Annotated in this window: 53 protein-coding genes and 1 tRNA gene (2 of these 54 running past the window's edge); 27 read left to right on the top strand and 27 right to left on the bottom strand. The window is 73.5% G+C overall.

Going from position 1 to position 56,061, the window contains the following annotated elements:
* Positions 1 to 165 carry the beginning of a carboxypeptidase-like regulatory domain-containing protein gene (locus AC3X7R_RS11630; RefSeq protein ID WP_489965808.1) on the bottom strand. It extends 1,602 nt beyond the left edge of the window, so the window shows 165 of its 1,767 coding nt (coding positions 1-165); it begins with the start codon at positions 163 to 165; the stop codon falls past the left edge of the window.
* 198 nt (positions 166 to 363) lie between these two features.
* Here AC3X7R_RS11630 and topA point away from each other — a divergent pair, with 198 nt between their 5' ends.
* The gene (topA, locus tag AC3X7R_RS11635; RefSeq protein WP_489965809.1) at positions 364 to 3,084 is read left to right on the top strand and encodes a type I DNA topoisomerase; all 2,721 of its coding nucleotides are present in this window, start codon (positions 364 to 366) and stop codon (positions 3,082 to 3,084) included.
* 15 nt (positions 3,085 to 3,099) lie between these two features.
* On the opposite strand, the gene AC3X7R_RS11640 is transcribed toward topA, so the two are convergent.
* Positions 3,100 to 3,855 carry a hypothetical protein gene (locus AC3X7R_RS11640; RefSeq protein ID WP_489965810.1) on the bottom strand — a complete coding sequence of 252 codons (756 nt, stop codon included), beginning with the start codon at positions 3,853 to 3,855 and terminating at the stop codon, positions 3,100 to 3,102.
* The gene (locus tag AC3X7R_RS11645; RefSeq protein ID WP_489965811.1) at positions 3,852 to 6,389 is read right to left on the bottom strand and encodes a fibronectin type III domain-containing protein; all 2,538 of its coding nucleotides are present in this window, start codon (positions 6,387 to 6,389) and stop codon (positions 3,852 to 3,854) included. The genes AC3X7R_RS11640 and AC3X7R_RS11645 overlap by 4 nt, the downstream gene beginning before the upstream one ends.
* Positions 6,390 to 6,557: 168 nt before the next feature.
* Here AC3X7R_RS11645 and AC3X7R_RS11650 point away from each other — a divergent pair, with 168 nt between their 5' ends.
* Positions 6,558 to 7,259, top strand: coding sequence for a hypothetical protein (locus AC3X7R_RS11650; RefSeq protein WP_489965812.1), 702 nt, complete (start codon positions 6,558 to 6,560; stop codon positions 7,257 to 7,259).
* Here AC3X7R_RS11650 and AC3X7R_RS11655 read toward each other — a convergent pair.
* The gene (locus tag AC3X7R_RS11655) at positions 7,229 to 7,852 is read right to left on the bottom strand and encodes a class I SAM-dependent methyltransferase (protein ID WP_489965813.1); all 624 of its coding nucleotides are present in this window, start codon (positions 7,850 to 7,852) and stop codon (positions 7,229 to 7,231) included. The genes AC3X7R_RS11650 and AC3X7R_RS11655 overlap by 31 nt on opposite strands.
* Before the next feature lie 120 nt (positions 7,853 to 7,972).
* Here AC3X7R_RS11655 and AC3X7R_RS11660 point away from each other — a divergent pair, with 120 nt between their 5' ends.
* From AC3X7R_RS11660 to AC3X7R_RS11675, 4 genes are read left to right on the top strand one after another with little or no spacing between them, the layout of a single operon-like run.
* Positions 7,973 to 8,305, top strand: a complete 333-nt coding sequence (locus tag AC3X7R_RS11660; protein ID WP_489965814.1) for a hypothetical protein — start codon at positions 7,973 to 7,975, stop codon at positions 8,303 to 8,305.
* A 30-nt stretch (positions 8,306 to 8,335) separates the two neighbouring features.
* Complete coding sequence (gene tmk, locus AC3X7R_RS11665; protein ID WP_489965815.1) at positions 8,336 to 9,010, top strand: dTMP kinase; 675 nt, start codon at positions 8,336 to 8,338, stop codon at positions 9,008 to 9,010.
* Positions 9,007 to 10,179 (top strand): DNA polymerase III subunit delta', encoded by a 1,173-nt coding sequence (locus AC3X7R_RS11670; RefSeq protein ID WP_489965816.1) that lies wholly within the window; start codon positions 9,007 to 9,009, stop codon positions 10,177 to 10,179. The genes tmk and AC3X7R_RS11670 overlap by 4 nt, the downstream gene beginning before the upstream one ends.
* The gene (locus tag AC3X7R_RS11675; protein ID WP_489965817.1) at positions 10,176 to 11,747 is read left to right on the top strand and encodes an alpha/beta hydrolase; all 1,572 of its coding nucleotides are present in this window, start codon (positions 10,176 to 10,178) and stop codon (positions 11,745 to 11,747) included. The genes AC3X7R_RS11670 and AC3X7R_RS11675 overlap by 4 nt, the downstream gene beginning before the upstream one ends.
* Before the next feature lie 80 nt (positions 11,748 to 11,827).
* Here the strand turns inward: AC3X7R_RS11675 and AC3X7R_RS11680 are convergent, their stop codons facing one another.
* Positions 11,828 to 12,769: a TauD/TfdA dioxygenase family protein gene (locus tag AC3X7R_RS11680; RefSeq protein WP_489965818.1), complete on the bottom strand. Its 942-nt coding sequence runs from the start codon at positions 12,767 to 12,769 to the stop codon at positions 11,828 to 11,830.
* A 216-nt stretch (positions 12,770 to 12,985) separates the two neighbouring features.
* On the opposite strand from AC3X7R_RS11680, the gene AC3X7R_RS11685 reads away from it, so the two are divergent.
* From AC3X7R_RS11685 to AC3X7R_RS11735, 11 genes are all read left to right on the top strand, one after another.
* Positions 12,986 to 14,152 (top strand): ROK family transcriptional regulator, encoded by a 1,167-nt coding sequence (locus tag AC3X7R_RS11685; protein ID WP_489965819.1) that lies wholly within the window; start codon positions 12,986 to 12,988, stop codon positions 14,150 to 14,152.
* Positions 14,153 to 14,220: 68 nt separating this feature from the next.
* On the top strand, positions 14,221 to 15,792 hold the full coding sequence (locus tag AC3X7R_RS11690; RefSeq protein ID WP_489965820.1) for an ABC transporter substrate-binding protein: 1,572 nt from the start codon (positions 14,221 to 14,223) through the stop codon (positions 15,790 to 15,792).
* A complete protein-coding gene (locus AC3X7R_RS11695; protein ID WP_489965821.1) occupies positions 15,792 to 16,751 on the top strand; it encodes an ABC transporter permease in 960 nt (319 codons plus the stop codon). Before AC3X7R_RS11690 ends, AC3X7R_RS11695 begins: the two co-directional genes overlap by 1 nt.
* Positions 16,748 to 17,551, top strand: coding sequence for an ABC transporter permease (locus AC3X7R_RS11700; RefSeq protein WP_489965822.1), 804 nt, complete (start codon positions 16,748 to 16,750; stop codon positions 17,549 to 17,551). The genes AC3X7R_RS11695 and AC3X7R_RS11700 overlap by 4 nt, the downstream gene beginning before the upstream one ends.
* Entirely contained in the window at positions 17,544 to 19,196 is a 1,653-nt protein-coding gene (locus AC3X7R_RS11705) for an ABC transporter ATP-binding protein (protein WP_489965823.1), read from the top strand. Before AC3X7R_RS11700 ends, AC3X7R_RS11705 begins: the two co-directional genes overlap by 8 nt.
* Positions 19,193 to 20,167: a formylglycine-generating enzyme family protein gene (locus AC3X7R_RS11710; protein WP_489965824.1), complete on the top strand. Its 975-nt coding sequence runs from the start codon at positions 19,193 to 19,195 to the stop codon at positions 20,165 to 20,167. Before AC3X7R_RS11705 ends, AC3X7R_RS11710 begins: the two co-directional genes overlap by 4 nt.
* 12 nt (positions 20,168 to 20,179) lie before the next feature.
* Complete coding sequence (locus AC3X7R_RS11715; protein WP_489965825.1) at positions 20,180 to 22,525, top strand: arylsulfatase; 2,346 nt, start codon at positions 20,180 to 20,182, stop codon at positions 22,523 to 22,525.
* Between the two features lie 118 nt (positions 22,526 to 22,643).
* Positions 22,644 to 22,716: transfer RNA gene (locus AC3X7R_RS11720), tRNA-Thr, on the top strand.
* A gap of 171 nt (positions 22,717 to 22,887) precedes the next feature.
* Positions 22,888 to 23,394, top strand: coding sequence for a hypothetical protein (locus tag AC3X7R_RS11725; protein ID WP_489965826.1), 507 nt, complete (start codon positions 22,888 to 22,890; stop codon positions 23,392 to 23,394).
* 135 nt (positions 23,395 to 23,529) lie between these two features.
* Positions 23,530 to 24,201, top strand: coding sequence for a ComEA family DNA-binding protein (locus AC3X7R_RS11730; RefSeq protein ID WP_489965827.1), 672 nt, complete (start codon positions 23,530 to 23,532; stop codon positions 24,199 to 24,201).
* Positions 24,202 to 24,317: 116 nt separating this feature from the next.
* Positions 24,318 to 25,031: an SGNH/GDSL hydrolase family protein gene (locus AC3X7R_RS11735; RefSeq protein ID WP_489965828.1), complete on the top strand. Its 714-nt coding sequence runs from the start codon at positions 24,318 to 24,320 to the stop codon at positions 25,029 to 25,031.
* A 27-nt stretch (positions 25,032 to 25,058) separates the two neighbouring features.
* Here the strand turns inward: AC3X7R_RS11735 and AC3X7R_RS11740 are convergent, their stop codons facing one another.
* Entirely contained in the window at positions 25,059 to 25,649 is a 591-nt protein-coding gene (locus tag AC3X7R_RS11740) for a hypothetical protein (protein ID WP_489965829.1), read from the bottom strand.
* 176 nt (positions 25,650 to 25,825) lie between these two features.
* On the opposite strand from AC3X7R_RS11740, the gene AC3X7R_RS11745 reads away from it, so the two are divergent.
* On the top strand, positions 25,826 to 26,383 hold the full coding sequence (locus tag AC3X7R_RS11745) for a PepSY domain-containing protein (protein ID WP_489965830.1): 558 nt from the start codon (positions 25,826 to 25,828) through the stop codon (positions 26,381 to 26,383).
* A gap of 49 nt (positions 26,384 to 26,432) precedes the next feature.
* A complete protein-coding gene (locus tag AC3X7R_RS11750) occupies positions 26,433 to 28,028 on the top strand; it encodes a DUF222 domain-containing protein (RefSeq protein ID WP_489965831.1) in 1,596 nt (531 codons plus the stop codon).
* On the opposite strand, the gene mftF is transcribed toward AC3X7R_RS11750, so the two are convergent.
* From mftF to mftA, 7 genes are read right to left on the bottom strand one after another with little or no spacing between them, the layout of a single operon-like run.
* Complete coding sequence (gene mftF, locus AC3X7R_RS11755; protein ID WP_489965832.1) at positions 27,965 to 29,473, bottom strand: mycofactocin biosynthesis glycosyltransferase MftF; 1,509 nt, start codon at positions 29,471 to 29,473, stop codon at positions 27,965 to 27,967. The two genes, AC3X7R_RS11750 and mftF, sit on opposite strands and share 64 nt — an antisense overlap.
* Positions 29,470 to 30,234, bottom strand: coding sequence for a mycofactocin-coupled SDR family oxidoreductase (locus AC3X7R_RS11760; protein WP_489965833.1), 765 nt, complete (start codon positions 30,232 to 30,234; stop codon positions 29,470 to 29,472). The genes mftF and AC3X7R_RS11760 overlap by 4 nt, the downstream gene beginning before the upstream one ends.
* Complete coding sequence (gene mftE / locus AC3X7R_RS11765; protein ID WP_489965834.1) at positions 30,231 to 30,917, bottom strand: mycofactocin biosynthesis peptidyl-dipeptidase MftE; 687 nt, start codon at positions 30,915 to 30,917, stop codon at positions 30,231 to 30,233. The genes AC3X7R_RS11760 and mftE overlap by 4 nt, the downstream gene beginning before the upstream one ends.
* Before the next feature lie 2 nt (positions 30,918 to 30,919).
* On the bottom strand, positions 30,920 to 32,188 hold the full coding sequence (mftD, locus tag AC3X7R_RS11770; protein WP_489965835.1) for a pre-mycofactocin synthase MftD: 1,269 nt from the start codon (positions 32,186 to 32,188) through the stop codon (positions 30,920 to 30,922).
* A gap of 16 nt (positions 32,189 to 32,204) precedes the next feature.
* A complete protein-coding gene (gene mftC / locus AC3X7R_RS11775) occupies positions 32,205 to 33,479 on the bottom strand; it encodes a mycofactocin radical SAM maturase (RefSeq protein ID WP_489965836.1) in 1,275 nt (424 codons plus the stop codon).
* Positions 33,476 to 33,748, bottom strand: a complete 273-nt coding sequence (gene mftB / locus AC3X7R_RS11780) for a mycofactocin biosynthesis chaperone MftB (RefSeq protein ID WP_489965837.1) — start codon at positions 33,746 to 33,748, stop codon at positions 33,476 to 33,478. Before mftB ends, mftC begins: the two co-directional genes overlap by 4 nt.
* Positions 33,748 to 33,849 (bottom strand): mycofactocin precursor MftA, encoded by a 102-nt coding sequence (gene mftA / locus AC3X7R_RS11785; RefSeq protein WP_489965838.1) that lies wholly within the window; start codon positions 33,847 to 33,849, stop codon positions 33,748 to 33,750. The genes mftB and mftA overlap by 1 nt, the downstream gene beginning before the upstream one ends.
* Positions 33,850 to 33,934: 85 nt before the next feature.
* Here mftA and mftR point away from each other — a divergent pair, with 85 nt between their 5' ends.
* The 3 genes from mftR to AC3X7R_RS11800 all read left to right on the top strand — a co-directional run bounded on the left by mftR (position 33,935) and on the right by AC3X7R_RS11800 (position 37,319).
* Entirely contained in the window at positions 33,935 to 34,522 is a 588-nt protein-coding gene (gene mftR / locus AC3X7R_RS11790; RefSeq protein ID WP_489965839.1) for a mycofactocin system transcriptional regulator MftR, read from the top strand.
* Between the two features lie 142 nt (positions 34,523 to 34,664).
* Positions 34,665 to 35,786, top strand: a complete 1,122-nt coding sequence (locus tag AC3X7R_RS11795) for an NDMA-dependent alcohol dehydrogenase (protein WP_489965840.1) — start codon at positions 34,665 to 34,667, stop codon at positions 35,784 to 35,786.
* 87 nt (positions 35,787 to 35,873) lie between these two features.
* Positions 35,874 to 37,319: an aldehyde dehydrogenase gene (locus tag AC3X7R_RS11800; protein ID WP_489965841.1), complete on the top strand. Its 1,446-nt coding sequence runs from the start codon at positions 35,874 to 35,876 to the stop codon at positions 37,317 to 37,319.
* Positions 37,320 to 37,339: 20 nt separating this feature from the next.
* Here the strand turns inward: AC3X7R_RS11800 and AC3X7R_RS11805 are convergent, their stop codons facing one another.
* A complete protein-coding gene (locus tag AC3X7R_RS11805; protein ID WP_489965842.1) occupies positions 37,340 to 37,939 on the bottom strand; it encodes a hypothetical protein in 600 nt (199 codons plus the stop codon).
* 71 nt (positions 37,940 to 38,010) lie between these two features.
* Between AC3X7R_RS11805 and AC3X7R_RS11810 the strand changes: the two genes are divergently transcribed.
* Positions 38,011 to 39,381 carry a GntP family permease gene (locus AC3X7R_RS11810; protein WP_489965843.1) on the top strand — a complete coding sequence of 457 codons (1,371 nt, stop codon included), beginning with the start codon at positions 38,011 to 38,013 and terminating at the stop codon, positions 39,379 to 39,381.
* A 24-nt stretch (positions 39,382 to 39,405) separates the two neighbouring features.
* On the opposite strand, the gene AC3X7R_RS11815 is transcribed toward AC3X7R_RS11810, so the two are convergent.
* From AC3X7R_RS11815 to AC3X7R_RS11850, 8 genes are all read right to left on the bottom strand, one after another.
* On the bottom strand, positions 39,406 to 40,125 hold the full coding sequence (locus AC3X7R_RS11815) for an Rv1352/Rv1906c domain-containing protein (RefSeq protein ID WP_489965844.1): 720 nt from the start codon (positions 40,123 to 40,125) through the stop codon (positions 39,406 to 39,408).
* A gap of 121 nt (positions 40,126 to 40,246) precedes the next feature.
* Positions 40,247 to 40,762 (bottom strand): DUF1360 domain-containing protein, encoded by a 516-nt coding sequence (locus AC3X7R_RS11820; protein ID WP_489965845.1) that lies wholly within the window; start codon positions 40,760 to 40,762, stop codon positions 40,247 to 40,249.
* Positions 40,763 to 40,839: 77 nt separating this feature from the next.
* Positions 40,840 to 42,030 (bottom strand): dipeptidase, encoded by a 1,191-nt coding sequence (locus tag AC3X7R_RS11825; protein WP_489965846.1) that lies wholly within the window; start codon positions 42,028 to 42,030, stop codon positions 40,840 to 40,842.
* The gene (locus AC3X7R_RS11830; protein WP_489965847.1) at positions 42,027 to 43,883 is read right to left on the bottom strand and encodes an N-acyl-D-amino-acid deacylase family protein; all 1,857 of its coding nucleotides are present in this window, start codon (positions 43,881 to 43,883) and stop codon (positions 42,027 to 42,029) included. Before AC3X7R_RS11830 ends, AC3X7R_RS11825 begins: the two co-directional genes overlap by 4 nt.
* Positions 43,884 to 43,955: 72 nt before the next feature.
* Positions 43,956 to 44,753 (bottom strand): UbiA family prenyltransferase, encoded by a 798-nt coding sequence (locus tag AC3X7R_RS11835; RefSeq protein WP_489965848.1) that lies wholly within the window; start codon positions 44,751 to 44,753, stop codon positions 43,956 to 43,958.
* Complete coding sequence (locus AC3X7R_RS11840) at positions 44,750 to 45,775, bottom strand: NAD(P)/FAD-dependent oxidoreductase (protein WP_489965849.1); 1,026 nt, start codon at positions 45,773 to 45,775, stop codon at positions 44,750 to 44,752. Before AC3X7R_RS11840 ends, AC3X7R_RS11835 begins: the two co-directional genes overlap by 4 nt.
* On the bottom strand, positions 45,768 to 46,319 hold the full coding sequence (locus AC3X7R_RS11845; RefSeq protein WP_489965850.1) for an isoprenylcysteine carboxyl methyltransferase family protein: 552 nt from the start codon (positions 46,317 to 46,319) through the stop codon (positions 45,768 to 45,770). The genes AC3X7R_RS11840 and AC3X7R_RS11845 overlap by 8 nt, the downstream gene beginning before the upstream one ends.
* The gene (locus AC3X7R_RS11850; RefSeq protein WP_489965851.1) at positions 46,316 to 47,398 is read right to left on the bottom strand and encodes a type III polyketide synthase; all 1,083 of its coding nucleotides are present in this window, start codon (positions 47,396 to 47,398) and stop codon (positions 46,316 to 46,318) included. The genes AC3X7R_RS11845 and AC3X7R_RS11850 overlap by 4 nt, the downstream gene beginning before the upstream one ends.
* Before the next feature lie 97 nt (positions 47,399 to 47,495).
* Here AC3X7R_RS11850 and AC3X7R_RS11855 point away from each other — a divergent pair, with 97 nt between their 5' ends.
* Positions 47,496 to 48,683, top strand: coding sequence for a sensor histidine kinase (locus AC3X7R_RS11855; RefSeq protein WP_489965852.1), 1,188 nt, complete (start codon positions 47,496 to 47,498; stop codon positions 48,681 to 48,683).
* Between the two features lie 12 nt (positions 48,684 to 48,695).
* Here AC3X7R_RS11855 and AC3X7R_RS11860 read toward each other — a convergent pair whose 3' ends face one another.
* The 3 genes from AC3X7R_RS11860 to AC3X7R_RS11870 are packed head-to-tail and all read right to left on the bottom strand — an operon-like array spanning position 48,696 to position 51,091.
* Positions 48,696 to 48,968: a hypothetical protein gene (locus AC3X7R_RS11860; RefSeq protein ID WP_489965853.1), complete on the bottom strand. Its 273-nt coding sequence runs from the start codon at positions 48,966 to 48,968 to the stop codon at positions 48,696 to 48,698.
* A gap of 10 nt (positions 48,969 to 48,978) precedes the next feature.
* Positions 48,979 to 50,379 (bottom strand): sensor histidine kinase, encoded by a 1,401-nt coding sequence (locus tag AC3X7R_RS11865; protein ID WP_489965854.1) that lies wholly within the window; start codon positions 50,377 to 50,379, stop codon positions 48,979 to 48,981.
* Positions 50,372 to 51,091 carry a response regulator transcription factor gene (locus AC3X7R_RS11870; RefSeq protein ID WP_489965855.1) on the bottom strand — a complete coding sequence of 240 codons (720 nt, stop codon included), beginning with the start codon at positions 51,089 to 51,091 and terminating at the stop codon, positions 50,372 to 50,374. Before AC3X7R_RS11870 ends, AC3X7R_RS11865 begins: the two co-directional genes overlap by 8 nt.
* Before the next feature lie 124 nt (positions 51,092 to 51,215).
* Here AC3X7R_RS11870 and AC3X7R_RS11875 point away from each other — a divergent pair, with 124 nt between their 5' ends.
* Positions 51,216 to 52,265 carry a hypothetical protein gene (locus AC3X7R_RS11875; protein ID WP_489965856.1) on the top strand — a complete coding sequence of 350 codons (1,050 nt, stop codon included), beginning with the start codon at positions 51,216 to 51,218 and terminating at the stop codon, positions 52,263 to 52,265.
* A 28-nt stretch (positions 52,266 to 52,293) separates the two neighbouring features.
* Here AC3X7R_RS11875 and AC3X7R_RS11880 read toward each other — a convergent pair whose 3' ends face one another.
* A complete protein-coding gene (locus AC3X7R_RS11880; protein ID WP_489965857.1) occupies positions 52,294 to 52,455 on the bottom strand; it encodes a hypothetical protein in 162 nt (53 codons plus the stop codon).
* Positions 52,456 to 52,561: 106 nt separating this feature from the next.
* Here AC3X7R_RS11880 and AC3X7R_RS11885 point away from each other — a divergent pair, with 106 nt between their 5' ends.
* The gene (locus AC3X7R_RS11885; RefSeq protein WP_489965858.1) at positions 52,562 to 52,939 is read left to right on the top strand and encodes a hypothetical protein; all 378 of its coding nucleotides are present in this window, start codon (positions 52,562 to 52,564) and stop codon (positions 52,937 to 52,939) included.
* Here AC3X7R_RS11885 and AC3X7R_RS11890 read toward each other — a convergent pair.
* Positions 52,926 to 55,451: a GAF domain-containing SpoIIE family protein phosphatase gene (locus AC3X7R_RS11890; RefSeq protein WP_489965859.1), complete on the bottom strand. Its 2,526-nt coding sequence runs from the start codon at positions 55,449 to 55,451 to the stop codon at positions 52,926 to 52,928. The genes AC3X7R_RS11885 and AC3X7R_RS11890 overlap by 14 nt on opposite strands.
* 148 nt (positions 55,452 to 55,599) lie before the next feature.
* Between AC3X7R_RS11890 and AC3X7R_RS11895 the strand changes: the two genes are divergently transcribed.
* Positions 55,600 to 56,061 carry the 5' portion of a PP2C family protein-serine/threonine phosphatase gene (locus AC3X7R_RS11895; RefSeq protein WP_489965860.1) on the top strand. It continues 1,716 nt past the right edge of the window, so the window shows 462 of its 2,178 coding nt (coding positions 1-462); the start codon lies at positions 55,600 to 55,602; the stop codon falls past the right edge of the window.

The following is a 56,061-nucleotide window of genomic DNA, read 5'->3' on the forward strand; positions in this document are numbered from 1 at the left end:
GGTCTCGCCGCCTGCGGCGGTCACCTGCCCGGTGAGGGTGCCCCACTCGGGGTCCGCCGCGGCCTGGGCGACCTGCGGGACGAAGAGTGCGGCGAGGAGGGCGAGGACGACCCCGAGGAGGGCGCTCCTGCCGGAAGGACCGGACTGCGGTGACACGTGGCTCACCGGCGCACCCTAGGCAGAACAGCGGCTCGTTGGGGGCAGATGAGCGCCGATTACCCCCAAATCGGGGACGCCGGGGCGGTGTCGCGGAGCTCTCGTTGGGGACGGCGTGGGGGTCGTTGACGACGTGTCGCGCTACCGTGTCGGCCGTGAGCCCCACGTGAGCCCCACGTGCGGCCCCTCGAGCAAGGAAACAGAGAAGTGGCGCACAAGCTGGTCATCGTGGAGTCCCCCACCAAGGCCCAGAAGATCGGTGGGTACCTGGGCAAGGGTTATGTGGTCGAGTCGTCCATCGGCCACATCCGCGACCTGCCCCAGAGCGCCGCCGACACCCCGGCGAAGATCAAGGACAAGCCGTGGGGTCGGCTCGGCGTCGACGTGGAGCACGGCTTCGAGCCCTACTACGTCGTCCCCCGGGACAAGAAGAGCCACATCACCAAGCTCAAGAAGCTGCTCAAGGACGCCGACGAGCTCTTCCTCGCCACCGATGAGGACCGCGAGGGCGAGGCGATCGCCTGGCACCTCCTCGACGAGCTGAAGCCGAAGGGCATCCCGGTGCGCCGGATGGTCTTCCACGAGATCACCAAGCCCGCGATCCTGGCGGCCGCCGAGAACCCGCGCGAGATCGACATGGACCTCGTCGAGGCCCAGGAGGCCCGCCGGATCCTCGACCGCCTCTACGGCTACGAGGTCTCCCCGGTGCTGTGGAAGAAGGTCATGTCCGGCCTCTCCGCCGGCCGGGTGCAGTCGGTGGCCACCCGCCTGGTGGTCGACAAGGAGCGCGAGCGGATGAAGTTCCGCGTCGCCTCCTACTGGGACCTCGAGGGCACCTTCGACGGCGGCGCGAACGCCGACCCGCGGATGTTCCCGGCCAAGCTCCACTCGGTCGACGGCAAGCGGGTGGCCCGGGGCTCCGACTTCACCCAGTCCGGGGAGCTCAAGTCGCCCGACGCCGTCACCCACCTGGACCGCAAGGCGGCGGAGGGTCTCGTCGAGGCGCTCTACGACACCTCCTACGAGGTCCGCTCGGTCGAGTCCAAGCCCTACAAGCGCTCGCCGTACGCCCCCTTCCGCACCACCACGATGCAGCAGGAGGCCGGGCGCAAGCTCGGGATGAGCGCCTCGGTGGCCATGTCGGTCGCCCAGCGTCTCTACGAGAACGGCTTCATCACCTACATGCGTACCGACTCCACCACGCTCTCCAGCGCGGCGGTCGGGGCGGCGCGCGACCAGGTCCGCGAGCTGTACGGCGCGGAGTACCTGCCGGACTCCCCGCGCACCTACGCCTCCAAGGTCAAGAACGCCCAGGAGGCGCACGAGGCGATCCGCCCGGCCGGCGACAGCTTCCGCACCCCCGCCCAGACGGGCCTCAAGGGTGACCAGTTCCGGCTCTACGAGCTGATCTGGATGCGCACCGTCGCCTCGCAGATGAAGGACGCGGTCGGGCAGTCGGTCTCGGTCCGCCTCGGCGGCACCGCCTCGGACGGCCGCGACGTGGTCTTCGGCGCCTCCGGCCGGGTGATCACCTTCCACGGCTTCCTCAAGGCCTACGTCGAGGGCCTGGACGACAGCTCCAAGCAGCGCGACGACCAGGAGACCCGCCTCCCTGAGCTGGTGCAGGGCGCCGCGGTGAGCGCCGCGTCGGTCTCCGCCGCCGGGCACGAGACGAAGCCGCCGGCCCGCTACACCGAGGCCACCCTGATCAAGGAGCTGGAGGACCGAGAGATCGGCCGCCCCTCCACCTACGCCTCGATCCTGGGGACCATCCAGAACCGCGGCTACGTCTACAAGAAGGGCACCGCGCTGGTGCCCGCCTGGATCGCCTTCTCGGTGGTCCGGCTGATGGAGGAGCACTTCCCCCGCCACATCTCCTACGAGTTCACCGCCGACATGGAGGACGCCCTCGACGAGATCGCGGCCGGGCGCCGCGACCGGGTCACCGAGCTCGGCGAGTTCTACTACGGCTCCGACAAGGTCGCCGGTCTCCACCCGCTGGTCACCGGGCTCGGTGACATCGACGCCCGGGAGCTGGCGACGTTCCCGGTGGGCGGGGAGGAGTCGGGCATCCACCTGCGGGTGGGTCGCTACGGGCCCTACATCGAGGAGGTCCCCGGCCCCGACGACGACGGCACCACCCCGGCCAAGCGGGCCAACGTGCCCGACGACCTGCCGCCCGACGAGCTCACCCTGGCCAAGGCCAAGGAGCTGCTCGCCAACCCCGCCGGCGAGGAGGTCGAGCTCGGTGTGCACCCCGAGACCGGCCTCAAGGTGGTGGCGAAGAACGGCCGCTACGGCCCCTACGTCACCGAGCTCCTCCCGGAGGACGCTCCCAAGAGCGCGAAGCCGCGGACCGGCTCGCTCTTCAAGTCGATGAACCTCGACACCGTCACGCTCGACCAGGCCGTCCAGCTGCTCTCGCTGCCGCGGGTGGTGGGGGTCGACGCCGACGGCGTGGAGATCACCGCCCAGAACGGCCGCTACGGGCCCTACCTGAAGAAGGGCACCGACTCGAGGACCATCGACTCGGAGGAGAAGCTGCTCACCATCACCCTGGACGAGGCGCTGGCGATCTACGCCCAGCCCAAGGCCCGGGGCCGGGGCGCCGCGACCGCGCCGCTCAAGGAGCTGGGCAACGACCCCGTCTCGGGCCAGCCGATCGTGGTCAAGGCCGGCCGGTTCGGTGAGTACGTGACCGACGGCGAGTACAACGCCACCCTGCGCAAGGACGACACGGTCGAGGAGATCACCCTCGAGCGGGCCGCCGAGCTGCTGGAGGAGCGGCGCGCCAAGGGCCCGGCCAAGAAGGGCGCGAAGAAGGGCGCCAAGAAGGCCGCGAAGAAGGCGCCGGCCAAGAAGGCCGCCGCCAAGAAGACGGCGGCGAAGAAGGCCACCGCCAAGAAGGCGACCGCGAAGAAGTCCTGACCCGGCGGCGCCCGCTCAGCGGGTGACGATCCGGCGCCACGGCCCTCGTGGGACGTGGCGCGCCTCGACGAAGCGCCAGTCGACGCGGTCCCGGTCGCCGTTGAGCGAGCGGAAGCCGAGGCAGCCGTTGAGGGCGGGGGAGACGTCCATGCCGGCGTTGTTGTAGCGCTTCGAGGCCGGGCGGGCGTCGTCGTGCCCGAAGACGTAGCGCGCGTCGTGGTACTTCCCCGGGCCGGCGTCCTGGATCTGCCCGTAGCAGGTGCGGCCGCGCGAGGTGATCTGCACCCAGCGGTTCTTCATCAGGCTGACCTGGTCGTCGTCGACGAGCGCGGCGTAGCGCGGTCGGCTCGCCCAGGGGATGACCTCCCCGCGACGCCGGTGACCGATCGGGTCGTTGAGGTCGTCGTAGGGCAGGTCGAGGTAGAAGGGGTTCTGCCTCGGGGTCATGTGCCGCGGGAACCAGCCGTCGCGCCAGAAGCGTCGCTCCGTGGTGCAGACCCCGTCGCGGATCCGCCCGTCGCAGCCGCCGTAGCTCTCGTACCAGTCGTCGTCGTAGGTGGAGATCATCTGGCTGCCGTCCTCGGCGTCCGGGTCGAAGACCTCCCCGACCCAGAACGTCGTCGCGACGATCCCCGTGTGCCACGGGTACCCGCCGTCCGGGGCCGGGGCCGGGGCCGGGGCCGGGGCGTGCGGCGGCCCGGCACCCGGCGCCGCGCCGGTGAGCACGAGCGCCGCGAGGAGCGCCGCGAGCATCGCGACCCGCCTGCTCACCTGCGCACCTGGACCTTCTCGACCGTGCGGGCCCGCAGGGAGGAGCCCGTGTCGTGCGGAGTGAGGACGACGAGCAGCCGGGCCGTGCTCCCGCTCCGGCGCACGAGCCGGGCCCTGACCTTGCCCAGGGAGACCTTGGTGCGCCCGGTCGCGGCGACCCGGACGGTGCGGTGGACCTTCCTGCCGCCGAGCACCAGGGTGACCCGGGCCGTGCCGGCGGTCGAGGCGCGCAGCCAGGCGACCCCCTTGCGGCCGACGCGGAGCCGCGCGCGGACGACGCGGACCCGGGCCTGCTGCTTGCCGGCCAACCCCGGGCCCTGCGCCGCGGGGCCCGGCGTGGCCGGCGGAGTGATCGGCTGCGGGGCGGCGTCCGCGGGTGTCGGCTCCTGGCTGGGCGGGTCCTGGCCGGGCGGGTCCTGGAGCACCGGGGTGCCGGTCTCGACGACCCGCTTGCGGCCGTCGTCGGTCTTGTGGATCGTGAACTCGTCGATCACCGCGCCGACGTCCAGCCTCCGGGCCGGCTGGAGGTAGGCCCCGGCGGTCGTCTCGGCGAGGTAGGACCGGTAGACGAGCGCGTCCTTTGAGACCGAGACGACCTGGTAGGTCGTGATCCTCGCCCCACGCACCACCTGGGTGGCGCCGTTGTTGGTCCAGACGTTCCCCGCGTCGGTCTCCAGGTTGTAGTGCCGAGCCCCGGAGTTGCTGACCACGTAGACCGGGCCGTCGGTGACTCCCGGCTCGGCGGTGCGGTCCTCGTTGTTGTAGCCGCGGGCATAGCTGTGGTCGTGGCCCATCTGGACCAGGTCGACGTCGTGCCGCTGGAGCACCGGCACCCAGAGCCGGCGCAGCAGCGGCTCGTCGCGACCGGCGCTGGCCGAGTAGACCGGCTGGTGGAAGGTGACCACGTGCCACTTCGACTCGCTCGTCGTCAGCACGTGGTCGAGCCAGGCGGCCTGGTACTCGGTCCAGAGCTCGGCGACCCGCGCCGACGGGCAGGCGTCTCCGGTGCAGGCCGGCACCGACGGCGGGGTGAGGAAGACGGGGTCGCGGGTGGCGTTGACGGTGACGAACCGGACGCCCTGGTAGTCGACGAAGTAGACGGTCTCGCGCGCGAGGCTCGACCAGTGCGCGAAGTAGGCGCGGTGCTGACGGGCGACGTCGCTGTCGCCGGCCGCGCGGAGCGCGAGGTCGCCGATGGTGCCGGTGCCGGGGTGGTTGGCCGGGTACTCGAAGTGGGCCTTCCACGACTGGAGCAGCTTGTCGCCGGCGTACTCGTGGTTGCCCGGCGCGGCGAAGAGGTTGGTGGTCGCGGCGGAGTGGCGCATCCCGCGGAACCAGGCCTCCCACTGGGCGTCGGAGGCGGCGCTGTCGGTCAGGTCGCCGGCGTGCACGGAGCCGATCGCCTCGGGCGCGGTCCGCTCCGCCATGGCGACCACCCGGGGCCACGTGGTGTCCAGGCCGAGCTGGGCGTCCCCGTAGTAGAGGTAGTCGAAGTCGGTCTCCGTGGGGTCCGCGGTCGTGAAGGTCGCCCACTCCGTCCAGCCGGCGGCGTCGTTGCCCACCCGGTAGCGGTACTCGGTGCCGGGGAGCAGCCCCGTCACGGTGGCCGAGAAGTGCGGCCGGGTCTGGTTGAGCGCCCTGCCCTGCGAGGTGCCGGCGAGCGTGCGGACCGCGCCGCCGGAGGTGGGCGCGAGCTGGATCCGGCCGTCGGTCTCCCCGGGCTCGGTGGCGAGCCAGGTGATGCTCTGCGAGCTCTCCGGCTCCTCGGTGGGGGTGAGTGCCACCCGGGTGGGGCCCGGGCCGTCGGGCACGATGACCGGGGTGGCGGGGAGGGCGAGGCTGTCCAGGGACCACCAGATGTCCGAGCTCTCGGCGCGACCCTGGTGGACGGCGACCGCCAGCGTGTTGGTCCCCAGCTGTAGCGCGGAGACGGGGATGGTGAAGTCGAGGTCGCCACCGACCCCCTCGTCGTAGGAGAGGTTGGGCGTCGTCGGCTCGACGAGGTGGCGCACCACCTCGGCACCGTTGAGGAAGACGAGCGCGGCGTCGTCGACGTAGGCGTCGCCCACCAGCTCCCCGCCGGCGGCGAGGTGCTCGGCGGTCACCTCGAAGGTGGTGCGGAAGAAGTACGTCCGCACGTTCTGAGCCAACCCGTCGGGGCGGGCCGGCAGGTGTGTCCGGGCGACCATGCCGGGGGCGTAGGTCGGTGACTCGCCGGTGCCGCTGGACCGCTTGCCGCCGAAGCCGCCCCGGCCCGAGCGCCAGGCGCTGTCGTCGAAGCCCGCCCTGGTCCACGCCCGCGGGTCGGTGGGGGTGCCCGGGTCGGTGTCGTCGGCCAGGTAGCGCCAGGTGGTCTCGGCGTCGACCAGCGGCGCGGGCACGGCCGCGGCCTGCTGGGCGGTCTGCCCGGCAGACTGCCCGGCGTCCTGCAGGGCCACCGCCGGGACGGCGAGCGCGGCTGCCGTGAGCAGGGTGGCCAGGCCGGCCACCGGCCCGCGCCAGCCGCCTCGGCGCCTCGTCGACGTCGCTGTCATCTCGTCCCCCGGTTCTCGTGGCGCGGACCCGTCGCGGTCACGTGCCCGGCCCAGTCAAGCGCAGCCGGCCGACACCCGCACGGCCGTCTCCCCCCACGAACGCGCGAGACCCCCTTGATCCGCTGCCGGATCAGGCGCACGCTGGGGGAAGGAGGAACGCCCATGAGCATGTCGCAGACACCTGAGAGCTTCCCGATCCTGTCCCGCGGACGGCACCGAACGCCGAGGTCGGGCGCGTGCTTCATGGAGATGGCGTCCTACCTCGCCGGTGAGCGGTGGAGCGACCATCCCACGTGCACCGATCCGCTGCTGGCCGAGCTCGCCCGCCTGGTCAACGACAACACCACCGACTCGGAGCGGTCCGCGCTCGCGGTGATGGTGCCGTCGGTGGTGGGCCTGCGGGGCGGCGGACTCCGGGCGGAGGTGGAGATCGCCGCCGCGGTCGCGATCTACGCCCTGCCCCACTCCTCGCAGTCGGTGCAGCGGGCGCTCGCCGCGGGGCTGCTCTCGGTGCAGCGGGTGCTGGAGACGATCGGCGATCCCGCCCCGGGTCGTGGCATCAGCCGCGACGAGATCGACCTGGTGCTGCGCGGGGTGCCCGGTGAGGCAGGCTGGGCCAGGCGCTTCAGCCAGGGCCGGCCCGTCTCGGAGAAGGTGTTCCACAAGCGGGTCGCGCCCACCCTGGTGCGCGCGGCGGTGCGCGGCGTCCGGGGCGAGCACCCCGACAGCGACCCGCGCCTGCGCGGGCTCCTGGAGACCGCCATCGCCGCGGCCCGCCGGACCGTGCCGCCGGAGCGCGAGCCGGTCGCGGACGAGCACGACCTGGCCGCGGCAGCCGCTCAGCTCCGCGCGGCGCCCAGGAAGCCGTAGCCCCAGGGGCGGGCGGCCGCGGGGCCCGCGACCAGGTAGCGCTGGTCCAGCCGGACGAGCTCGAGGCCGGCGGCCGCGAGCAGCGCCGGCACGTCGTGGGTGAGGCGGCAGCCGCCGCAGAGCCTGCCCTGCACGCCGTCGAGCCGCCGCTGCCACTGCGCCACCCCCTCGTCGGGGGAGAGCCCGTGCTCGAGGAAGGCGACCGTGCCGCCCGGTCGCAGCACCCGACGCACCTCCGCCAGGGCCGCGCCCGGCTCGGGGATGGTGCAGAGCGCGAAGGTCACCACCGCGGCGTCGTACGAGCCGTCGGGGGCGTCGAGGTGCTGCCCGTCCAGGCCGATCCGCTCCACCGGGACGGCGGCGGCCGCCCGCCGGGCCGACGAGCGCGACCACCCCAGGTCCGAGGGCTCCACGGCGTCGACCGAGGTCACCGCGGCCGGCAGGTGCGGCAGGTTGAGGCCGGAGCCGAACCCGATCTCCAGGACCCGCCCGGTCAGCGGCGCGCACACCTGCGCCCGCAGCTCGCCGATCTCCGGCGCCGCCAAGGTGGCGTCCGTCAGCCGCGGCACCACGTGGTCGGTCCACCAGCCCATCGCCCCAGGCTAGTCTCGGCGGACCCCGGCCAGAAGGGGTGACAACTTTCTTCGGTGGCCGCGTCTCCCTCCTTGTCATCGAGATCCTCGCGAGAAGCACCTCGTCCGCAAGGAGCACCCATGCGCCTCCCCTCCAGGGCCGTGCCCGGTCTGGCCCTCCTGCTCTCCGCCACCACGCCGGGCGACGACGTGATCGTCGGGACCGACGGGCTGGACCGGATCGACGGCGCCCGGTGGGCGAGCCTGCGCGCCGTCGAGGAGTTCACGGTCAACGGCAACGACGCCCCCGGCAAGGTCATCTTCCGCGGGGGGCGCGCGGCCGAGCTCTTCGGGGTGAAGAACGTGGACGGGTTCCGGGTGCGCGCCTTCGGCGGGGGCGGGGACGACGTCCTGATGGGCGGGGACCGCTGCCTCGCGGGGGAGCGGCTGCGGTCGTGCGAGCGCCGCCGCTGACTGTCTGCCGCCCCCCGTAGGGTGGGGCACGTGAGTGCGCCCGTCCCGCCCGTCTGTGCCGGCACCGGTCTCTTCGTCTGCTTCGAGGGCGGCGAGGGCGCCGGCAAGTCGACCCAGTCGCGGGCGCTCAAGGAGTGGCTCGAGGGTCAGGGCCACACCGTCGTCCTCACCTTCGAGCCCGGCGACACCGCGGTCGGGCAGCGGCTGCGGCGGATCGTCCTCGACCCGGCCACCGGGGAGCTCTCGGACCGCACCGAGGCACTGCTGTACGCCGCCGACAAGGCCGAGCACGTCGACACCGTCGTCCTCCCCGCCCTCGCGCGGGGCGAGGTCGTGATCACCGACCGCTACGTCGACTCCGCGCTCGCCTACCAAGGCGCCGGGCGGGCGCTGAGCGCCGCCGAGGTGGCGCCGGTGATGCGCTGGGCCACCGGCGGGCTGCGCCCGCACCTGACCGTGGTCCTCGACCTCGAGCCCGCGGCGGGCCTGGAGCGCTTCACCGAGCGCGACCGGATCGAGGGGGAGTCACTGGAGTTCCACCAGCGGGTGCGCGAGGCGTTCCTCGCGATGGCGGCCGAGGATCCCGCCCGCTACCTCGTCCTGGACGCGCGCGCCCCGGTCGAGGAGATCGCCGCCGCCGTCCGGAGCAGGCTCGCACCGCTGCTGGCCCCGGTCACGGCGCCCGACCCGGCGGTGGCCGAGTGACCGCCACCCGGCTGCCCGCCGCAGGCGTCTGGGACACCCTCGTCGGGCAGCGCCACGTCATCGGCACCCTGAGCCGCGCCGCCCGCGGCGACGGGATGACCCACGCCTGGCTCTTCACCGGCCCGCCCGGCTCGGGCCGCTCCAACGCGGCGATGGCCTTCGCGGCGGCCCTGCAGTGCGAGCGGGCCGGCTGCGGCGACTGCCACGCCTGTCGCACGGTGCTGGGGAAGACCCACGCCGACGTCACCCTGGTCCGCACCGAGAAGCTCTCCATCGGGGTCGACGAGGTGCGCGACCTGGTCCGCAAGTCGGCGCTCGCCCCCAACGGCAGCCGGTGGCAGGTGATGATCGTCGAGGACGCCGACCGGCTCACCGACCAGGCGTGCAACGCGCTGCTCAAGGCGATCGAGGAGCCGACGGCGCGCACCGTGTGGCTGCTCTGCGCCCCCTCGGCCGAGGACGTGCTGGTGACCATCAGGTCCCGCTGCCGCCTGGTCACGCTCACCACCCCGGTGGCCGCCGACGTGGCCGACTTCCTGGTCCGCACCGAGGGTGTCGGTGAGCCGCTGGCCGCGCACGCCGCCCGCGCCAGCCAGGGTCACATCGGCCGGGCTCGGGCACTGGCCCGCGACGAGGAGACCCGCAACCGCCGCGCGGAGGTGGTGCGGCTCCCGGCCCGCCTGACCTCCCTGGGCTCGTGCATGAACGCCGCCTCCAACCTGCTGGAGGTGGCCAAGGCGGAGGCGGAGTCCCAGACCGCCGCGCTGGACGCGCGCGAGAAGGCCGAGCTGGACCGCTCCTACGGCGTGGAGGGCCGCGGCAAGCGCCCGCGGGAGTACGCCCCCGCCCTGCGCGACCTGGAGAAGGGGCAGAAGACCCGCGCCAAGCGTCGGCTCCTCGACGTGGTCGACCGCGGGCTGATGGACCTGGTCTCGGTCTACCGGGACGCGATCGCGCTCAAGCTGGGCGCCCCGGGCAGCCTGGTCAACGAGGAGATCCGGGCCGACGTCGCCACCCTGGCGCGCAAGTCGACCCCGGAGGACAACCTGCGCCGGATCGAGGCGATCTTCGTCGCCCGCGAGCAGATGCTGGAGTTCAACGTGCCGCCCGTGATGGCGCTCGAGTCGATGATGGTCGCGCTGCGGCTGGAAGGTGGGGCCGGTCGGTGAAGCGTGTGGTGGCGGCGCTGTTGGCGCTCGTGCTGGTGCTCGGAGCGGTCGCGGTCGGAGCCGCGCTGCTCCTGGACGACGACGGGGGGTCCGGGCGCGACGACACCCAGACGACCCGGGTCCCCGAGCGTCCCCTCAAGACCGGAGGCGCGCCGTCGGAGGACGCCACGAAGGCGCCCGAGGAGGACCTCCAGCCCTTCTACTCCCAGCAGGTCGACTGGTCCGGCTGCGGGCAGGGCTACGAGTGCGGCTGGCTCAAGGTGCCGCAGGACTACGACGAGCCCGACGGCAAGCAGCTCGACCTCGCGCTGCTCAAGGTGCTCGCCGACGCGCCCGACCGGCGGGTCGGGTCGCTGGTGGTCAACCCCGGTGGACCGGGCGCCCCCGGCACCCAGTACGCCGCCCAGGCCTCGCTGGTCTTCCGGGCGCCGCTGCTGGACCACTTCGACATCGTCGGCTTCGACCCCCGCGGGACGGGCCGCAGCAACCCGGTGGACTGCCTGACCGACGCCGAGCTCGACGACTACCTGGCCGCCGACCCCGACCCGGACACCCCCGCCGAGTCGGCGGAGCTGATGGAGTGGACCGAGCGGTTCGGCCGCGGCTGCGCCGAGAAGAGCGGCGACCTGGCCAACCACGTCTCCACCGTGGAGGCGGCCAAGGACATGGACGTCCTCCGGGCCACCCTGGGGGAGGAGAGGCTCGACTACTTCGGCGCCTCCTACGGCACCAAGCTGGGAGCCACCTACGCCGAGCTCTTCCCCGACCGGGTGGGCCACTTCGTGCTCGACGGCGCCGTCGACATCTCCCTGGACAGCCGGGAGTCGAGCCTGGGCCAGGCCCGGGGCTTCGAGACCGCGCTCAGGGCCTACGTGCAGGACTGCGTCGACAGCGGGGACTGCTTCCTGGGCGACACGGTGCAGGAGGGGCTGGCCGCGATCAAGAGGCTCCTCGAGGAGGTGGACGAGAAGCCGCTGCCCGCCGGTGACCGCGAGCTGCGGGTCGGCAACGCCTTCTACGGCATCGTCGCCCCGCTCTACAACCGCGACTACTGGGTGCTCCTGACCCGGGCGCTGCAGCAGGCGATGAACGGCGACGGCACCCAACTGCTGGAGCTGGCCGACCTCTACGCCTCCCGCGGGCCGGACGGCTACCTGGACAACTCCTCGGAGGCGATCTACGCGATCAACTGCCTCGACGACCCGTCCTCGGTCCCGGTCTCGAAGATCCCCGAGGAGTACGCCGCCTTCGAGGAGGCGTCGCCCACCTTCGGCCGGGTCTTCGCCTGGGGCCTGGTCGGGTGCGTCGGGTTCGAGGGCGAGCCCGCGGAGGAGCTCGAGGTCGACGGCTCGGGCGCTCCGCCGATCCTGGTCACCGGCACCACCCGCGACCCGGCCACGCCGTACGAGTGGGCCGAGGCGCTCGCCGACCAGCTGGAGTCGGGGATCCTGCTGACCCGCGACGGCGACGGCCACACCGCCTACAACGCGGGCAACTCCTGCGTCGACGAGACGATCGAGTCCTACCTGATCGACGGCGTGGTCCCCGACGGCGACGTCGCCTGCTGAGCCGCCCTGACGCGGCTCAGCCGGCCGGGTCCGTGGGGAACCCGGCCGGCTGAGCGAGGTGGTGAGCGACGTGCGTGACGTCAGCTCACCAGCGCACCGATGTCGGAGAACGACGCGGCGTCGCCCTTCAGCGGGATGCTGGAACGGCCGTCGATCCCGACCGGGATGTCGCCCGCGACGGTGATCCGGCGCACCTCGCGAGGCTGGGTGTCGAAGTCGGCCACCGCGTAGTGCTGGGTGGCGCGGTTGTCCCACATCGCCACGTCACCGGGCTGCCAGCTCCACCGGATGGTGTTCTCGAGCTTGGTGACGCGGTCCTGGAGCAGGTTGAAGAGGATCGCGGACTCCTTCTGGTTGAGGCCGACGAACTTCTTCACGAAGTGGCCCAGCAGCAGGGTGCGCTCGCCGGTCTCGGGGTGGACCCGCACCACCGGGTGCTCGGTCTCGAAGGTGGTCGAGGCGAACTGGCTGCGGGTGAAGGACTTGTGCGACTCCTCGACCGACTCGGGGGACTCCGCGGAGTGGGCGTAGTCGTAGTCGTTGCTGTGCAGGGCCCACAGGTTGTCGACCAGGGCGCGCAGCGAGGCCGGCAGCGACTCGTAGGCCACGGCCGTGTTGGCCCACACCGTGTTGCCGCCGTACTCCGGGATGGTGACGCCGCGCAGGATGCTGATCGCCGGGATGCGGTCGACGAAGGTCACGTCGGTGTGCCAGCTGTTGGCGGCCATGCCCTTGTTGGCGGTGAGGGTGAAGATCCGCGCGCTGCCGGTGTTGACCGTCGGGTGCGCGGTGGTCAGGCTGCCGAGCTGCTCGGCGAAGGCGATGTGCCCCTCGTCGTCGAGGTGGTCCTGACCGCGGAAGAAGACGACCTTGTGGGTGAGGAGGGCGGCACGGATCTGGCGGATCGTGTCGTCGCCGAGGTCGGCGCCGAGCCGGACGCCGTCGATGCGGGCACCGATGTTGCCGCCGAGCTGCTGGACCGCGAGGGCGGTCTCGTGGCGTCGGTCGAGGCTGATGGTCATGGGAAGTCCTCCGTGCGTGGGTCGACCGGCGTCGGGTGACGGCCGGGAAGACCCCCACGATCCGGTGCGGGGAAGCCGCTCTCAACGGTTCGCGACACCGTGGCCCTAACTGCGTGTCGGGGTTGAGACGACGGCCGATCGAGGCCACTGTCTGTCATTCTCAATCAACTTACTCGACTTTGATCCCGGGCTCCTTCGCCCGCTCCAGGAGTGCAGATGTCCCCACAGTCCCCGACCATCGTGGTCACCCGCGGCCGCTTCGGCTCGGCCGCGGGCCGCGTGCTCGAGCAGGTCAGGGGCCGGGGCCGTGCGACGCGCGAGGAGCTGGCCGGCCCGACGGGCCTGAGTGGCCGCACCGTGGCCCGCACGGTCAGCGCCCTGGTCGAGGGTGGCCTGCTCCGCGAGCGACCCGACAAGGTGCAGGCCGGGTCGATCGGGCGGCCGAGCACCCCGGTGGAGATCGACCGCGCGGTCTACGTGGCCGTCGGCGTGCACGTCGGCGCCCGGCTCCTCACCGTGGCCCTGGGGGACCCGTCCGGGCAGGTGGTGGTGAGTCGCACGAAGGAGAAGCTGCCCACCGACCCGCTCGATCTCGACTGGATCGGGCACGAGCTGGTCGAGATGCTCCGGGCCCACCCGGGCCGCCGCCCACTGGTCGCGGGAGTGGTGGCCCCCTGGCAGGCGGTGGGCCTGGGCGAGCGGGCGACCGGGGCGGCGCTGGGCGAGGCGCTGGGCCTGCAGGTGACCACCAGCGAGCACATCGCCGCCGTGGCCGCCGCGGAGTTCATCCACCGCCGCCACGGCACCCAAGGGATCACCACCTACTTCTACGCCCGCAACACCACCGGCGTCGCCGTGGCCCTGGACAAGGGCGGCCAGACCGAGGTCTCGCGCGCCGCGCGCCTGACCCACTTCCCGACCAGCTCCGGCGCACCCTGCTCGTGCGGACGGACCGGCTGCCTGGAGGCCAGCGTCAGCGACCACGTGCTCGCCGTGGCCGCCCACCGGGACGGGCTGGTCGACGAGCCGCTGATCGCGCGGGTCTACGCGGCCGCCGACGGGGTCCCCGCCGTCCGCGCGCTGCTCTCCGCCCGGGCCAGGCTCCTGGGCGAGACCGCGGCCCTGGTCCGCGACATGGTCGACCCGGACCGGATGATCCTCGTCGGCCAGGCGTTCACCGACTTCCCCGGCGTCCTCGACGAGGTGGTGGCCGCCTTCGACGCGACGACCACCCTGCCGCCGCTCGATCTCTCCTTCACCCGCTTCGGCGCCGGCATCCAGGCCCTCGCCGCCTGCACGATCGCGCTCGCGCCGGTCTACGACGACCCGTTCGCGGTGCTGCCCGCCGGACCCAGGACCAAGACCCGCCCGACGTCCGCCTGAGCGCCTGGCCGCTCGCTCCGCTCCATCCCGCGCACCACCCCCGCTCCCTGACCCGAAAGGCAACGCCCGTGTCCGCAACGCGTCCTCGCTCCTTCTTCCCCAGACTGGCCTCCGCTGCCGCCGCGTCGGTGCTCCTGCTCGCCGGCTGCTCCTCGGCCGTCGGGGAGAAGTCCCCCTCGGGCTCCTCCGGCGACCCGGTGGCCGGCGGCACCCTGCGGGTCGCCGCGGCCACCGACCACGTCCCCGCCTCCGTCTTCGGCCAGTCCAGCGACGTCGGCAACACCCTGATCGGCCTGACCTACGACTCGCTGGTCGAGTACCCGCACGACAGCCTCGACGCCCAGCCGTCGCTGGCCACCTCCTGGGAGGTGGCCGAGGACGGCCGGTCGATCACGCTGCAGCTGCGCGACGACGTGACCTTCCACGACGGCCGGCCCTTCACCTCCGAGGACGTGCGGTTCAGCATCGAGACCTTCGCCGACCCGGCCTGGGCGGTCCAGGTCCAGCGGACCGCCGCCGCGGTGACCGGCTTCGACACCTCCGACCCGCACGCCATCACGTTGGAGTTCGCCCACCCGCTGAGCAACATCCTGGACCTGCTCGACATCGTCCCGATCGTCGACGCCGAGACCTTCGACGGTCTCAAGGAGGCCCAGGTCTACAACGGCACCGGCCCCTTCGAGTTCACCGGCTGGACCCCCGGGTCGACGATGACCTTCGAGCGCAACGAGGAGTACTGGAAGGGCGCCCCCAAGCTCGACGCCGTCGACGTCTCGGTCGTCCCCGACGCCCAGGCCAGGGTCGCCGGCCTCCGCTCCGGCCAGTACGACCTGGCGACCGGCGTCACCCCGCGCGACGTGGAGACACTCAGCAAGGACCCGAAGTTCCAGATCAACAGGTTCGAGGGCGCCACCAACCAGCAGTACATCGGGTTCCAGCTCAAGAACAAGGACCTCCAGGACGTCAGGCTGCGCCGGGCCGTGGCCTACGCGGTGGACCGCGAGCGCATCGTCCAGGACGTCTACCGCGGCGCCGCGGTCCCCCAGGGGCTCCCGTGGTCGCCGGCCTCCCCGGCGTACGACGAAGAGGCGGGCCTGCACTACGCCCGCGACCTGGACCAGGCGAAGGCGCTGGTCGCCGAGATCGGCGAGGTGCCCACCCTGCCCCTGCAGTTCGCCGCCGGCGACCCGACCGCCGAGGCGATCGCCCAGATCGTGCAGGCCGACCTCGGCGAGGCCGGCATCGAGGTCGAGCTGAAGCCCACCGAGTTCGCCTCGATGTACAAGCAGCTCGTCGGCGCCCAGTTCGAGGGCATGTGGATCTTCAGCCACACCTACGCCCAGTACACGCCGGCCACGCTGACGGTCAGCGCGTTCCCCTTCAACGCCGCCCACAACGCCTCCAACTTCGAGGACGCGCGGTACCGCGCCGACTCCGACGCCTCCTGGAAGGTCGCCGACCCGACCTCGGCCGAGGCCGGGGAGCTCTTCGAGAAGGTCAACGACCACATCGTGGAGAACGTCTGGCTCACCGACCTGGTCACCTACTACCCCCAGCTGGTCTCCACCAGCGCGGTGCACGGCATCGACTACAGCAAGCGCACCGAGCTCCTCCTCGACGAGGCGTGGAAGGAGCAGTGATGCTGCGCTACGTCCTGGGGAGGCTCCCCTCCGCGCTCGGCCTGCTCGCCGCGGCCTCGCTGCTGATCTTCTGGCTGATGCGGCTGGTGCCCGGCGACCCCGTCGACACGCTGGCCGGGCCCGACGCCTCGCCCGAGGCCCGGGCGGCGATCCGCGCCGACCTCGGGCTGGACCAGTCGTTCCTCACCCAGTACCTCTCCTGGATCTCCGACGTGCTCACCTTCGACCTCGGCCGTTCCTTCGTGGTCGGCGGGCAGGTCAGCGACCTGCTCGCCGACGGGGCCACCAACACGGTGGTCCTCACCCTGACCGCCCTCGCCCTGGCGGTCGGCGCGGCCACGGCGACCGCGGTGGTCGCGGTGGTCGCGGAGCGCCGGTGGCTCGACGCCACCCTGGCCGGGATCAACACCGTGGCGCTGGCGATGCCGACCTTCGCCACCGGGCTGCTGCTGGTGCTGGTCTTCGCGGTCCTGGTGCCGGTGCTGCCCTCGGGCGGCACCCCGCCGGACGGCTTCATCGCCCGGCCCGACATCGCCGTGCAGTACCTGCTGCTGCCCGCGACCTGCCTCGCCGTCCCGGTCTGGGCCGGGCTGACGAGGTTCCTCACCGAGGCGCTGCGCTCCCAGCTGCGTCAGCCCTACGTCACCACCGCGCGCGCGGTGGGCATCGGGCACTCCAGGATCGTGCTCACCCAGGCCCTGCCCAACGCGCTGCCTTCGGCCGTCACGGTGCTGGGCATCCAGTTCGGCACCCTGCTGGGCGGGGCGGTGCTGGTGGAGGCGATCTTCACCTGGCCAGGCCTCGGCCGGCTGGTCGAGGAGGCGATCTCCGGGCGCGACTACCCGGTGGTGCAGGTCCTGCTGCTGCTCTCGGTGACGATCTTCGTGGTGACCCAGCTGGTCACCGACATCGTCCACGCGTGGCTCGACCCGCGGATCCGGATCGGCGGCACGGCATGAGGGCCGCGCTGCGGACCCCCAAGGGGATCGCCGGGCTGGTGCTGGTGGGCTCGATCGTGCTGCTCGGGCTGCTGGGTCCGCTGCTGGCGCCGTACTCCCCGACCCAGCAGGTGCCGGGCGCCAACCTGGTGGGCCCCTCGGCGGCGCACTGGCTGGGCACCGACGACGTCAACCGCGACGTCCTCTCCCGCACGCTGGCCGGCATCCGGGTCGACCTGCTGGTGGTCTTCGTCGCCGTCCCCGCCGGCGCCACCCTCGGCATGCTCCTGGGCCTGGTCACCAGCTGGTGGAGGGTCACCGACGTGCTCACCCAGCGCCTCTTCGACCTGGTGCTGGCCTTCCCGACGCTGATCCTGGCGATCGCGCTGGCCGCGGTCATCGGGCCCGGGGTGGCGACCATCGCGGTGGTGATCGTGGCCATCGAGGTGCCGGTCTTCGGCCGGCTGGTGCGGACCTCCCTGCGCACCGTCAGGGAGATGCCGTACGTCGAGGCGGCGCAGGTGGTCGGCGCCCGGCCGTGGTGGCTGCTGCGCCGTCACGTGCTGCCCAACTCGCTGGAGCCGCTCACGGTCCAGCTCGCGCTCTCGATGTCGGTGGCGGTCTTCATCGAGGGAGCGATGAGCTTCCTCGGCATCGGCGTCAAGGCCCCGCACCCCTCGCTGGGGTCGCTGATCAAGGACGGCACGCGACTGATGTACGACGCCCCGTTCCTCTCCCTCGGCCCCCTCCTCGTGGTCGTGCTCCTCGTCCTCGGGCTGCTCCTGGTGGCCCAGTCACTCTCGGAGGCCCACCGTGCCTGAGACGCTGCTCACCGTCGAGCACCTCGCCATCTCCTTCGCCCACCCGCGGCCGGCCGTCAACGACGTCTCGCTGCACGTCGACCCGGGCGAGGTGCTCGCCCTGGTCGGGGAGTCCGGCTCCGGCAAGTCGATGACCGCCCGGGCGGTGCTCGGTCTGCTGCCGCCGGGGGCCCGCGCCACCGGGTCGATCCGGTTCCGCGGCGAGGAGCTCCTCGGGCTCGACGAGGCCGGGCTCTCCAGCTTCCGCGGGAAGCGGATCGCGATGGTCTTCCAGGAGCCGCAGACCGCCCTCAACCCGGTGCGCACCGTGGGCTGGCAGCTCCGCGAGGCGTTGCGGGCACACGGGCGCCTGTCGCGGGTCCAAGCCCGGAGCCGGGCCGTGGAGCTGCTCACCCAGGTCGAGATCCCCGACCCCGAGGAGCGGCTCGGCTACTACCCCCACCAGCTCTCCGGGGGGCAGAAGCAGCGGGTGGTGCTGGCCCTCGCCCTGGCCAACGAGCCGGAGCTGCTGCTCGCCGACGAGCCCACCACCGCGCTGGACGTGACCGTCCAGGCGGAGATCCTGGCGCTGCTGCGCCGCATCCGCGACCGGACGGGGACCAGCATCCTGCTGATCACCCACAACATGGGGGTGGTCGCGGAGATCGCGGACCGGGTCGTGGTGCTGCGTCAGGGCGACGTGGTGGAGGAGGGGAGCACCCGTCGGGTCTTCGCCTCCCCGGAGCACCCCTACACCCGCCAGCTGCTCGCCGCGGTGCTCCGGCTCCCCGACGCGGGCGACGTGGTCCACTCCGTCCCGGACCCGGGGCCGGCGACCGGCCTCCCGGCCCTGCGGTTCGAGCACGTGCACGTGCGCTACGGCTCGTCGCGACGGGGCCGCGCCTTCCCGGCGGTCAACGGCGTCAGCCTCGAGCTGCCGCCCGGCCGGGTGCTGGGGCTGGTGGGCGAGTCCGGCTCGGGCAAGACCACCCTGGGCCGGCTGGCCGCGGGCCTGGTCCCGCTCGCCGAGGGCCGCGTCGAGGTGGCCGGGGAGGACCTCTTCGCCCTCGGCGCGCGCCGCCGGCGCGAGCTCCGGCGCGACCTTGCCTTCGTGCACCAGGACCCCGAGGCCTCCCTCGACCCGAGGATGTCGGTGGGCGCCAGCGTCCGGGAGCCGCTCGACATCCATGGCGTCGGCACCCCGCAGGAGCGCCGTCGACGGGTGGCGGAGCTGCTCGAGGCGGTCCGGCTCACCCCGGATCTCGCCGACCGCCGGCCGCGGGCGCTCTCGGGCGGCCAGCGGCAGCGGGTGGCCCTGGCCCGGGCCCTGGTGCTCCGCCCGAGGCTGCTGATCGCCGACGAGCCGACCAGTGCGCTGGACGTCTCGGTCCAGGCCGACGTGCTGGAGCTCTTCCGCGCGCTGCAGCAGCAGCTGGGCTTCGCCTGTGTCTTCATCAGCCACGACCTGGCCGTGGTCAACAAGGTCGCCGACGACGTCGCGGTGCTCCGCCGGGGCGAGGTCGTGGAGTCCGGGCCGGTCGCCGAGGTCTTCGCCCGGCCGCAGCACGACTACACCCGCCGGCTGCTGGCGGCCGTGCCGGTGCCGGACCCGGCGGCCCGGGCCGACGGCTGGCAGGCCGTCCCGACGGTCGAGGTCGCGTCGTGACCTGCTGCTCGGGCGGGGTCGGGGGCGCGCCCCCCGCGGGGGTGGCGGGCGCGTACCGGCCCTCGCCGACGGAGGCCGTCCGCAGGGGGCAGGTCCGGATCGCCGGCGGCACCTTCGCGATGGGCGACGCGTCCGGCGAGGGCGACCCGGCCGACGGCGAACGCCCGGTCCACCAGGTCCGGGTGGCGCCGTACTGGATCGACGAGACGGCCGTGACCAACGCGGCCTTCGCCCGGTTCGTCCGGGAGACGGGCCACGTCACCGAGGCCGAGGAGCTCGGCGTCTCGGCGGTCTTCCACCTCGCCGTCGACGCGCACCCGCGCGACGTGCTCCACCCGGTGGTGGGGCTGCCCTGGTGGTGGGCGGTGCGCGGCGCCGACTGGCGTCATCCCGCCGGGCGCGGCTCCTCGGCCGCCGACCTGCCCCACCACCCCGTCGTGCACGTGACGTGGCGCGACGCCGACGCCTACTGCCGGTGGGCCGGCACGCGGCTGCCGACGGAGGCGGAGTGGGAGCACGCGGCCCGCGGCGGCCTCGACGGCGCCCGCTATCCCTGGGGCGACGAGCTGCTCGACCGCGGGGCCTGGCGGCTCAACATCTGGCAGGGCGACTTCCCGCTGCACAACACGGCCGAGGACGGTCACCTCACCACCGCGCCGGTGCGCTCCTTCCGGCCCAACGGCCACGGGCTGTGGAACACCGTGGGCAACGTCTGGGAGTGGTGCGCCGACTGGTTCTCGCCCACCGAGTACGCCGAGCGCGTCCTGGCCGGTCCGGAGCCCGTCGGCGACCCGCGGGGCCCCGGCCGCGGGACCCAGCGGGTGATGCGCGGCGGCTCCTACCTCTGCCACGACTCCTACTGCCGCCGCTACCGGGTGGCGGCCCGCTCCAGCAGCACCCCCGACTCGGCCTCGGCCAACGTCGGCTTCCGCTGCGCCAACGACGACCAGCCCGACCGCCGCGACGACTGAGAGAAGACCGAGATGACCCGCTCGCACCTGCCCTTCCACCAGCCCCGCCCGCCCTTCGAGGCGGCCGATGCGCTCGCCGACCAGGCCGAGCAGCTGCCCGCCCAGCCCCGGCTCGAGGCGCCCGAGGGCGCCCCGAACGTGCTGGTGGTCCTCCTCGACGACATGGGCTTCGGCGCCTCCTCGGCGTTCGGCGGCCCGTGCGCGATGCCGGCGGCCGACCAGCTCGCCGCGGAGGGGCTGCGCTACTCACGGTTCCACACCACCGCGCTCTGCTCGCCGACCCGGGCCGCCCTGATGACCGGCCGCAACCACCACGCGGTCGGGATGGGCACCGTGGTCGAGATCAGCAACGGCACCCCCGGCTACGACGCCACCCGACCGCTGAGCGCCGGCACCCTGGCCCAGGCGCTGAGCGGCAACGGCTACGCCACCGGCGCCTTCGGCAAGTGGCACCAGACCCCGACCTGGGAGCAGACCCCGGCCGGGCCGTTCGACCGGTGGCCGACGCGGGAGGGCTTCGACCGGTTCTACGGGTTCCTCGGCGGCGAGGCCAGCCAGTTCGAGCCGACCCTGGTGGAGGGGACGACGTTCGTCGAGGCGCCGCGGACCGCCGCGGAGGGCTACCACCTGTCGGAGGACCTGGTGGACCAGGCGATCGGCTGGATCGACGACGTCCGGGCTCACGGCGGGGGCAGGCCGTGGTTCACCTACCTGGCCTTCGGCGCCACCCACTCGCCGTTCCACCTGCCCGAGGAGTGGCGGGGCCGCAACCGCGGCGACTTCTCCCACGGCTGGGACCGGCAGCGGGAGCTGACCCTGGCGCGGCAGAAGGAGCTCGGGGTGGTGCCGCCGGACGCCGAGCTCGCGCCCTGGACGCCGGGCGTGCCGCACTGGGACGAGCTCGACGCGACCCAGCGGCTGGTCGCGGAGCGGCTGATGGAGACCTACGCGGCGTTCGCCGAGCACACCGACGTCCAGGTGGGGCGGCTGCTCGACCACCTGCGTGCGGCCGGCGAGCTGGAGAACACGGTGGTCCTCTACATCCTCGGCGACAACGGGGCGTCGGCCGAGGGTGGGCTGGAGGGGACCCTCAACGAGACGATGCGCTTCAACGGGATCGAGGACTCCGCCGAGCGGATCGCCGAGCAGCTCGACCTGGTCGGCGGGCCGGAGTCGTTCGTCCACTACCCGGCCGGGTGGGCGGTGGCGATGGACACGCCGTACCAGTGGACCAAGCAGGTGGCCTCCCACTACGGAGGGACCCGCAACGGGCTGATCGTGCACTGGCCGCAGGGGATCGCCGACCGCGGCGGGGTCCGGGACCAGTGGCACCACGTGATCGACGTCTTCCCGACGATCCTCGAGCTGGCCGGAGTGCCCCACCCCGAGACCGTCGACGGGGTGCGGCAGGACCCGGTCGACGGGGTCTCCTTCGTCTACTCGCTCAACGACGCGGCCGCGCAGGAGCGGCACGTCACGCAGTACTTCGAGATGTTCGGCAACCGCGGGATCTACCACGAGGGGTGGAGCGCGGTGACCAAGCACCGGACGCCGTGGGCGCTGGCCGAGTCCCCGGTGCCGCTGGCCGAGGACCGGTGGGAGCTCTACGACACCACCACCGACTGGACCCAGGCCCGCGACCTGGCCGCCGAGCACCCCGAGCGGCTCGCGCAGCTGCAGGAGCTCTTCCTCGCCGAGGCGCGGCGCAACAACGTGCTGCCGATCGACGACAAGTCGCTGCGCCGGCTCGACAGCGACGGGGAGGCCGTGACGGTCGGCCACCGCCCGCCGCCGCCGCGCCGGCTGACGTTGCGGGCGGGCGCGGGCAACCTCCGCGAGGACGCCGTCCCGCCGCTGAAGAACGGCTCGTGGTCGATCACGGCCCGGTTCGCCGACGAGACCGGGAAGGCGGAGGGGGTGCTGGTCGCGCAGGGCAGCCGGTTCGCCGGGTGGTCCTTCTACGTCCGCGACGGCTTCCTCACCTTCACCTACGCCTGGCTGGGCGCCGAGGAGACGGTCATCCGCTCCCAGGGCCCGGTCTGCGAGGGTGCGCACACCGCGCAGGTGCGCTTCGCCTATGACGGCGGCGGTCCCGGCCGGGGCGGCGACCTGGTGCTGGTGCTCGACGGCCAGGAGGTGGGCTCGGGCCGGATCGAGCGGACGATCTCGTCCTTCTTCTCGATGGACCAGACCCTCAACGTCGGCGTCGACCGCGGGACCCCGGTGACCGACGACTACGGTCCGGGCCGCGGGTTCCCCTACGGCGGCACGATCCGCGACGTGACCCTGGTGGCGGACGACGACCACCAGCCGCTGAGCGGGTCCGAGGAGCTGAGGGCGACGCTGGTCGTGCACTGAATCCCGGGCGCCCCCGGTCCCGATGACTGCCCGGTGGGCGGTTTTCGCCGCCGGGCGCCGGTATCCGTATACTTCCCCGGGTTGCCCGGCCACGCCCTCGTGGACAGCCGGGCGGCACGCCGCCTTAGCTCAGTCGGTAGAGCGAATCACTCGTAATGATTAGGTCATCGGTTCGATTCCGATAGGCGGCTCAGACCGGAACCGCAGGTCGGGGGAGCAGTCCCCGGTACCTGCGGTTCCTGCTTCCTCATGGCACTCTCACGCCGGAGCCGGCCGGCAGCGCACGCGATCGCCCCCGAGAAAAGTGGGTACAACCGCCCCGATCGATCTCGGAACTCCGACCGACCTTGGAACAGAGGCCCATGAAGAAGCTCGCCGTCCTCCTCGCCGCCCCGCTCGTCCTCGCCACGATCTCCCTCGGCCCAGGTGCCCACGCCGCGACCGGCAGCATCAAGGACAAGTCCGGCGACGCTCCCGCCAAGCTCGACCTGACCCGGCTCAAGGTCTCCCACACCTCCACGGAGCTGGTGATCACCGCCAAGGTCCGCGGGCTCCGCACGCGGGACACCCAGTTCTACGGCTACTACGTCTACGGCGCGACGACGTCGGCCACCGGCACCAGCCACCGCTCCCGGAAGGGCGCGGTCGAGGAGGAGTGGTTCCTCCGCCGCAGCGACGGCATGCTGATCCCGACCGAGTGCGCGGCGACGACGACGTGGAACATCAAGCGCAGCACCATCCGCACGACGATCCCGCGCTCCTGCGTCCCCGAGGCGGGAACCCTGCGGGTGAAGGCCTCCACCGGGCCGGGCACGAGGAACGGCGGCGTCTCCGACGTCACCAGGAAGGTCAAGGTCGCCCAGGACTGACGGGGCGCCCAGGACTGACCGGGCGCGCCCAGGTCACGGCGTGCCCCTTCTGAGAATGGCCATCGGTGGCGGGATTCTGCGCATACCGTGGCAGCACGTCATCACGGGGGATGGCTCCCGGGGCAAGGAGACACGATGCGCAGCAGACCACCGATCTGGCCGTGGGCGGTTCCGGTCCTGACCCTGGGCCTGTTCGCACCGCTGGCTCCCTTCGTCATCGCCCTCAAGGTCCAGACGGTGCGCGCGTGGGCGTGGTTCGGAGCCTTCGCCGGTGCGCTGGTGCTGGGCATGGTGGCCCTCGGGTCGCAGCCCGAGGGGGCCGACAACGTCTGGACGAGTCTTGGCCTGGGCATCGTGCTGCTCAACCTGATGGCTGCGTTGACCTACTCGGGGGTCGCCGGCAGGGGCGTGCTGTGGGGCGGCCCGGTGCAGCTGCCTCCGCCGCCGTACCTGCCGCATCCTTCGCCCGACGCCAACGCCGCTGCGGTGGCGGCGGTCCAGGCCGCACGACGGAAGCGCAGCGACGCGCGAGCGCTCGCCCAGCGGGACCCGCAGATGGCGAGGGACCTGCGGATCGGACGGCCGGATCTGTCGCGGAACTTCGATGACGGTGGACTGGTCGACCTCAACAGCGCGCCCGTCTCGGTGATCGTCGAGTGCCTCGACCTGAGCGAGGCGCAGGCCACCCACCTCGTGGACGTCCGTCAGCAGCTGGGCAGGTTCCAGCGTGAGGACGACCTGGTGAATCTCGCCGGCCTCGACGTCGTGCAGTACGACGGCCTCCGCGAGCGAGTCGTCCTGCTGTGACCGCCGTCAGGCACCCGGTCGGCCGAGGCCGCCACCGAATGCCCGTGGCCACACCGTTGACGACGCTGCTCGGCACCTGACAGGGTTCACCAGTCGCCGCTTCTCGAGGAGCCCCTGTGCGCAGCCCGTCCCGTCACCTCCCGCGCCGACGTTGGCGCGTCGCGGTCGCCGCGCCCCTGACGGCCGGTGTCCTCCTCGCCGCCAGCCTGGCCCCCCCGGCGTCCGCCGCCCCCGTGGGCCCGCGCCAGCCGCTGGAGCCGTACGCGGGCAAGGCCGGCGCCAGGACGGTGGGGGTCATCGGCGACTCGATCACCTACAACGCCTACGGCGCCCTCCACCAGTACCTGGACCCGAGCTACCAGGTCGCCGTCCACGGCTGGCCCGGTGCCGCCCTCGCGGATCAGCAGGCGACGGCCGACGAGCTCGCCCTGCGCAGCCCCAGCATCGTGGTGATCCACCTGGGCACCAACAACGCGAACACCCCCGAGGACCTGCCGTCGACCCCTCTGGCGCAGGCGCGTGCCGACCTCGACAACCTGATGGCGACGTTTCCGCAGGCCTCGTGCTTCGTGCTGACCACGGTCAACGCCAACACGCTGCTCGGCAAGATCAACACCTGGGCGGACGAGTTCAACTTCTGGGTGCTCTTCGACCTGCTCAACAAGAACCCCAAGGTGCGGCTCGCCCACTGGAACAACGCGGTGAAGGACTACCACGCCGCCGGTGCGCCGTACGGCGGCATCACCACCGACACGGTGCACGTCAACTGGCTCGGCGCGGACCTGCTGGCCAAGAAGACCCTCGAGGCCGTCAACACCTGCCCGGCCTGATCCGAGCCGGCGCTGACTACCGGTGGGTCAGTCGCAGTTGTCGCAGGTGCCCATCGAGGCGAGCACGTGGTGGCACTTCGGGCAGACCGGCAGGACGCGCTCGGCCAGCGCGTTCTTGCGCTCCCGGGTCCGGCTGGCGGCGAGGCGGGGGGTCAGCTGAGCCCGGCCGCCGTCGGCCGGCAGGCCGGTGGCCTCGTGGCGCTGGTAGCAGGCGAGCCGCTCCCGAGAGGCGTGGCTGTCGGCGTCGGCGGGTGCCTCGCCGCTCTGCGCCAGCACGATCTGGGCGTAGGCGGGGACGACGCCACCCTGGGCGTTGACCACCAGCGAGGGGAGGAGGGGCTCGTCCCGAGCCACGCACTCCTCGGCCACCAGGGCCAGCACGTCGCCGATCCAGTAGTGCGCCGCCTGGGTGGTGGTGACGCCCGAGCGTGCCTGGACGGCAGCGGCCAGGTCCTTCGACGTCACCACCGCGTTGTACTTGCCGGCCACCTCGAGCAGCACCTCGCGGGCTGACTCCGCCCAGATCGGCTTCGGCTCCGCGACGTCCTCCATCACGGTCTCGGTCGTCGTCTCCGCGTCGAGCTGGCTGTCGTGGTCGAAGGTGCTGCGGTCGGTCATAAGGCCTTGCTCTCTGGGTCTTCGGTCTGCTGGCTTGGAGGCGGTGGAGCAGGGGCCACCGCCCCGACGGTACCGGCCCGTAGCGCTGAACGCGCCTTCAGGGACGTTCAGGCGGCGTTCAGCGCACATGCCGCAGAGTCGAGCCACATCGATCCGTGACCCGAGAGGCCCCTCCCATGAAGATCTCCAAGCTCCGCACCAAGCGCGTCCTGATCCCCTCCATCGCCGTGGTCGCCGTCCTCGGCGTCGGCGGCGTGGCGCTGGCCAGCACCGCCGGGGCGGACGAGCTCCAGGGCGGCGACCGCGACCGCGCCTCCTCCGCCGCACTGGAGGCGGCGGGCGGCGGCACCGTCACCGACGCCGAGTCCAGCGACGACCCGGGCGAGGCCTACGAGGTCGAGGTCCGGCTCGAGGACGGCACCGAGGTCGACGTCACGCTCGACGAGGACCTGGCCGTCGTCAGCAAGACGACCGACGACACCGACGACGACACCGACGACGAAACCGACGACGACACCGACGGGTCAGACGACCGCGCCCTCAGCGACACCGAGCGCGGCTCCGCCGAGCGGGCGGCGCTGGACGCGGTCGGCGGCGGCACCGTCACCGACGTCGAGGCCAGCGACGACCGCGGGGTCGCCTTCGAGGTGGAGGTCGTCGAGGACGACGGGACCGAGTGGGACGTCGACCTCGACGACTCCTTCGCGGTGGTGAGCAAGACCGTCGACCGCTGACCCCCGGCTGACCCGGCCTGACCCGGCCAGATCCGGAGCAGGAATGTCGGTGGTCGCTGGTTGGCTGGTGGTCATGGAGCTGGGGGGCGTGGTGCTGGAGGAGCTGTCCGCAGGGCAGCTCCTCCAGCACGCCGAGCGGGTGGCGCAGGTGCGTCGCGAGTGCGAGGTCCAGGAGCTCCGGATCGCGGTGCAGCACGCGGTGCTCAACAATCCCGAGACGCTCGACCCGGAGCTGGCGCGGTTGCCCGGGCGCGAGAAGGCCCGGCGGTACGGCGGCCTGGGCACGCCGCAGGTCGCGGAGTTCTGCTGCGCCACCCTGGCTGCCCGGTTGGGGATCTCCCCGTGGGCGGGAGCCGCGCTGATCGCCGACGCGTTGGACCTCACGATCCGCCTGCCCCGGCTGTGGCGCAGGGTCCAGGCCCTCGAGGTGCGCGCCTCCTACGCCCGGCACGTGGCCCGGCGGACCCGGCAGCTGGACCGGGACCAGGCCTTCTACGTCGACTCCCGGGTCGCCGAGGCGGCCGACGGGCGGATCCCCTGGTCCCGGTTCGAGGCGGTGGTGGAGGGCGCGGTGGCAGCCGCGGACCCGGACGCGGCGGCCGAGCGGGAGCGCGCCGCGGCGGAGCACCAGTTCGCCCGGCCGACGCGTTCCACGGACTCCGGGATGCGCGGGTTCTACGTCCGCGGCCCGTTCCACGTCATCACCCTGCTGGACGCACGAGTGGCGTGGCTGGCCGACATGCTCGCGGCCCTGGGCGACACCGACCCGGTCGACCACCGGCGCGTCAAGGCGATCGCGGTGCGGGCCAACCCGCACCTGGCCGTCGAGCTGATCGCCGCCTTCCAGGCATGGAAGGACCGCCCCGCCGACCCGCCCGAGGCGACGCCGGAGCCCGACCCGGAGGAGCCAGCGCCACAGCCCGCGCCACGGCCCGCGGTGGCGTGCTCCGGTGCCAGGCCCGTCCTCGACTGGGATCGGGTGCTGCCTCGCGTCACCGTCACCGTCCACACCTACGCCCCCGCCTGCTCCTGCGACGAGCAGGCGACCGGGATCGTCCGGCTCCCCGACCACGGCCCGGTCACCGCCGGGTGGGTGCGTCGCTGGCTGGGGGAGGCCCGGTTCACCCTCTCCCCGGTCCTCGACGTCGCCGGGCAGGCCCCGGTCGACTCCTACGAGATCCCGGATCGGCACCGCCGCGCGGTGGAGGTGATGACGCCGGCCGACGTCTTCCCCTTCGCCTCCTCGATCCGCCCCGACTCGCACCAGATCGACCACACCGCGCCCTACGACCACGGAGAGTGCCGCGACCACGGACCGCGCGACGGCAGACCCCCGCCAGGCCAGTCCCGGATCGGCAACTACGGGCCCCTGAGCCCGTTCACCCACCGGGTCAAGACCCACGGCGGGTGGAGTCTCCGGCAGCCTTTCCCCGGGATCTACCTCTGGCGCGACCCGCACGGTGCCCACTACCTGGTCGACCACACCGGCACCCGTCGCCTCGGCGACCGCATCCCGCGGGAGCCAGAGCCTCGACCAGCCACCCAACCGGCCACCCGACCAGACACGCGCCTGCGGGTCGACTACTTCCGTGGCACCCCGGCGGAGGAGGAGCTGGTGCGGGCCGTGGCCCGCGACGTCGCCTGACCAGTCCGACCCGACTTGCCTGAACGGCCGGGCCGGCGCGGCCTCAGCGCTCCGACCGACCTGGCGCGTACCGCCCCCCACCACAGCCCCGCGCCGTACGCCGCGTCGTCCAGCCGGCGTCCGACGACCAGCGCCGGCAGGTCGAGCTCGGCGTCCAGGTGCTCCGAGAGCGCCACGACGGTGTCGACCACCACGGCGGTCGCGGCGGCTCGGCGTACCGGGGGCAGCACGCAGGCGGCCACCGCAGCGGCGGGCCACCAGTGCCGCAGCAGCAGGGAGGACTCCTGCCGCACCGACCAGCCGAGCCCGCGGAGCGCCAGGACCCCCGCGACCGAGACGCGGGCGCCGCGCGGCACGTCGGCGGGCAGCGCCCGGCCCACGGTGACCGCGGCATGGGCCAGGGCCGCACCGGCGACCGGGAGCGACCACCGCCGCCGCAGCAGGAGAGCCGCGCCGGCGACCGCGAGGGTGGGGGAGAGGACGGCGGGCGCGACGTGGGCGCCGTGCCGTTGGGCCAGCAGCGCGCCGCCCGAGCCGTAGAGCACCTTGCGACCCAGCCAGCCCCTCACGGTCGGTCGCACGTCGTGGCGCACGGTGACCGCCGGCTCGTAGCGGACCCGGTGGCCGGCGTCGACGAGGCGCCACACGAGGTCGACGTCCTCGCCCACCCGCAGGTCGGTGTCGAAGCCGCTCCCCAGCCGCGCGGTGCGACCGACCAGGCAGGCGCTGGGCAGCCACGCCACCCCGGCGCCGGGACGCACCGAGTAGGGCTTGCGGCCCAGGCTGAGCGAGGAGGCCGCGGCGTCGTACCGCTCGAACCAGCGCGGTCGGGAGCGCCGGACGTGGCCGACGACCCGAGGGCCGACCAGGGAGACCGACGGGTCGTCGAGGTGCCGGGTGAGCGCCAGCAGCGCCGCCGCGGGGGCCTCCACGTCGGAGTCGACCAGGGCGACCACCGGGGTGGTGACCCGGGCCAGGCCGGCGTTGCGGGCGCCCGCGGGGCCGAGGTTGGTCGTCAGGGCCACGACCGTGGCGCCGTGCCGGGCGGCGACGGCCGCCACCGCGGCCGGATCGTGCGACGCGTCGTCCACCACCACGACCGGCAGCGGGTGGAGGGCCGCCAGGCAGCGGTCGAGCTGCTCCGGGCGGTCGCGCACGGGCACCACCACCGTGAGCTCGGCCGGTTCCCGCGGCGGCGTCGTCCCCAGCACCGGTTGGGCCAGGTTGGTGGCCACCAGCCGCTCGGCGACGTGGGCGGTGGCCGCGTCGGAGACCACCAGCCGTCGCCGGTCCAGGTGGGCGCGCGCGGCCCCGGAGAGGCGCATCGCGGTGAGGGGGGAGCCGCCGACCAGGAAGCGTCCGCCGTCGAGGAGCCGGACCGCCGGCTCGAGCTCGACGGTGAAGCCGTCGGGCAGCCGGGTCTGCGAGAGGGGTGCGGCGCTCACGCCCCGAAGCCGCCGTCCGCGTGCAGGACGGTGCCGTTGACGACGCCTCCGGCCGGGGAGGCGCAGAAGGCGATCGCCGCGGCGATCTCGTCGGGGGCCAGGACGCGGCGGTTGAGCTGGTGGGCGGCGAGCTCCGTCACCGGGACGTCGTAGAGGGTGGCGGTGGCGCGGAGCATGGCGGTGTCGGTGGAGCCGGGCGAGACGGCGCTCGCGGTGACCCCGGTGCCGACCAGGTCGGCCGCGAGCCCCTTCACCAGGCCCACCACGGCGTGCTTGGTGGCGTTGTAGGCAGCGAGGTGGAAGAGGCCGTGGGTGCCGGCGGCGGAGGCGACGGCGACGAAGCGGCAGGTGCCGGGGTCGGGGCCGGCCAGCATGGCCGGCACGGCGGCCGCCGCCGTGTTCCACACGCCCTTGGTCACCACGGCCCAGAGGTCGTCGAGGACCGTCTCGGGGGTCTCCCACAGCGGCTGGCCGCCCAGGATGATCCCCGCGGCCGCGACGGCGACGTCGAGGTGGCCCCACGCCTGCACCGCCTCGTCGACCGCGACGGTGAGGGCGGCCCGGTCGCGGACGTCGACGACCCGGCAGAGCACCCGGTCGCCGTGGCGCTCGGCGAGTCCCTCGAGGTCGTCCCGGGTGGCGAGCGGCGGCCCCTCGCAGGAGTCCACCGCCATCACCCGGTAGCCGTCGGCCACCAGTCGCGCCACGGTGGCGGCGCCGATGCCGCGCGCCGCCCCGGTGACCAGGGCCGTCCGGCTCACGACGGGGCCGGGACCGCGGGGGCGAGCCGGGAGACGATGCCGGAGACCATCGTCTCCAGCACCGCCGCGCCCTCGGCCGCCGAGGCGCCGGCGGGGTCGCCGAGCACCCCGTTGGCCGAGACGGCGGCGATGCCGCCGGCCATCAGCGCGGGCAGGATCTCGGCGAGCGGACGGCAGTCGCCGGCCTCGGCGAGCTCGAGCCGCACCGCCTCGGGAGCGAGGTGGAGCAGCAGCGAGGTCTCGGTGCGACCGGCGTGCAGGTCGACCTCCTCGGTCGCGCAGGCGACCCAGCCCACGTCGTGGCCCTCGGCGACGAGCTGGTCGACGGCCGACCGCAGCGCGGTGAGGTTGCCGCCGTGCGCGTTGACCAGGACGACGCGGGAGGCCCAGGTGCGCACCGAGCGGACCAGCTCCACCACCACGAACCGCAGCGCCTCGGTGCCGATCGACACCGTGCCGGGGAAGGACTGGTGCTCCCCGCTGGAGCCGTAGCTCAGCGGCGGCGCCACCCAGACGCCTGCCGCACGGCCGCCGAGGCGCTCGGCGGCCGCGTCGGCGACGGCGGTGGCGATCAGGGTGTCGGTCTCCAGCGGCAGGTGCGGTCCGTGCTGCTCGATCGAGCCCACCGGCACCAGGACCAGGCCTGCTCCGGCGCTCTCGGCGGAGGTCGCCTGCGCCAGCACGCTCAGCTCCGGGTGGGGCTGGCCGCGTGCAGGCCGGCGGAGCGGGGCTCCCCGAGGGCGCGGTGGAAGCCGTCGGGGACCAGCAGGTGCTCGGGGGTCAGCTCGTCGATCGAGGAGACGCCCAGGCCCAGCAGCGCGGAGTCGATGCCGGAGCGCAGCACGTCGAGGACGTTCCCGACACCCTGCTCGCCGTTGGCGGCGAGGCCCCACAGGTAGGCGCGGCCGATCATCACCGCGCGGGCGCCGAGGGCGACCGCCTTGACCACGTCGGAGCCGCGCCGGATGCCGCCGTCCATCACGACGTCGAGGTCGCTGCCGACGGCGTCGCTGATCGGCTTGACCATCCGGATCGCCGCCGGGGTGCCGTCGAGGTTGTTGCCGCCGTGGTTGGAGACCGAGATCGCGGCGACGCCGATGTCGCGGGCCCGCAGGGCGTCGTCGATCCGGCAGACGCCCTTGAGCATGAACGGGCGGCCGCCGCTGATCTGCGACCACTGCTCCCGCATCCAGGCCACGTCCTCCCACGAGGGGGGCGGGGTGGTCATCCACTCGTAGTAGGCGCCGAAGAAGGTCGGCGCCTCGCCGCCGGGCGGGGCCAGGTTGGGCGCGGTCAGGTCGGGGATCTGCCCGGTGCGGCCGAACTGCCACAGCCACCGCGGCTTCGTCGCGACCTGCGGTGCCATCCGCACCATCGTCTTGAGGTCGACCTTCTCCGGGATCTCCGGGCTGCCCCAGTCGCGGCCCATGGAGAACGACCAGTCGAGGGTGGCGATCAGGCCCACCGCGCCGGCGGCGTGGGCGCGCTGCATCCGCTGCACCACCACGTCGCGGTCGCCGGTCCAGTACATCTGGAAGAAGGTGGTCGCGCCGGTGGCGGTCACCTCCTCGACCGACTTGGAGGCGAAGTTGGACAGACCCATCACGGTGCCGCGGGAGGCCGCCGCGCGCGCGACGGCCACCTCGCCGTCGGGGTGGACGGCCTGGACGCCCGTGGGGCTGATCAGCACCGGGAGGGAGATCTCCTGGCCCATCACCGAGGTGGCCATCTCGCGCAGGGCCTGGTGGCCCGCCACGTGCGGGGCGACTCCCAGCTCGGCGAAGGCGGCCTGGTTGTCGCCCACCGTCTGACCCCGCTCGGAGCCGGCGACCAGGGCGCCGTAGACCGGCGCCGGCAGCCGCTTGCGGGCGCGCTCCTGGGCGACCGCGACGGACTCGAACCAGGGGTTCTGCTTCCAGGGGTTCTGCAGCCACTCGGGCTTCTTGACAGCCATGTTGGGGAGGTCCTCGTCAGTTGGTGGGGGCGGCGAAGCCGGCCAGCGGGTTCTCGGCGCACGCCGAGACCGGGGGAGCGCTGGGTCCGGCCAGGGACGGTGCGCCGGCGCCGGGACGGCGGCTGAGGGTGAGCATCACCGGCTGGTTGCGGGTGGGGTTGGCCTTGGAGTGGTCCTGGCTGGCGGCGGGGACGACCCGGCCGCCGGACTCCGCCAGCTGCTGCAGGGCGGTCTCTCCGTAGCCCTGCACGCACTCCGGGTCGGGCCCGTCGAGCGGCAGGCCGGTGAAGAACTTGGCGGCCATGCAGCCGCCCCGGCAGGTGTCGTAGAAGGTGCACTTCGCACAGGCGCCGCCGGTCTGCGGGGCGCGCAGCTCGGTGAAGAGCTCGGAGTTCTGCCAGACCTCCTTGAAGCCGCCCTCGCCCAGCAGGTTGCCCGCCAGGAAGTTGTCGTGGATGGCGAACGGGCAGGCGTAGACGTCGCCGATCGGGTCGATCAGGCAGACCACGCGCCCGGCACCGCAGAGGTTGAGCCCGGGGAGCGCCTCGCCGAAGGCGGCGAGGTGGAAGAACGAGTCGCCGGTCAGCACGCCCTCGCCGTGGGCCATCAGCCAGTCGTAGAGCTCGCGCTGCTGCTCCGGGAGCGGGTGCAGCTCGTCCCACACGTCGGCGCCGCGGCCGCTGGGGCGCAGCCGGGTCAGTCGCAGCGTGGCGCCGAAGCGGTCGGCCAGCGCCTTGAACTCGTCGAGCTGGCCGATGTTCTGCCGGGTGCAGACGACACTGATCTTGGCATCGGAGAACCCCGCGTCCTGGAGGTTCTGCAGTGCGGTGAGGGCGGTGTCGTAGGAGCCGGGGCCGCGGACGTAGTCGTTGACCTCGGCGGTCGCGCCGTCCAGGGAGATCTGCACGTCGACGTAGCCGTTGCAGGCCGGCGAGGCGAGGAACGCCGCGCGCTCGGGGGTGAGCCGGACGCCGTTGGTGGAGAACTTCACCCCCACCTGGTGGTCGACGGCGTACTGGAGCAGGTGCCAGAAGTCGGGGCGGATCGTGGGCTCGCCGCCGCCGATGTTGACGTAGAAGACCTGCATCCGCTGGAGCTCGTCGATCACCGCCTCGCACTGCTCGGTGGTGAGCTCGCGGGGGTCCCGCCGGCCGCTGCTGGACAGGCAGTGGGCGCACTCCAGGTTGCAGGCGTAGGTGAGCTCCCAGGTCAGGCAGATCGGGGCGTCGAGACCGAGCTCGAACTGCTCGACCAACGTGCCGGTGAGGGGGCGTTCGGGTGCGATGGTCACGCAGCCACTCCTTCGCGGGGACGGATCATGTCGGTGCGGGCCAGGCCGGCGAGCGCGTCGGCGTACGCCGCGTGCTGGGCCGCGGGGACGCCGGCGGCGACCAGCGCCGAGCGGACGTCGGGCTGTTCGCCGAGTGCCCGGACCACTGCCACCAGCTCGGGCCGCTTGAGGAACGTGAGCTTGCGGTTGCCGAAGTGGTAGGCCAGCGCACCGAAGGGCTCGGGTCGCAGCGCCACCGCAGGTGACAGGGTCCAGGCCTCGTCGAGCATCAGTACACGCCGCACATGCCGTCGATGGAGACCTCTTCGATGAGGCTCTCGGCGGTGAGGGTGTCGTCGGACGGGGTGGCGGTGGTGTTGTCGGGGTTCATCGGCGGGTCCTTCCGAGCGGGAATGTGACGTGCGCCCCACAATAAGTGCACTCGTGGTCAAAAGGGAAGGGCCTACATTTCACCCGTGTCCAGACGAGCGACGGTCGGCAGACCGGAGGTGACGAGCCACGCCGCCATCGAGCAGGCGGCGTTCGCGCTCTTCCGCGAGCGCGGCTTCGAGGCCACCACGCTGGAGGCGATCGCGGGGGCGGTGGGCGTCGGTCGGCGCACCCTGTTCAACTACTTCCCCTCCAAGAACGACATCCCCTGGGGGCAGTTCGACCGGACCCTGGAGGGCTTCCGCCGGCTCCTGGCGGAGACTCCCGAGGGGCTCCCGGTCCACGAGGCCGTCGGCCGGGCGATCGTGGAGTTCAACCGGTTCCCCGACGACGCCACGCCCCCGCACATCGAGCGGATGCGGCTGATCCTGGAGACGCCCGCGCTCCAGGCGCACTCCGCCCTGCGGTACGCCGAGTGGCGCCGGGTGATCGCCGAGTTCGCCGCCGAGCGGCTCGGGGTGCCGGCCGAGGCGCTGGAGCCCCGGCTGCTGGGCCACGTCGGCCTGGCGCTGGCCCTGACGGCCTACGAGCTCTGGCTCGACGACCCCGCCCGGGAGGTCACCGACCTGCTGGAGCAGGGCATGACCGCGCTCGCGGACCACTTCTGCGCCTGATCTCTGCTCCCACCCGGCGCCCGCCGACGATCGGCCCGAAGTGGGACCGCAGAACCCTTGCCTTTCGGTGTCCCGTGTGTGCAAAATCATAAGCATCAATCGAATCAATCGTGCGATTGACCTCGGGACATCGGGAGCAGAGATGAAGATCCAGGGCGCACTGCTGTGGGAGCCGGGCACGAAGTCGGGGTGGACGGTCGAGGAGATCGAGCTGGACCCGCCCAAGCGCGGCGAGGCGACGGTCAAGCTCGCGGCCTCCGGCATCTGCCACAGCGACGACCACCTGGACACCGGGGACATCCCGCTCGACTGGGCCCCGGTCCTCGGCGGCCACGAGGGCGCCGGCGTGGTGACCGAGCTGGGCGAGGGCGTGGAGGGCATCGAGGTCGGCGACCACGTCGTCCTCTCCTTCCTGCCCAGCTGTGGCAAGTGCCCGATGTGCATCAGCGGCCGGGCCAACATGTGCGACCTGGGCGCTGGCGTCCTGGCCGGCACCTCGCCCGACGGGACCCACCGGATCCACGCCCGCGGCAAGGGCATCGGGGCGATGTCCTACCTGGGCACCTTCGCCCCCTACGTGACGGTGCCGACCAACGCGCTGGTCAAGATCGACAAGGAGATCCCGCTCAAGTCCGCCGCGCTGATCGGCTGCGGCGTGCCCACCGGCTGGGGCTCCTCGGTCCGCGCGGCCGACATGCAGCTCGGCGACACGGTGGTCGTGATCGGCACCGGCGGCGTCGGCATGAACGCCGTGCAGGGCGCCCGGCAGAAGGGGGCGAGGAACCTGATCGCGGTCGAGCCCGTCGAGTTCAAGCGCGACCTCGCCAAGCAGCTCGGGGCCACGCACAGCGCCGCCGACTTCGCCGAGGCGGCCGAGCTGGTCTCCGGCATGACCAACGGCCAGGGCGCCGACGTCGTGATCATCACCGTCGGGGTGCTGACCCCCGAGATCCTCCAGCCCGCCCAGGAGATGACCAGGCGCGGCGGCACGATCGTGGTCACCTCGGCGGCCCCGGTCACCCAGCGCGACATCCAGCTCGACCTCTACACCTTCGCCATGTCGGGCAAGCGGATCCAGGGCACGCTCTACGGCACCACCAACGCGCAGATCGACATCCCGCTGATCGCGGACCTCTACCGCCGCGGTGAGCACAAGCTCGACGAGCTGATCACCAAGGAGTACAAGCTCGAGGAGATCAACACCGCCTTCCAGGACATGCGCGAGGGCCGCAACGTCCGCGGCGTCATCGTCTACGACGACTGAGCGGGGAGGGGGGCGACGCATGACGACAGCCACCCACACGCGGCCCCAGACACCAGAGACCCAGACACCGGAAACAGAGGAAGTCCCATGAGCGACGGCAACATCAGGAGCTTCGACAAGCTCTTCATCGGCGGCACGTGGGTCGAGCCCAGCACCGACCGCAAGATCGAGGTCGTCTCGCCGATCACCGAAGAGGTGATCGCGACCGTCCCCGAGGCCAGCGAGGCCGACATGGACAAGGCGATCGCCGCGGCCCGCCGGGCGTTCGACGAGGGCCCCTGGCCCCGGATGACACCCGCCGAGCGGGCCGAGGTCCTGGCGCGCGTCGGCAAGGAGGTGGAGAGCCGCCTGCCGGAGATGATCGAGGCGTTCACCGCCGAGATCGGCGCTCCCGCCGCGATCAGCGAGGCCTTCCACGGCAACGCGATCAAGATGTGGGGCGACGCCGCCACGCTCCACGAGCGCTTCGAGTTCGAGGAGGAGCGCACCTGGGCCGACGGCCACGGCAAGCTGGTGCGCGAGCCGGTCGGCGTCGTCGCGGTCATCATCCCGTGGAACGGGCCGGTCGCCACCGCCTCGCTCAAGATCGGCCCCGCGCTCGCGGCCGGCTGCACCGTGGTGCTCAAGCCGGCCCCCGAGGGTCCGGTCAGCACCATGATCCTGGCCGAGGCGCTCGAGGCGGCGGGCCTGCCGGAGGGCGTCATCAGCCTGCTCCCCGGCGGCCGCGAGGTCGGGGAGTACCTGGTCAAGCAGAAGGACGTGGACAAGATCTCGTTCACCGGCAGCACCGCCGCCGGCCGCCGGATCATGAGCCTCGCCGGAGACCGGATCGCCCGGGTCACCCTGGAGCTCGGCGGCAAGTCGGCCGGCATCATCGCCGACGACATCCCGCTCGACCAGGTCCTCCCGACGCTGGCCTTCGCCGGCATCGGCTCCTCGGGCCAGGTCTGCGCCGCCATCACCCGGATCGTGGTGCCCCGGCACCGTCAGGACGAGGTCGTCGAGGCGCTCAAGGGCATCTTCGAGAGCGTCAAGGTGGGCGACCCCCGCGAGGCCGACACCGTGATCGGCCCGCTGGCCGCTGAGCGCCAGCGTGAGCGGGTCGAGGGCTACATCAAGATCGGCGTCGAGGAGGGCGCCCGCCTGGTCACCGGGGGCGAGCGGCCGAAGGAGCTCGACCGCGGGTGGTACGTGCCGCCGACGATCTTCGCCGACGTGCGCAACGACATGCGGATCGCGCAGGAGGAGATCTTCGGGCCGGTGGTCTGCGTGATCCCCTTCGACACCGTCGAGGAGGCGATCCAGATCGCCAACGACTCCGACTACGGCCTCTCCGGCGCCGTCTACGCCTCCGACGTGGAGCTCGCCGAGAGCATCGCCCGGCGGGTGCGCACCGGCCAGATCTCGGTCAACACCTGGGGGATGTGCGTCGTGCAGCCCTTCGGCGGCTACAAGCAGTCCGGCCTCGGGCGCGAGGGCAACGTCGAGGGCCTGAGCGCCTTCCTCGAGACCAAGCTCATCCAGTACGCCTGAGAGTCGCGTCGAGCTGGGGCTCAGGGCCGTCGTGACGCCCTGAGCCCCAGCACCACGCCCCAGCCGACCACTCCCAGCAGGACGCAGAGCCCGCCCGCCGAGGCGAGCAGCACGGCGAGGGCGGTCCCCCAGGGGCTGCCCTGGTACTGCGCCGCCGTGCCCTCCAGGACGAGCTCGCGCTGCCGCGCCGCACTGATCGCCAGGACGAAGGCCGCGACCACCTGCACGAAGAGCCCGCCGGCGATCGCCAGGTTGAGGGCGCGCCGCGCGCGCTCGGCCTCCGTGGGCTCCTCCTCCGGGCCCGCGACCGGGCCGCCGGCCCGCTCCACGGCGTCCAGGATCTGCGGACCGTGGGCGCGGGCGACCAAGCCCAACCGGGTCATCGTCGGTGACTGGGCGGAGCGGAGGCCGAGGGTGTCCGCCTCCGCCACCACCCGCCGCAGCTCCGGCCAGCGGAAGACCCGCTCGGTCTCCAGGCCGTAGACGCAGAGCGCCCCCTCCCGCACCACCAGGACGCTCGCCTCCCCGTCGTGGGTCACCGGCCAGGTGTCGGTGGTCTGCCCCGACGCCGCCACGCGCCTGCGCAGCTCCTCGCTGACCTCGAGCTCATCGATCTCCATGGGCAGAGGATGGCACGCCGCCGGCCGCGTCATACGTGACCTGCGTCTCACCGGCGTGCCACACTGACCGGGTGATCGCCCTGCACACCGCCGTCGCGATCGTCCTGGCGATCGGCCTGATCATCCGCTTCAAGGTCGACCCGGTGATCTCCCTGATCATCGCCTCGCTCTACCTGGGCCTCGCCTCCGGCGTGGGGGTCACCGGGACGATCGAGGCGATCACCCTCGGGTTCGGCGAGATCATGGCGGAGGTCGGCCTGCTCATCGGGTTCGGCGTGCTGATCGGCGCCCTGCTCCAGGTCAACGGCACCTTCCAGCGACTGGTCGACGTGCTGGTCCGCGTCGTGGGCGCCACCCGGCTGCCCTACACCCTCTCCACCCTGCTCTCCACGGTGCTGCCGTCGATCTACGTCGACGTGCAGGTGGTGCTGGCCGCGCCCGTCGCCCGCTCGGCCGCGCCGCGGCTGGGCCGGATCGGGCTGCCGCTGCTCGCCTCGGCGCTGGGCGTCGGCATCTTCGCCGGCTACGTCTTCGTGATCCCCGGCCTGGCGGCGATCTCCATCGCCGGCCTCCTCGACATCTCGCTCGGCACCTGGCTCCTCTTCGGCATCGTGATCGGTCCGCTGACGGCGATCCTCACCTCGCTGGTGATGCGCGTGGTGCTGAGCCGCGGCTTCTGGAAGCCCGACACCGACGAGGAGCTGCACCAGGCCCTGGCCGACCGGGAGGCCGCCGCCGAGGCGGCCGCCGGGGAGGACGGCGCCGAGGGCGACGGGGACACCGGACGGCTGCCGCTCCTGGTGCTGCTGCTGCCGATCCTGGTCCCGCTGGCGATGATCGCCTTCGGGGCCTTCGCCGACCTGCTCGACTTCTCCACCCCGTTCATCGAGTTCCTCGGCAACGCCAACTTCGCGCTCTTCATCGGACTGGTCGGCGCCTACGCACTCTCCCGCGGCACGGCGGGGCTCGACAGCACCCGCGAGGCCCTGGACGACGGCTTCCACACCACCGGCGAGATCCTGCTGGTCACCGGGGTCGGCGGCTCGCTCGGCGCGGTGATCGGGGCGACGGACCTCGACGAGGTGCTCGGGGGGTTCTTCACCGCCGACAGCGGTGCCCCGGTGATCCTGAGCGTCCTGCTGGCCTGGTTCGTCGCGGCGCTGCTCCACCTGGCCATCGGATCGGTCTCGGTGGCGGCGATCGCCGCGGCCGGGATCCTCGGTCCCATCGTCGGCTCGCTCGACGTCGCCCCGGTGGCGATCGGACTCGCCATCGCCTCGGGCGCGATGTTCGCGCTCCAGGTCAACAGCAACTTCTTCTGGATGTTCAAGGCACTGCTGGGGCTCTCCACCAAGGGCGCCCTCAAGACGCTGACCCTGGCCACCTCGGTGGGGTCGGTCGTCTCCCTGCCGATGGTGGTGCTGGTCTCCCTCTTCGCCTGAGCGGCGGTGCCCGGCGGCGCCGGGTCAGGGCTGGAGTGACCAGTCCCCGCAGCCGGAGGTCTCGAAGGAGCGCCCGTCGTCCAGGGTCACGGTGGCCTCGTCGCCGCCGGTGACCGACTCCTCGGTGAGCGTCTCGCCACCGACCTCGGCCGACCGCACGGTCCAGGTGCAGCTGTCGCTGCCGCCCGACGAGCGGTACGTCCCGGGGAGGAGGTCGGAGCCCACCTGGAAGGTGCCGTCGCCGACGACGCTGTCGGCGAGCTGGGACTGCTCGGCCAGCGCCTGCTCGGCGGTCGCGACCGCCTGCTCGCGCTGCTGGAGGCCCTTGACCCGCCGGGTGAGCGCCTTCTCCTTCTGGCGGAGCTTGCGCTGGGCCTTCGCGAGCTCCTGCTGCTCCTCCTCGAGCGTCTGCTCGCGGGTGCTCAGGTCGTCGTCGCGGGAGCTCAGCTCGGCCGCGCGGACCTGCTGGTCGGACTCCCCGTCGCCGAAGAGGTCGGTGGTGCCGGCGGCGAAGCCCGCGGCCCCGGCCGCCAGGGCCACGACGAGGGCGACGGCCCAGAGCCGGCCGGAGCCCCCGTGCGAAGCGTCCTCGGCGTCACCGGGCCCGGCGCCCGGCGCGTCGACCGGCGCGTCGCCGGTCGTCGGTGCGTCCTGCTCCGCCTCGTAGGTCGGCAGCGGCTTCGGGGCGACCTCGAAGCGCCCGTTGGCGACGTCTCTCCAGGTGGGCGGCGGTGTGTCGGTCATGGCAGTGGTCGCGTCCTTGGTCGTGTGGTGCGTCGAGGCTCCCCATGGGCCCGGGCACGACAGTGAATCGCGGGCGAGGTGCCCCGCGGGCCAGAATCGGCAAAGTGGACGCGGCCCGCACTCAGTCGTCGCGCAGGCGCCCGTAGGCGTGCTGCAGGAAGTCCGAGACCGAGACCACCACCATCACCCCGGCCCAGGCACGGCTCGCCCGCGGCGCGAAGGTCAGGCCGGCGACGTACGCCGTGCTCACCCAGACGCCGAGGCAGAACGGGCAGGTGAGCAGCTCGCCGACGGTGTGGCGGACCGGCCCCTCGTCGGTGGGGTGCTCGAGGTGCTCGCCGGAGCCGGCCGGCCCCTCGAAGCGGACGAACGGCGCCCGCAGCGGGCTGGCCACCGACGACCGGGAGAGGATGCGGGTGAACTTGTGGGTGGCCACGCCGCCGAGCACCAGGTCCTGGACGCCGTAGCTCTCCGGCACCTCCCCCGGACGCGCCCGCGCGACCGCCGCCGTGAGAGCGACGAGTGCCGAGTAGGAGAGCATGCTGGCGGCGAAGCCCGCCAGGTTGACCTCTTGGTCGGGGTCGTAGGAGCGGGGTGTCGACATCAGCCCGGTCAGGGCGGAGGGGACGAGCTTCATGGTGCTCCTCGGGACGCGGTGAGATCAGGAGACCTGCGTACCCAGCCACCGGGCGCTTCACCCGCCGCCGGGGCTCGTCAGTCGGGGAGCACCTCGCCCAGCACCCGCAGCGTGTTGCCGCCCATGATCGCGGCGACGTCGGCCTCGCTGTGACCGCGGGCCAGCAGCTCCTGGGTGATCACCGCGATCTCGCTGACGTCCCAGGCGACCGTGGTGGCGCCGTCGTAGTCGCTGCCCAGGGCGGCGGTCGCGAGGCCGCCGACCTCGATCACGTGCTCGAGGGCGTCGACCACCGCCGTCGGCGTGGGGTCGCAGATCGCGGCGTCCCAGTAGCCGATGCCGACGACCCCGCCGGTGGCGGCGACCGCCTCGATCTGCTCGTCGCTGAGGTTGCGGTTGACCCCGCAGGTCGCCTGGACGCCGCCGTGGCTGGAGACCAGCGGCCGGGTCGCCGTCTCGAGGATCTCCTCGACCGCGGCCGGGCTGGCGTGGGCGATGTCGACGACGATGCCGAGCCGCTCCATCTCGGCCAGCATCTCGCGGCCCAGGTCGGTGAGGCCGCCCTTCTCCTCCCCGTGCATCGACCCCGAGGTCTCGTTGTCGAAGAAGTGGGTGAAGCCGGCCATCCGGACGCCGGCGTCGAAGAGCCGCTGGAGGTTGGTCGGATCACCCTCGAGGTTGTGCAGTCCCTCGACCGAGAAGAGGGCGCCGATGACCTGCTCGCCGCGCTCCCGGGCCGCGAGGAGCTCCTCGAGGTCGCCCTTGGTGCGGACGGTGCGGAGCCTGCCCTGCGACTCCTCGGCGGCCCGGTCCAGCTTGTCGGCGTGGTAGAGCGAGCGCTCGAGCAGCGAGGTCCAGGTCCGCGGCGGCTGCGCCTGGGCCAGCGTCAGCAGGGTGATGTTGTCGGTCTCGTCGGAGTTGGAGTCGTAGTTCTGCTTCTTCGGCGACTTCGAGACCGACGAGAAGACCTGGAGCGCGACGTTGCCCTCCTCCAGGCGGGGCAGGTCCATGTGGCCGCGGTCGCCGCGCTCGAGCAGGTCGCGGTCCCACATCAGGGTGTCGGAGTGCATGTCCACGATGGTCAGCCGGTCGTGCACCGCGCGGGCCTGCTCGGTGACCGCCGGCAGGTCGGCGTCGGCGAGCTGGTTGAGGGAGTTCTCGACGATCCGCGGGGCGAGGGTGAAGAACCCGACCGCCGCCAGGACCAGCACCACGACGAGCGCCAGCGCGGTGCGGCGCACCCAGCGCCGGGGGCGGCGCCCGGTCATGCCCCGGGGCTCACGCGGGGTGCCGTCCGCTCGGCCACCGGGGCCCGGTCGACCACTCCCGCGCGCAGGAACCGGCCGGTCCGCTCGCGGTCCACCAGCCCCGTGGGCACGCCGTGGCGGAAGACCGCCCGGCCGCCGACCATCACCAGCGGCACGGTCGCGTCGTTGCGGTTGACCATCCGCGGCAGGCCGTCGTACTGGGCGCAGGGCTCCTCGGCGTACTCCTCCAGCGAGTCGTCGAGCCGGCTCGGGTCCACCACCATCAGGTCCGCCCGGTCGCCCACCCGCAGGTGGCCGGCGTCCAGGCCGTACCAGTCGGCGAGCTCGCCGGTCATCCGGTGCACCGCGCGCTCCGGGGTGAGGAACGGCTCGCCGGCCCGCTCGGCGTCCTGCACGTGCTTGAGCAGGCGCAGGCCGAAGTTGTAGAAGGCCATGTTGCGCAGGTGCGCCCCGGCGTCGGAGAACCCCATCTGCACGCCCTTCTCGGCGGCGATCTTGCGCAGCACCCCGGGTCGGTGACCCGAGATGGTGGTCCGCCAGCGCAGGGCCGTGCCGTGCTCGACCACCAGGTCGAGGAAGGCGTCGACCGGGTGCAGGCCGCCGCGGTCGACCCCGACCTGGCCGAACGACCTGCCGACCACCGACGGGTCCGGGCAGGCGACGATCTCGGCGTCGAAGAAGTCGCGGTGCCACACCCGCGGGGTGTACCTGGTCTCGTAGTCGCGGCGGAACGCCGCGCGGTACTCCGGGTCGCGCATCAGCTCGTCGCGGGCGATCCTCTCGCTCAGGTGGAGGGCGGCCGCCCCGGCGCCGAACTCCTCGAAGATGACCAGGTCGATGCCGTCGGCGTAGACCTCGAACGGCACCGGCAGGTGCTGCCACCGGAAGTCGCCCCCGAGCCGGTTGACGACCGCCGCGAGCCCGCGCATCAGGTGGATGACGAAGGGGATCGCCTTGAGGTCGGCGGCCGAGAGCAGGCTGGTGCGCAGCGGGCGCCGCTCTCGGCCGGGCACCGGCAGGCCGATCGAGTGGAGGGCCTGGAGCAGGATGGTGTGCGGGTGCGAGGCGTCCGGGCCGGCCTGCAGCACCCGGTCGCGGCGGCGCAGGATCGAGCGGAGCCGCCGCATCTCGCGGCCCTTCGCGTAGGTGGACGGCAGGGTGCGCGAGCGGCACAGGTCGCCGTCCAGCTTGTCGAAGAGCAGCTGCTGGGCCGACATCCCGACGAAGCCGGCGTCGAGGGCCGACTCGAGCAGCTGCTCCATCCGCCGCTGCTCGGCCGGCGTGGGCCGCTCGCTGTCGCGGGTGGCGCGGTCCAGCCCCATCGTGGCGGTCCGCAGGTCGGAGTGGCCGAGGAACGCCGCCAGGTTGGGACCGAGCGCCAGCCGCTCCAGCGCGTCGACGTAGGAGTCGGCGTCGTGCCAGGTCTTGGCACCCCGGAGGTGGTCGATGACGTGCTGGCGGGGGATCGCCTCCACCCGCCCGAAGAGGTCGCCGGCGTCGACGCTGTCGACGTGGACGGTCGACAGCGAGCAGGAGCCCAGCAGCACGGTGGTCACGCCGTGCCGCAGCGACTCGCGCAGCGAGGGCCCCCGCAGCACCTCCACGTCGTAGTGGGTGTGGATGTCGATCATCCCCGGCAGCAGCCACCGCCCGGCCGCCTCCACCACGTCGGGGCAGCCGGTGGTGTCGAGGGGGTCGGCCGAGACCGCCGCGACGAGGCCGTCACGGACTCCGACGTCACGCGTCGCCGACGGCCCGCCCGTCCCGTCGAACCACCGCGCCCCGCGGATCACCGTGTCGAACGGCGCGCCCCCGCCCAGGCTCTCGGGGGCGGAAGGTGTGGCGTGGGTCACGTCGGAGGGCATGGGTCATGGAAGCGCCGCGCGGGCCCGGGTGTCAACGCCACGCACCTCACCGGGCTCACCTCACCGGGCGGCCACCACCAGGACGGCGTCGACCAGGGCGATCGCCACCGCCGCCCGGAAGGGCGTCCGGCCACGGGCGACCACGGCGACCGCCCCCAGCGTGAGGACCAGCACCAGCGCCCCCAGCACCAGCGGTCGTGGGGCGGTGGCGGCGCCGAGCGCCACGACCACCGAGCCCGCGACCAGCACCGCCGCGGCGGTCACGGTCGAGCCGCGGGCGCCGAGCCGGTGCGGGAGGCCCCGGACGCCGGTGGCGGCGTCGTCGGCCAGGTCGGGGAGGGTGTTGACCAGGTGAGCGCCCACCCCCAGCATCGCCGCGGCGACGGGCACCCACCACGGGGGCAGCTCCGGGTCCGGGCCGGCGAGCGCCACGAAGACGGTGAGGCCGCCGAAGGCGGCGGCGTAGGGGAGCCACGAGAGGACGGTCGACTTGAGGCCGAGGTTGTAGGCCCACGCCGCGGCCACGCACCCCAGGTGGACGGCTCCGGCCGTCCAGCCGCAGGCGAGCGAGAGCGCCACCGTGGCCAGCACCGCCGCGGCGCAGGCCGCCCGGGTGAGGCGCGGGTCCAGCTCGCCGGTCGCCAGCGGCTTGTCCCGGCGGCCGACGGCCAGGTCGCGACGGAGGTCGACGAGGTCGTTGGACCACCCCACGCTCAGCTGGCCGGCGAGCACGGCGGCGCCGACCAGGGCGGTCCGGCCCGGCCCGAGGCCACCGGCGACGGCCAGCGCCACCGCGAGGACGGTGACCGCCAGGGACGGCCCCGGGTGGGTGGCGCGGACCAGGGCGACGACGCTCACACCGGCCTCGCGAGCTGGTCGACCGCAGCGGAGAAGACGGCCGGGAGGCGGCCGGCCGCGGGCACCACGACCCGGCGCGCCACGCGGCTCCGGGTGCCGGTGAGCAGGCCCAGGGTGAGCAGGTCGTGGCGGCGGCCCAGCCGGCGCGCACTGACCTCGTAGGCGCCCGGGTCGTCGGCCACCACCGCCCGGACCGCCGCCTCCGCCTGGGCGGCGCCCAGCGCGATCCCCTCCCCGGTGAGCGCGTCGACGTAGCCGGCCGCGTCGCCCACCAGGAGGACCCGCCCCCGGGACCGGCCCCGCACCCGCTGCCGCAGCGGCCCGGCGCCCCGCACCGGGCCGCCCTCCTGGCCCGCCACCCGGGCGACGAGGGCCCCGAACGGGGCGAGGAGCTCCTCGAACGGGCGGCGCTGCGCGCTCAGCACCGCGATGCCGATCTCGTCCGGGCCGACCGGCGTCACGTACGCCTCGGCGAGGTCCGACCAGTGCACCTCGACGAAGGTGGTCCACGGCGGGACCCGGAAGTGCCGGCGCAGCCCGTAGCGACGCCGACCGGGGGCGCGACCCTCCAGGCCGACCAGGCGGCGCAGCGGGGAGTGCAGGCCGTCGGCGGCCACCAGGAAGCGTGCCGGGGTCCCGTCGACCAGCAGGTGGTCCCCGGCGTCGACGACCTCGCGCACGGCCGCGCCCTGCACCTCCACCCCCACGTCGGCGACCCGCTCGCCCAGGGCGGCGTGCAGCCGGGTGCGGCGCACCCCCAGGCCCGGGCCGTGGCGGAACGGTGCCTCGGCGGAGTGGCCGTGCCCGTCGAGGTAGCGGATCCCGGTCAGCGGGACTCCCTCCAGCCGCACCCCGAGGTCGCGGAGCCGGGCCACCGCCCCCGGCATCAGCCCCTCGCCGCACGCCTTGTCGACGACCCCGGGCCGCGGCTCGTGGACCACCACGTCGAGCCCGGCGCGGGCGGCGTACAGCGCGGTGGCCAGGCCGACCGGCCCGCCGCCGGCGACGACCAGGTCACGCATCCGCGGGGTCCGTGGCGGCTCCGGTGGCGGGCAGCGTGGCCAGCGCCTCCTCCTCCACCCGGATCCGCACCCGGAGCAGGACGGCGTTGGCGACCGTGAAGACCAGCGCGGTCACCCAGCAGCCGTGCACCAGGGGCAGCGCCACCCCCTCGACGACGACGGCGACGTAGTTGGGGTGGGCGAGCCAGCGGTACGGGCCCGAGGTCACCGGGGGGAGACCGGGCACCACGATGACCCGGGTGTTCCACCGGCGCCCCAGGGTGGCGATGCACCACCAGCGCAGCCCCTGGGCCGCGACGACCAGCGCCAGCATCGACCAGGCCAGGGCGGGGGGCACGTCGGGGCGGCGCGCGAACGCCTCCACCAGCATCGCCACCAGGAAGCCGGTGTGCAGCAGCACCATCACCGGGAAGTGGCCCCGGCCGCTCTCGACCCCGCCGCGGGCGAAGCTCCAGGCGGCGTTGCGCCGGGTCACCACCATCTCGGCGAGCCGCTCCAGGGCCACCAGCAGCACCACGACCACGAAGGCCGTCAGCGTCGTCATGGGCGCTGCTCCTCGTGGCGGCGGGGGCCCCCCGGCGCGCGCAGCAGCACCAGCTCGGAGCAGAAGCCCGGTCCCATGGCCATCAGCATGCCGAAGGAGCCCGGCTCGGGGGGCCGCTCGCGCAGGGTGTCGGCGAAGACGTGGAGCACCGAGGCGGAGGAGAGGTTCCCGATGCGGCGCAGCGAGTCGGTGGTCAGCGCGAGGGCGTGGTCGGTGAGCTCGAGGGTGTCGCGCAGCGCCTCGATCACCTTGGGGCCACCGGGGTGGCAGACCCAGAAGCCGACGTCGTCGCGGGTCAGGCCGTGACAGGCGAGGAAGCCGTCGACGTCGTCGCGGACGTAGCGCCCCACGATCGCGGGCACCTGTGCGTCCAGCACGATCCGCAGGCCGGTGCTGCCGACGTCGAAGCCCATCGTGCGCTCGGAGCCGGGGTAGAGCCGGCTCCGGCTGTCGACCACCTGGAGGGCTCCGGTCCGGGACGCCCCGGCGCCCACCAGCGCGGCGGCGCCGTCGCCGAAGAGGCCGCTGGCGACCAGGTTGGCCACCGAGACGTCGTCACGCTGCACGGTCAGCGAGCAGAGCTCCACCGCGACCAGCGCCGCCACGTCGTCGGGGTGGCCGACCAGGTAGTCGTGGAGCCGGGCGGTCCCGGCCGCCCCGGCGACGCAGCCGAGCCCGACCAGCGGCAGGCGCTTCACGTCGGGGCGCAGCCCCACCACGGCCGCGATCCGGGCCTCCAGCGACGGGATGGCCAACCCCGTGACGGTCGCCGAGACGATCAGGTCCACGTCGCTCGGCACCAGGCCGGCGGTGTCGAGCGCCTCCTGCAGGGCCTGCGAGCCCAGGGCGACGGCGTGCTCGAGGAAGAGGTCGTTGGCCTGGTCGAACGAGGAGAGCTCCGCATACTGCTCCAGCGGCAGCACGAGATGGCGCTGCTCGACGCCTGCGTGCGCGTGCAGGGTCCGCATCTTGCGCTCGTCCAGCGCGCCGCGCGCCACCACCCCGGCCATCGCGTCGGTGATCTCGCTCTGGCGGTGACGGTGCGGGGGCAGGGCCCCCGCGACTGAGAGAATCTCCATGGGCCCCGGACGTACCCGGTTGCCGTCCCGGTCAGTCGGAGCCCGCGGGGGCGGTGGCTTAGGCTCAGCGGGGACCAGCACCTGTTCGGGAGGTCGCATGGAGGAGAACCGGCAGTCGGGGCCGGTCGCGGGGCAGCAGAGCTTCCGCTCGTGGGCGGGGTTCTCCTGCGCCGAGGACAGGGAGCGCTACCGCTCCCTCTTCACCTACACCCCGCACGCCGCGTTCGCCCTCGACCTCGAGGGGCGCTACCAGGCGGTGAACCCGGTCAGCTGCGAGCTGACCGGCTACACCGAGGACGAGTTCCTCTCGATGGGGTTCGACCGGGTCATCGCACCCGACGACGCCGCACGCGTGGTGGAGGCGTTCCACCGCGTCGTGGACCGTCATCCCACCACGGTGGCGTGCGGGGTGCTGCGCAAGGACGGCACCACGGTCGAGGTGGAGATCACCGGGGCGCCGGTGATCGTCGACGACGAGGTGGTCGGCGTCCACGGGATCGCCGAGGACGTGACCGAGCGCAACCAGGCGCTGCGGGAGCTGGAGGGCGCCCGGAAGGTGGCCCAGGAGGCGAACGTCGCCAAGTCGCTCTTCCTGGCCAACGTGAGCCATGAGCTGCGCACCCCCCTGGCCGTCACCGTCGCCGCGCTGGAGATGCTCGAGGACGTCGAGATGGCCGCCCCGGGACCGGCCCTCCTCGGCACCGCCCGGCGGTCGGGGGAGCGGCTGATGCGGCTGGTCGACGACCTGCTCGACTTCATCAGCCTCGCCACCGGCAGCGCCCGGCTGCACAGCCGGCTCTTCGACCCGGCGGAGACGGTCCACGACGCCGCGGCCCGGGTCCTGGCCGCAGCCCAGGACCGGGGCGTGCAGCTCTCGGTCGACGTCGCCGAGGACGTGCCCGCCGCCCTGCTGGGCGACGCCGACCGGCTGACCCAGGCGCTCGACATCCTGCTCGACAACGCGGTCAAGTTCACCGACCTGGGCTCGGTCCGGTTGGCGGTCGCCCTCGGGGAGCGCCCGGGGCACCGGCCCCGGCTCACCGTCTCGGTGACCGACACCGGCATCGGGATCGCCGGCGAGCGGCAGGACACCCTCTTCGACCCCTTCGTGCAGGCCGACGGGTCGATGACCCGGCGCCACGGCGGGACGGGCCTGGGGCTGGCCATCTTCCGCGAGCTGGTGGCGCTGATGGAGGGCAGCTACCGGCTCACCAGCGCGCCGGGGGAGGGCACGACCGTCACCATGAGCGTCCCGGTCGGGCTGCCCGGCGATCCGCTGGGGTAGCCCCTCCGGGGGTCAGCGGCCGGAGCCCCGCAGCCGCCGGATCCCGTCGCGGGCGACGGTCACCAGCGCCCACCCGAGGTAGAGCGCGACGAGAGCGGCGCCGATGACGCCGCCCACCACGAGGCCGTCCATGTCGGCCGCCAGGTAGCCGATCCACGCCCCCAGCAGCACCGGCAGCGACGCCAGCACGACACCTCGGGCGTCGTCCCAGAGGTCCTGGGCGCCCTGCCGCAGGAAGCCGGGGTGCTCAGGCTCGGTCGCGCGACCGTCGTCCGGGATGCTCACGCAGGTGAGGCTAGTGGACGGCCGGGAGGTGCACCACGAGCCGTGCCCCTCCGCCGGGGGACTCCTGGACGCCGACCCGCCCGCCGTGCGCCTCGCCGATCGACCGCACGATGGCCAGGCCCAGCCCGCTGCCGCCGGCGTCGCGGGCCCGGGCCTCGTCGAGGCGGACGAACCGCTCGAAGACGTGGTCGCGCTCGCTCTCCGGGATGCCGGGACCGTCGTCCTCGACCACCAGCACGACCTCGCGGCCGGTGGACCGCAGCGCGACGGTGACCGTGCTCCGGGCGTGCCGGACGGCGTTGTCGAGCAGGTTGCGCACCACCTGCCCGAGCCCGATCGGGTCGCCGAGCACCCGCGCCGCCCCGACCCCCGAGGCGTCGACCCGCAGGTCGCCGCGGCGTGACCGGCGGACCTCGGTCAGGACGACGTCGTCGAGGTCGACCTCCTGCCTGGTCCGGGCCGCCCCCGCGTCCGCACGGGTGAGCAGCAGCAGCTGCTCGACCAGGCGCTGCATGCGGAGAGACTCCTCCAGCACCGCCTCGACCAGCTCCCCCTCCGCGAGGGCTCCGGGGTGCGCCGCCGCCACCTCCGCCGTCTGGCGGATGCCGGCGAGCGGCGAGCGCAGCTCGTGGGAGGCGTCGGCGACGAACTGCCGCTGCCGGTCGTGGGAGGTCTGCAGGCGGGTGAGCATCTGGTTCATCGTGACGGCCAGCCGGTTCACCTCGTCGCGCGAGCGGGGCTCCGGCACCCGGCGTGCCAGCCGGTCCCCGGTGATCTGCTCGACCTCGCGGCGGATCCGCTCCACCGGGGCCAGGGCCCGCCCCACCACCACCCAGGTCACCCCCGAGACCAGGAGCAGCACCAGGGGGAGCCCGACGGCCAGGGGCGGCACGAGAGCGGCGGTGGAGTCGTCGACCTCCGCCCGCGAGACGGCCGCGATCGCCGTCCCCTCCTCTTCCTCCGCGCCGGGGAGGTCAACCTCCTCGGTGACGACCAGGTGGTCGTGCTCGGCGCCCGGCACCCGGACCCGTTCCCGGTCCTCGACGGGGAGGACGGGCAGGCCGGGGTGCGAGGAGCGCAGCACCCGGCCCTCCCCGTCGACCACCTGCCAGAGCGGGATCTCGTCGTCCAGCGCGTCGTCCAGCGCGTCGTCGGGCTCGTCGTCGGGGTCGTCCGGGTCTTCCGGGTCCTGCCGCCCGCCCTCCCGGGGGAGCCCGGCCGACTCGACCTGCTCGGCGAGGGCGCTGGCCCGTTGCTCCGCGGTGCTCCGCACGCCGTCGAGCAGCGACCCACGCACCATGGAGACCAGGACGCCCGCGCCCAGCAGCAGCGCGAGCGCCACCACGACCGTCGCGGCCGCCGTGGTGCGCAGCCGCACCGAGGCGCGCGCGGCCCGGCGCGACTCAGCCACCGTCGCTCGAGAGGCGGTAGCCCGCGCCGCGCAGCGTCCCGATCGCCTCGCGGCCGAACGGGCGGTCGATCTTGTTGCGCAGGTGACGCACGTAGACCTCGACGATGTTGGGGTCGCCCTCGAAGTCGACGTCCCACACCGACTCCAGGATCCGGGTCTTCGAGAGCACGTCGCCCTTGTGCCGCACCAGCAGCTCGAGCACGGAGAACTCACGCGAGGTCAGGTCGAGCTCACAGTCGCCGCGCCACGCGCGCCGGGCCGCCGGGTCGACCCGGAGGTCGCCCGCCTGGAGCTCGGTGGGCCGCTCCCGCGCGCCCCGGCGGACGACGGCGCGCAGGCGCGCCACCAGCACGGGGAAGGAGAAGGGCTTGGTCAGGTAGTCGTCGGCGCCGGTGTCGAGCCCCTCGACCTGGTCCCACTCGCCGTCCTTGGCGGTCAGCATCAGGACCGGCGTCCAGTTGCCCTCCGCCCGGAGGCTCTCGCAGACCCGGTAGCCGTTGATCCCGGGGAGCATCAGGTCGAGCAGGATCGCGTCGTAGTCGTGCTCGCGGGCCAGCCAGAGCCCGTCGGTGCCGTCCGCCGCCAGGTCGACCGCGAAGCCCTCCGCCTGGAGGCCCACCTGGAGCGAGCGCGCCAGCCGCCTCTCGTCCTCGACGACGAGCACCCGCATCCCCGCCTCCCGCCTCTCGTCCGGACCGATGTCGTCCGCCATTGTGCGGGAGGCGGGCTGAACGCCGGCTGAAGGCGCTGACGACCGAAGCGCGGAGAAGTGCCGTGGGGCCGGGCCGCGGAGCGGTAACCTGCCCGCGGGGCACGGTCTGCGCAGGGGGGATCCGATGGTCAGGGGACGAACAACGACGGGGTGGCGCGCGGGTCTGTCCGCGGCGCTGCTGATGGCGGGACTGAGCGGTGTCTCCGCACCGGCCGCGGCCGCCGAGTCCCTGCTGCCCCGGGGGGCGGTGGAGGTCACCTCGCCCGGGCACCACCAGGTACGGGTGGCCGGCACCGCCTACGACCCGGACCCGGGCACCGCCCCCACCAAGGTCCACGTGTACATCCACTACCTGGACGCCAAGGGCGACGTCACCAGCTCGACGGGCCCGCACGTCACCTACGCCGACGCCCAGCAGCGGGTGGACCTCACGCTGACCACGTCGCGAGGCGGGGACGTCCACATCGACGTCTGGGCCATCGACCAGCCGCCCGGCGGAGGACCTGTGCTCGGCGCGGACGGGAAGCCCCTCGACCCCGTTCCGGCCTCGTTCATGTACACCACCCGGGACAAGCAGCCGCTCAACGTCTTCATCGACGCCGTCCCGCCGGTCACCACCATCACCTCCGGACCCGCCGCCCAGCTCGAGGTCGAGCCGGGGGCGACTCGCTCGGTCTCGATCACCTTCACCGCCAACGAGGCGGGCTCGACCTTCACCTGCGACCTCGACGGCAGCGGCTGGGTCGCCTGCGCGAGCCCCGCCGCGGTGCAGGTGGGGGTCGGTGACCACGTCTTCAGCGTGCGGGCCAAGGACCCCGCGGGTCTCCAGGGGGCGCCGGTGTCGCACCGGTTCAGCCTGGTGCCCGCGGTCGCGCCACCGCCCGCCGACCCGGTGGTCGTGCCGCCGGCCGGGTCGATCTCGGTCAAGGCGACGGCGGTGAAGAAGAAGTCCCGGCTGCGGGTCCGCGTCACCCCGGGCAGTGCCGAGCTCGACTACGCCTTCGTGGTGCAGCGCAAGGTCGGCAAGAAGTGGAAGCGGGTCAAGAGCTCCGTCACCCGCCGAGCGAAGGAGCAGCGGGTGGTCGACCTGCGCAAGGGGCGCTACCGGGTGGTGGTCCCGGCCCAGCACGGGATGGCCGCAGCGCGCAGCAAGGTCGTCCGCCTGCGCCGCTGAGGGCGAGGTGCGGGTCGCCGGTGCCCGGTCAGTCCGCCGGGACCAGGAAGTAGGTGCCCAGCAGGTAGAGGACGATCAGCGTCGCGAAGAGGGCCACGGTCACCAGCAGCGGCTTCCACGGTCCCTTGCGGGGGCCGTTGAGCGGCTGGTCCGTGGTCGGCCTGCTCCGCTCCTCGTGCTCGTCGTCCATGTTGCCCCTTCCGACCTGCTCGGCGCGGGCTCTCCGCGCCGGGCCAGCACGTACCCGGTCCGGAGCGACTCCATCCCGCTTCGGCGGCAACGGGCATGCTGGGGGCATGCGATTCACCGAGCACGAGCTCACGACGGCACTGACCACGGCCGCCAAGGCGGTGGTGGCGGCCCAGCGCAAGGACGTGCGGAAGGGCCGCACCACGGCCGACGAGGCGTGGGAGTCGATGGACCGCTACGCGCGCTACCAGGTCCTCGAGGGGCTCGGCAGCCAGTTGCTGCCGGTCCTGGCCGCGCTCCCCGACGTCGAGGTGGCTCCCGGCGAGCGGCCCACCTTCACCGACGCCCAGGTGCTGGCGGCCGTGGCGGAGCAGCTCGGCGACGAGGGCGGCAGACTGCGCCGCAAGGTGGTGGTGGCGGGACGGGCGGCGCTGGTCAAGCAGGCGCTCGCCGGGCTCCCGCCCCGTCAGGTCATCCCCGAGTGACGCGGACCGCGACCAGGGCGACGTCGTCCTCGGCGTGCTGGGGGAGCAGCCTGGCGAGGAGACCGTCGAGGAGCGTGGCGAGGTCCGGTGAGGTGGTGACCAGCTCGGCGACGACCACGCGCAGCTCCTCGATGCCCTCGTCGAGGTCCTGTCCGCGGCGCTCCACCAGCCCGTCGGTGTAGAGCAGCAGCAGGGAGCCTGGAGGCAGCAGGAAGACGTGGTCGTCCCGCTCGAAGTCGGCGTCCAGCCCCAGCAGCAGGTCGGGCAGGGAGGAGTCGAGGACCTCGACCAGGTAGCTGCCGTCGTCGGTGGGCAGCAGCACCAGTGCCGGGGGGTGGCCCGCGTTGGACCAGTGCATCGGCAGGGCGCCGTCGGGGTCGGGAGCCCCGAGGCTGGCGACGATCGAGGTGGCGGTGCTTTCCACCCGGAGGGCGTCCATCGCCCGGTCCACGCTCCGCAGGACCTCCGCGGGACTGCCCTTGCTGGTCACGGCGATGCCGCGCAGCAGACCACGGACCTGCCCCATCGCTCCCGCGGCCTCCACGTCGTGGCCGACGACGTCGCCGATCACCACCATGAGGTCGTCGTCGGGGCGCATGAACGCGTCGTACCAGTCGCCACCGACCTGCGCGGCCTCGGCGGCCGGCGCGTAGCGCACCGCCACCTCCACCCGGTCCGAGCGCGGGGGGTCGGTCAGCAGGCTGCGCTGCAGCCCCTCGGCCATGTCGCGCTGGGCCGAGTAGGCGCGCGCGTTGTCCAGGGCCAGTGCGGCCCGGCCGGCGACGTCGTCGAGCATCTCCAGCGCCTCCGGCGTGAACGGCTCGCGCGTGGCGCTGCGCCCCACCGTGAGCAGCCCGATCACCCGGCCGCGGCGGATCATCGGCACGAAGGCGGCCTGCTCCGGGTCGAGCCGGCGGTAGTGCTCGACCGCCGAGCCGGGAGTCATCCTGGCGGTGACGGTGTCCCGCGCCCGATCGGCGACCAGGGTGGTCCGGCTCTTCAGTGCACGGGCCTGGAAGGAGTCCTCGCGCAGTGCCGGGATCCGCTCCCGCGCGTAGTGGCCGAGGGTCTCGCGGTGGGCCGGGTCCTGGTGCCACCAGCCGAGGTCGCGCAGGTTGCGCCGCCAGTCCTGACCCTCGAGCGGCTCCGGCCCGTCGGCGACGGTGACGATGCACCAGTCGCCCTTCTCGGGGACCAGGACCTTGGCGAGGTCGGCCACCCCCCGCTCGGTGTCGAGGGTGCGGGTCAGCGCGGAGGTGACCTCGGCGAGGAGCCGGGACCGGGTGGCGCTGCGGGCCAGCTCCTCCTGGACCTCGCGCCGCTGGGTGATGTCGAGGAAGTAGACCGACAGGCCGTCCGGTGAGGGCCAGACCCGCACCTCGTACCAGGCGTCCAGGGGCGGGGGGTAGTACGCCTCGAACTCCACCGGCCGACCGCTCGCGGCGGCACCGCGGTAGTGGGCCTCGAACTCGCTCCCGACGGCGTCGGGGAAGAGCTCCCAGATCACGCCGCCGGACAGGCGCGAGGTGACGGCGCCCAGCATCCGCTCCGCCTCGGGGTTGACGAAGGTGAAGCGCCACTCGGTGTCGACGTGGAAGAAGGCGGCCGGCATCGCCTCGAGGATGCGGGCCACCCGGGCGTCGCCCTCCTTGACCAGGGTCGAGTCGAACGCCGCGCCGACGAGCCGCGCCGCGGCGCCGTCCTCGCCGACCAGGGCGTTGCCGCGCGAGGTCACCCACCGCACCGTGCCGTCGTCCTGGACGATCCGGTAGTCGGCGGCGAACTGCCCGCAGGTCGCGATCGCCTCGGTGAGCAGCTTGCCGACCCGCTTGCGGTCCTCCGGGTGGACCCGTTCCTGGAAGGCCTCGATCGTGCCGCCGAAGGAGCCCTGGTCGGTGCCGAAGAGGTCGAGGAGCCGGTCGTCCCAGCGGAGCCGGCCCGAGCGCAGGTCCCAGTCCCAGGCTCCGACTCCGGCGGCGTCCACGGCCAGCTGCCAGAGCAGCCGGTCGTCCTGGTGGCTGGTGGCCAGGGCGGCCATCCGCAGCTCGGCCGTGACCGTCTCGGCGAGCAGCTCGAGCAGGGCCAGGTCCTGGGGTCGCCAGTCGCGTGGCGCCTGCTCCAGGACGCAGAGCGCGCCGACGGTGTGGCCGTCGGCCATCAGCGGCACGCCCAGGTAGGCGCCGACCTCGCCCGAGACGACCGCCCGGAGGTCGTTGACCCGGTCGTCGTGCGGCGCGTCGGCGACGACGAGGGGACCGCCGGTGCGCAGGGTCACGGCACAGAGGGCGTCCTCGGCCGGCCACCTCGTCAGCTCGCGGCGCGCGGGGCGACCCAGCCCTGCCATCACCGAGGTCAGGTCGGGCAGCAGGGTCATCCGCGCGTGGGAGGCACCCAGGAGCCCGGCGGCGAGCTCGACCAGACGCTCGACCCGCTCGGTGCCGACGAGGTCGACAGGGTGCGCGGAACGCTCGGCAGTCGTCGAGGACTGCCGGGGCGTCGTCTCTGGGGTCACACATTCCTCCGGGGGGCTCGGCACAGTCTCACACGCCGGACCCGGAAATGTTCCGTGATGGCACCACCGGTCCAGCCGCCCCACCCCGAACCCCGCGTCTCTGCCCGAACGGCCACGCGGAAGGCCACCTGCTCGGTACCCTTCGCCCGTGCCGCCACCCCCTCATCGCGCCCGCGAGACGGTGCGTGCCGTCGCCGGGAGGCAGCACCTGCTGCTGGTGGACGGATCTCGCGCCGAGGCCTTCGCCCTCGACGACCTCCCGGGTCCCCGTTGCACCGAGGACGCGGTGGAGCAGGCTCTCTCAGAGCACCCGGACGTGGACCTGGTGGTGGTCGGATCGGCCGCGGCCAGGCCGGCGTCGCTGGTCCGGCTCGTGGCGCGGCTGGCGCCCCGCGTCCCGATCGTGCTGATCGTCTCCCCGAGCCGGGAGATCCAGGTGCGCTACGAGCTCTCCTGCCTGGCCGCGCCACCGCGCGAGGCGACGGTGGTGACCGGGGTCGACGGGCTCCGGCGGGCGGTCACCGCCGGGCTGGCGCGGGTGCGGGAGCGTCGCGCCCCGGGCCCGCTGGTGGCGACCCTCGGGCACGCCCCGGCCCCCCGGGACGGCGGG

The organism is Nocardioides sp. Z22_16 (assembly GCF_058134365.1).

Coding starts and splice junctions, on each gene's coding strand:
- AC3X7R_RS11700 (WP_489965822.1), top strand. CDS start 16,748: ATGAGGGCCGCGCTGCGGACCCCCAAGGGGATCGCCGGGCTGGTGCTG.
- AC3X7R_RS11870 (WP_489965855.1), bottom strand. CDS start 51,091: ATGGCGGACGACATCGGTCCGGACGAGAGGCGGGAGGCGGGGATGCGG.
- AC3X7R_RS11845 (WP_489965850.1), bottom strand. CDS start 46,319: ATGACGACGCTGACGGCCTTCGTGGTCGTGGTGCTGCTGGTGGCCCTG.
- AC3X7R_RS11795 (WP_489965840.1), top strand. CDS start 34,665: ATGAAGATCCAGGGCGCACTGCTGTGGGAGCCGGGCACGAAGTCGGGG.
- AC3X7R_RS11875 (WP_489965856.1), top strand. CDS start 51,216: ATGGTCAGGGGACGAACAACGACGGGGTGGCGCGCGGGTCTGTCCGCG.
- AC3X7R_RS11885 (WP_489965858.1), top strand. CDS start 52,562: ATGCGATTCACCGAGCACGAGCTCACGACGGCACTGACCACGGCCGCC.
- AC3X7R_RS11825 (WP_489965846.1), bottom strand. CDS start 42,030: ATGACCGGGCGCCGCCCCCGGCGCTGGGTGCGCCGCACCGCGCTGGCG.
- AC3X7R_RS11740 (WP_489965829.1), bottom strand. CDS start 25,649: ATGACCGACCGCAGCACCTTCGACCACGACAGCCAGCTCGACGCGGAG.
- AC3X7R_RS11685 (WP_489965819.1), top strand. CDS start 12,986: ATGTCCCCACAGTCCCCGACCATCGTGGTCACCCGCGGCCGCTTCGGC.
- AC3X7R_RS11745 (WP_489965830.1), top strand. CDS start 25,826: ATGAAGATCTCCAAGCTCCGCACCAAGCGCGTCCTGATCCCCTCCATC.
- AC3X7R_RS11800 (WP_489965841.1), top strand. CDS start 35,874: ATGAGCGACGGCAACATCAGGAGCTTCGACAAGCTCTTCATCGGCGGC.
- AC3X7R_RS11880 (WP_489965857.1), bottom strand. CDS start 52,455: ATGGACGACGAGCACGAGGAGCGGAGCAGGCCGACCACGGACCAGCCG.
- AC3X7R_RS11820 (WP_489965845.1), bottom strand. CDS start 40,762: ATGAAGCTCGTCCCCTCCGCCCTGACCGGGCTGATGTCGACACCCCGC.
- mftA (WP_489965838.1), bottom strand. CDS start 33,849: ATGAACCCCGACAACACCACCGCCACCCCGTCCGACGACACCCTCACC.
- AC3X7R_RS11650 (WP_489965812.1), top strand. CDS start 6,558: ATGTCGCAGACACCTGAGAGCTTCCCGATCCTGTCCCGCGGACGGCAC.
- AC3X7R_RS11840 (WP_489965849.1), bottom strand. CDS start 45,775: ATGCGTGACCTGGTCGTCGCCGGCGGCGGGCCGGTCGGCCTGGCCACC.
- AC3X7R_RS11695 (WP_489965821.1), top strand. CDS start 15,792: ATGCTGCGCTACGTCCTGGGGAGGCTCCCCTCCGCGCTCGGCCTGCTC.
- AC3X7R_RS11855 (WP_489965852.1), top strand. CDS start 47,496: ATGGAGGAGAACCGGCAGTCGGGGCCGGTCGCGGGGCAGCAGAGCTTC.
- AC3X7R_RS11645 (WP_489965811.1), bottom strand. CDS start 6,389: ATGACAGCGACGTCGACGAGGCGCCGAGGCGGCTGGCGCGGGCCGGTG.
- AC3X7R_RS11655 (WP_489965813.1), bottom strand. CDS start 7,852: ATGGGCTGGTGGACCGACCACGTGGTGCCGCGGCTGACGGACGCCACC.
- AC3X7R_RS11850 (WP_489965851.1), bottom strand. CDS start 47,398: ATGGAGATTCTCTCAGTCGCGGGGGCCCTGCCCCCGCACCGTCACCGC.
- AC3X7R_RS11815 (WP_489965844.1), bottom strand. CDS start 40,125: ATGACCGACACACCGCCGCCCACCTGGAGAGACGTCGCCAACGGGCGC.
- mftD (WP_489965835.1), bottom strand. CDS start 32,188: ATGGCTGTCAAGAAGCCCGAGTGGCTGCAGAACCCCTGGAAGCAGAAC.
- AC3X7R_RS11660 (WP_489965814.1), top strand. CDS start 7,973: ATGCGCCTCCCCTCCAGGGCCGTGCCCGGTCTGGCCCTCCTGCTCTCC.
- mftB (WP_489965837.1), bottom strand. CDS start 33,748: ATGCTCGACGAGGCCTGGACCCTGTCACCTGCGGTGGCGCTGCGACCC.
- AC3X7R_RS11805 (WP_489965842.1), bottom strand. CDS start 37,939: ATGGAGATCGATGAGCTCGAGGTCAGCGAGGAGCTGCGCAGGCGCGTG.
- AC3X7R_RS11715 (WP_489965825.1), top strand. CDS start 20,180: ATGACCCGCTCGCACCTGCCCTTCCACCAGCCCCGCCCGCCCTTCGAG.
- AC3X7R_RS11680 (WP_489965818.1), bottom strand. CDS start 12,769: ATGACCATCAGCCTCGACCGACGCCACGAGACCGCCCTCGCGGTCCAG.
- AC3X7R_RS11730 (WP_489965827.1), top strand. CDS start 23,530: ATGCGCAGCAGACCACCGATCTGGCCGTGGGCGGTTCCGGTCCTGACC.
- AC3X7R_RS11725 (WP_489965826.1), top strand. CDS start 22,888: ATGAAGAAGCTCGCCGTCCTCCTCGCCGCCCCGCTCGTCCTCGCCACG.